Source organism: Pseudorhizobium marinum (assembly GCF_000705355.1).
GTDB classification, from domain to species: domain Bacteria; phylum Pseudomonadota; class Alphaproteobacteria; order Rhizobiales; family Rhizobiaceae; genus Neorhizobium; species Neorhizobium pelagicum.
Genome location: NZ_JMQK01000023.1, coordinates 1 through 55,917 on the forward strand (window position 1 = coordinate 1; position 55,917 = coordinate 55,917).

Sequence of the window (55,917 nt, forward strand, 5' to 3'; positions counted from 1 at the left end):
CGCTTCGCTGAACTACGGCCTGATGCGCAAGTGGCCGGTCTACCTGTCGACCAAGAATACCATCCTGAAGGCCTATGACGGCCGCTTCAAGGACATCTTCGAGGAGGTCTACCAGGCCGAGTTCAAGGCGCAGTTCGACGAACTGAAGATCACTTACGAGCACCGCCTGATCGACGACATGGTCGCTTCGGCGCTGAAGTGGTCCGGCGGCTACGTCTGGGCCTGCAAGAACTACGACGGCGACGTCCAGTCCGACATCGTGGCGCAGGGCTTCGGCTCGCTCGGCCTGATGACGTCTGTCCTGCTTTCGCCCGATGGCCGCACGGTCGAAGCGGAAGCCGCGCATGGCACGGTGACGCGTCATTACCGCCAGCACCAGAAGGGCCTCGAGACATCGACGAACTCGATCGCCTCGATCTTCGCCTGGACGCGCGGCCTCGCGCACCGCGCCAAGCTCGACGACAATGCCGAGCTTGCCCGCTTTGCCGCAACCCTCGAAGAGGTCTGCGTCGCGACGGTCGAAGCCGGCTTCATGACCAAGGACCTGGCGCTCCTGATCGGCCCCGACCAGCCATGGCTGTCGACCACGGCCTTCCTCGACAAGGTGGACGAAAACCTCAAGGCGGCGATGGCTGCCTGAGGCGACGCTTCTTTCTGATCCGAGCGGCGGGATGCAAATCCCGCCGCTTTTTTTGTGCCTGCGGCTTTTGTGCCTGCGACCGGCAGGCGACCACTTGGGCCATGTCTCCGGGTGGCGACACGGCGCAAAACCCGTGTTCCGGCACGGGGTGCGCGGCTTGCCAAGCTGCGGCATCCCGATCACACTTCGACCTCCAACGGAGGAGTTCGCCATGACCGATGACCTGGTTCTTTATACAAACCCGATGTCGCGCGGGCGCATTGCCCGGTGGATGCTGGAAGAGGTGGGCGTGCCCTATACCGCCGAGATCATTCCCTTTGGGCCCGTCATGAAGGCACCGGACTACCGGGTCATCAATCCCATGGGCAAGGTGCCGGCCTTGCGCCACGGACAGCATGTGATCACCGAATGCGCTGCGATCTGCGCCTATCTGGCCGATACGTTTCCTCAGGCCGGGCTGGCGCCTCCGACGATGGAGCGGGCCGATTATTATCGCTGGATGTTCTTTGCAGCCGGCCCGCTCGAGGCTTCCGTCACCAATCGCAGCCTGGGCGTCGAGGTGCCGCCGGATAAGCGGGGCATGATCGGTTATGGCAGCCATTCGACAATGTTGGAGATGCTGGAGAAGGCGGTAACCGCCAAAGCTTTCGTCGCAGGCGAACACTTCAGCGCAGCGGATGTCTATGTCGGCTCCCATATCGGCTGGGGGCTGCAGATCGGTTCGCTTGAAACGCGGCCCGCCTTCACAGACTATCTGGCCCGCGTCACCGAACGCCCCGCCTATCGGCGTGCACGTGATCTGAATGACGCGGAGATGAAGGCGCTGCAGGCGACCGGCTGACGGTCTTCTGCATTGCTGCGCATGGGCAAACCTGCTGCCGAGATCCGGGCAGACTAGCCTCGTTTGGCTAAGTCATTGATGCTGCTGAAGAAGAAGAAGCTGAAGAAGCGGGCAGAAATACGGTTTTTTTTGGAACTTACCTGATCTCACGGACTTTGATCAGTGTGCGTCTGGCACGGTGGCCTCCGGTCAGCGACGAGCCGGCACGCCTCAAAACAACCAAATGAGAGAGGTAACGTCCATGAAGATGATTTACGTCACCGCCTTGATGGCGGGTACCGCACTGATGCCTGCAAGCGCTCTGGCACAGCAGTCGGCAGGCACCAATGCCCAGAACAACGCTGCCCAGTCCGGACAGACGGCGCCCGGCATGAGCCGTGTGCAGATGCAGATCCAGCAGGCTCTGCAGGCACTTGAAAACAACGACATGCAGGCTGCGCGTCAGGCCGTGCAGGAAGCTCGCCGCAGCTTGAACCAGAACCGACAGGGCGAGGCAATGACCCAGCTCCGCCAGCCGCTGCAGCAGGCCGACCAGGCGCTGGCGCAGCAGGATGAGGCGGGCGCAGAGCGGGCTCTGGTTCTCGTTGAAGAACAGTTCGTGATCCTCGAGCGTGAGGCAGCCAGCGCAGATGTCGTTGTCGAGGAAAGCGAAGCCGCAATTCGCGTCGACGTGCCGGAACCCGATGTGACGGTGCAGCAGGCCAATCCGCGGGTCGCCGTGCAGCAGAACCAGCCCGAAATCACCGTGCACCAGCCTGCGCCGATCGTGACCGTGGACATTCCGCAGCCGCGCATTACCATTCGGATGCCGGAGCCTGACGTCAACGTCAGCCAGTCGCAGCCGCAGGTTCAGGTCGAGCAGGGCCAGCCAGAGGTTCGCGTCAGCGAGAGCGAGCCGCAGGTCCGCGTTCAGGATGACGAAGCACAGGCCAATGTTCAGGTCCAGCGTTCCGGTCAGCCGGTCGTGCGCATCCAGGAGTCCGAGCAGCAGGCGAACGTTCAGTACGAGGCCGAAGAAGCCCAGGTCCGCGTGAACCGCGCCGAAGGCGAACCGGAGGTTCGTTTTGAAGAGAGCGAGCAGGCTGCCAATCAGCAGCGCCAGGCGGAAGAAACCGCTGAAACGCGCACTGCAGAGGCTGCCAACGAGGAGGTTGATCCGGAAAACACTGCGGCTGTCGATCCGCAGGGTCCCCGCGAAGGCGCCAATATGGCCGTCGGCGTCGACGCCACGCGCGATGTGCCGCTGACCGTGGCAGACATCAAGGACTACGACATCGTCGGAGCCAACGGCAACGACCTCGGTGATATCGAGGACGTCGTGAGCGTCGACAACCGGCTCTATGCGGTCGTCACCTCCGGTGGCTTCCTCGGCCTCGGCGAGGAACGGGCGGCGGTACCGCTGTCGGCCCTCTATGTGACCGAAGAGGAAACACTGCTCGGTCCCAATGTGACCGAACAGCAGATCGACGGGCTCGCCAACTTCGACTCGACCCGTTACCCGAACCTTCCCGACGAGCATCCCGTGACGCTCGGCGCACGCTAAAAGCGCTTATCGGTTCCGCAAGGCGGCTGGCATTGCCAGCCGCCTTTTTTTCTGAGCTGCACCCGTCGGGGGCTCCTGATATCCGCTCAAGTCGGACAAGCACGAAAAAAGGCCGGGCTGAAACAGCCCGGCCTTTCGCATGAGATCCGATAGATCTTATTCGGCGCTGTCGTCCGCAGCCTTCTTCTTCGAAGCCGCCTTCTTCTTCGGAGCCGCAGCTTCCTCGGCACCTTCGTCTGCAGCCTCGTCCTTGGCAGCAGCCTTCTTCTTCGGCGCAGCCTTCTTCTTGGCAGGCTTTTCAGCCGTGTCGTCTTCGTCTTCCGCCAGCAGTTCTTCCTTCGTGACCGTCTTGTCGGTCACGTCGACGTCTGCGAGCAGCTTGTCGACGACCTTCTCTTCGAAGATCGGCGCGCGCAGCGACGCGGATGCGCCGGGGGTGTTGCGGAAGTAATCGAGGATTTCCTTCTGCTGGCCCGGGAACTGCTGCAGCTGGGCAAAGAGTGCACGCTGCATCTCGTCTTCGGTGACTTCAACGCCCGCCTTCTCGCCGATCTCGGAGAGAACGAGGCCGAGACGGACGCGACGCTCGGCAAGCTTGCGGTACTCGACGCGCGCTTCTTCCTCGGTCGTGTCTTCGTCTTCGAAGGTCTTGCCCGACTGGGCGAGATCCGTGTTGATCTGGCGCCAGATGTTTTCGAACTCGGCGTCGACGAGGCCCTGCGGCGCGTCGAACTGGTACATCTCGTCGAGCTGGTCGAGGATCTGACGCTTGACCTTCTGGCGGGTGACGTTGCCGTACTGGCCTTCGATCTGGCCGCGAACGATTTCCTTCAGCTTGTCGAGCGACTCGATGCCGAGCTTGGAGGCGAGCTCGTCGTTCAGCTCGAGTTCGGCCGCAGCAGCCACGTCCTTGACGGTGACGTCGAAGGTGGCTTCCTTGCCTGCCAGGTTCGCAGCCGGATAGTCGGCCGGGAAGTTGACGGTGATGGTCTTCTCGTCGCCGGCCTTGACGCCGACCAGCTGGTCTTCGAAGCCGGGGATGAAGCGGCCGGAGCCGAGAACCAGCTCTGCATCTTCAGCCGTGCCGCCGTCGAAGGCTTCGCCATCGACCTTGCCGAGGTAGTTCATGGTGACGCGGTCGCCATCGGCGGCCTTGCCCTTCTTGGTCTCGTAGGTACGGGCGCTTTCAGCGATCTTGAGGATCTGCTCGTTGACCTCGTCATCGGAGACCTCGACAACCTCACGAACGACCTTGATGCCGTCGGTGGACTTCAGCTCGATGGCGGGAATGATCTCGTAGGCGAGCGTGAATTCGAAGTCGGCCTGGGCAGCGAGGATCTTCTCGGCTTCGGCTTCGTCCTCGGTCATGGTGATCGCCGGCTGGGTCGCCGACTTCTCTCCGCGCTCGGAGAGGATCTTGGACGGACGGTCGCGGACGATCTCGTTGACGAGTTCGGCCATGATCGACTTGCCGTACATCTTCTTCAGATGCGAGACCGGCACCTTGCCCGGACGGAAGCCGTTGATGCGGACCTTGTCCTTGGCATCGGCCAGACGCTCATTCATCTGAGCTTCCATGTCCTTGGCCGGGATGACGACCTTGATTTCGCGCTTCAGCCCTTCAGCGAGCGTTTCGGTAACCTGCATTTTCAAACCTTCATATCGTGGCGGCGGTGCTCAGACAGCCGTTGGTTTCAATGAGCACGACGCCGGAACCTGAGTGACCGGCCGCGACTTCTGGAACGCTGATCTCTAGCCGTAGATGGCTCCCGATCCTGCCCCGGCGGCTCTGGTGCGGGTAGAGAGACTTGAACTCCCACGCCTTGCGGCACCAGAACCTAAATCTGGCGTGTCTACCAATTTCACCATACCCGCGCTCCAGCCGCGCAAAAATCCCCGCAAAGGGGCTTTCGGAGCGCGCGTCTCTATATCACCCGTTTTTTCCAGCGCAAAGGGAAAATGACGGGTTTGCGACGTGCGGCCGGGCGCCTGCCCCAACTCGACCGCCACGCCGACCTTAAGCCTCCATTAACCATCCTTCAATAAGGTATATCTAATTCAGCTGCACTGGAACTTCGTCATCCGTCTGCGGTTCGAAGGAAAATCCGAGATCGGTCCTCTGCTCCTCCCGCATCAGGACCGGCATGAGCCGGCGTCCTCCTCCTTCTTGCGCCGGTGAGCATAACAGCGCCTGCCGATCCCCTCCCGGCAGGCGCTGTCTTTTTGTCCGACGTCGGGCCAAAGGCGCAAAGATTAAGCAATCCTTTAGATCTGCCCCTGGCGCGATGCACTGGCTGCATAGGTGGCATACTGGTTTGGCGCTGTTATCTTTTTGCAGCGCAGCATATATTCAGGTCATCAGATTTGAGCCGGTCCCAAGGGTCCGGTAGCCGCAAACCAAAGGGGCATGACCATGAACATCGCACACAAGTTCAACAACTGGCGCAAGTACCGCGAAACCATCACCGAACTGCATCGCATGAGCGATCGCGAACTCCACGACCTCGGCATCGGCCGCAGCGACATCCGTCGCGTCGCCCGGACCGCTGTCGGCTTCTGATCGCCAGTGATCGAATTCAAAAAAGCGCTCCTTCGGGGCGCTTTTTTTATTGCCTACTGCAGGCCCGCAGACTGGCGGTTTTTACGGCATCGCCTGCTTCTTCATCAACTCACTGCACATTTGCATGGCAGTCGCATGTTTTTTGCACTGCACATTGTTATTATTCACGCGTATAAGTTCCTCATCGCCGGGCCGCAGCCTGGTTGAAACCCTGAGGACAACACGATGAACCCGCTTCGCCTTGCCAAGAACTGGCTCAGCTATCGCCGCACGGTCAACGAGCTCGGTGGTCTTTCCACCCAGGCTCTCAACGACATCGGCCTGACACGCTACGACATCCGCAACGTCGCTTCGCGCTCCTTCCGTTAATCGGTCCCTCCGGGCCCGACAACGATTGATGCGCGACGCCGCTCATGGGCACCCGCTAGGGTGCCTTTTTGATTCTGCGGCCTGGCGGAAAACGCCTTTTTGATTCCGGTCCACGGGAAGGCATGTTAAGAGCGCCCCATGACCGAAAGACAATTTTCCCCCATCCACATCATCGGCGGCGGGCTCGCCGGTTCCGAGGCTGCCTGGCAGGTCGCGCAGGCCGGCGTCCCGGTGATCCTGCACGAGATGCGCGGCGTGCGCGGTACCGATGCCCACAAGACCGACGGCCTGGCCGAGCTCGTCTGCTCCAATTCCTTCCGCTCCGACGATGCGACGTCGAACGCCGTCGGCGTGATCCATGCGGAGTTGCGCCTTGCCGGCTCGCTGATCATGGCCTGCGCCGATCGCTGCCAGGTGCCTGCCGGTGGCGCGCTTGCCGTCGACCGCGACGGATTTTCCGATGCGGTGACGGCCGAAATTGCAGCCCACCCGCTGATCACGGTCGTCCGGGAAGAGATCACCGGGCTGCCGCCCAAGGAATGGGACCTGGCGGTGATCGCCACGGGGCCCCTCACCTCGCCGTCGCTGGCCGCTGCCATCCAGGCGGAAACCGGCGAGGATTCGCTGGCCTTCTTCGACGCCATCGCGCCGATCGTCTATCGCGAAACCGTCAACATGGACATCTGCTGGTACCAGTCGCGCTACGACAAGGTCGGACCGGGTGGCACCGGCAAAGACTATATCAACTGCCCGATGGACGAGGCGCAGTACAATGCCTTCGTCGACGCGCTCGTCGCCGGTGACACCGTCGGCTTCAAGGAGTGGGAGGGCACCCCCTATTTCGACGGGTGCCTGCCGATCGAGGTAATGGCGGAACGTGGTCGCGAAACCCTGCGCCACGGCCCGATGAAGCCGATGGGCCTCACCAATGCGCATAATCCCACCGTCAAGGCCTATGCGGTCGTGCAGCTGCGCCAGGACAATGCGCTCGGCACGCTCTACAACATGGTCGGGTTTCAGACGAAGCTGAAGTACGGGTCTCAGGCGGAGATCTTCCGGATGATCCCGGGGCTCGAAAATGCCGAATTCGCCCGGCTCGGCGGCCTGCACCGCAATACCTACATCAACTCGCCGCTCGTGCTCGACAAGACACTGACGCTGAAGAGCCGGCCCGGACTGCGCTTTGCGGGTCAGGTGACCGGCTGCGAAGGCTATGTGGAAAGTGCGGCCATCGGCCTGATGGCCGGGCGCTTCGCCGCGGCGGAGCGGAAGGGCGAGGCCATCGTGCCGCCGCCCGTGACCACGGCCTTCGGGTCGCTGCTCGGCCACATCACCGGCGGGCATCTGGTCTCGAACGACGAGCCGGGCAAGCGTTCGTTCCAGCCGATGAACATCAACTTCGGGCTGTTTCCGGACCTCGAACCGGGCTCGATCGTCAAGCCGGAAGGAGTCCACCGTTTTCGCGGCAAGGACAAGACGATCATGAAGAAGCAGTTGATGGCCGCCCGCGCCCTTTCAGACTGCGCCTCATGGCTCGGCCTGGATGAAAGCTCGGCTCAGGCGAGCGGTTCGGCCGCCTCTTCCTTGTCGGCGGTCGCCAGGTAGTTTCCCAGCAGCCAGAGCGAGACTTCGGCGGCATCCGCTTCCGTCCTGAAGACGAAGTCGCCGTTGTTGCTCGGCGCGTCCATGAATTCCGCGGAAAACCCCTTCGGATTGTCGAGGGGTGCCACCCGGACCCGTCCCGGCTTGATCAGGTGGCAGGTGTAATGCCGGCTGTGGCTGCGCATGATTCCGGTCTTGTCGTCGTGCAGGCGCAGGAAGACCGCTCCGCCGTCGACTGTCGAATGCAGCTCGCGGATCGCCTCATTGGGAAAGGCCCTGCCGAAATGCATGATGGCAAAGCCAAGGTCCATTTCCCCGTCGCCATCGGAATTTCGCTTCGCCATCCGGGTCACGTAATAAGCGAGGAGGACGAGCATCACGAGGATGATGGACCAGACGATGATAGGCTGCACGCCGTTCTCCTTGGCGGGTTGTAAGCTTATCCAGACTAAGCCCGCAGCCTTGCGCGAACTTGGGGCGCGATGTCAGAAGCGCTGCAACAGTTGCGCCCTCATCAAGCGGATCTGGCGTCGCCATTGCGGTGGCTGGAGCTGGCCTTCCAGCATAGCAGCCTTTTCCCGCAGCGCACGCCGGAGCACCGCCTCGGCCAGCGAGACCGGCAGGAACGCCGGAAACACCGCCCGGGGCACGGGCCCCGCGCGTCTCGCCTTTGCAAGATGCTCCAAACCGAGACCGGCGAAGGCTTCAACGGCGGCAGACACCCGGGCGGTATCGTCTCCGGCGAGGAAACCCTCGCGATCGAGGCCGGTGGCGGTCAGAATGTCGAGCGGCAGGTAGAGCTGGCCGCGCCGACGGTGCAGCGGCATCAGCAGCAGCAGACCGGCCACCGCCTGTGCGACACCGGCATGTCCCGCGGCTTCAGCCGAACGGGCCGCGTCTTCCGGGGACAGGACAAGGCTTGCGAGCTGGATCAGCGCCGATGCGGTTTCCCCGGCATAACCCTCCAGATCGTTGCGGTCGGCCAGGGGATCGTCGTAGAGGTCGCCGATCCGGGCGTCGATCATTGCCGTCAGCGTCTCGCGCGGCAGGCGGTAGGTTTCGACTGCCGACAGGAGTGCGACGGCCACCGGATTGCCGCCGGCATCACCCCGAGCGCCTCCTTCCAGGAGATCACGCCACCACTGCAGTCGGATCTCGCCCGGGAGCGGCTCGCGCACCACGTCGCGGACCCGCGCGATCTCGGCATTGAAGGCGTAGAGCGCCGCCAGTGCCGGGCGCTTTTCCACCGGCGACAGGAGGCACGCCAGGTAGCGATCCCGATCGGTGTCCCGCAGCGTCGCGAGAACGGTGTCGCCGACGTCGACCACCGGCGGCGTCATACCGCGATCAGAGCGGCAGCCACCGCGCGGGATTCGGCCAGCATGACATTGTAGGTGCGCACGGCCGCGCCGGTGCTCATCGGGTCGGAAGCGATGCCGCGGGCCTTGAGGACCGCCTTCACCGCCTGCGGCAGCGGACGGATCTCCTTGCCGGTTCCGACCAGCAGCACCTCGATATCGCCTGCCTCATCCAGCACCCGCGCGAGGGATTCGGCCGTCAGCGCTTCGCCTTCGGTCAAATCCCAGCCGTGGACACCCGACGGCAGGCACAACAGCGAACCGCGGTGCGACATGTCGGCAAAGCGAAACCCACCGTTGCCGTAGGCGTCAATGGGGGCGCGGCCCGGAAAATGGGCGTCGCGGATTTCAATTCCCTTTGGCATCGTATCGGTGCCTCCTCGTATCGAATGCAGACCGGAGGCGCGGTGCGGCGGACCCGAAGATCCGCCGCGCAGGATCAGGAGGCTGCGGCTTCCGCCTTGACAGGCTCGCCCTTGACGCGGACTTCGGCCACGTAGGTGCGTAGCACGCGAACCTTCACGCCGTCAGCGATCTCGACTTCCACTTCGTTGTCGTCCACCACCTTCGTCACCTTGCCGGTGATGCCGCCGCCGAGAACGACGTTATCGCCGCGACGGATGTTCGACAGCATCTCCTGGCGCTTCTTCAGCTGGGCGCGCTGCGGGCGGATCAGGAAGAAGTACCAGACGACCATCAGGGGCGCGAAGAGGAAAAGCATTTCGAGGCCGGAGCCGAATGCGGACGGTGCGGCACCTTCGGCCTGGGCGAATGCTTCGGTGATGAACATAGGGAACTCCTCAATTGGCAGGAGCGTCCAAGCCCCCATTTGCAAGTGGCCGGAATATAATTCCGATCCCCTCGAATGCAACAGAAACAGGGGGGCTGCGCGTACCGAATCCGCGTGGCCAAGGCTTTTACACGGGAATATCGCATGGTAACCGCTTCTGACCCTGATGAAGGGCATCCAAATTGCGAATCTGGAGGTGGAGCATGGCGGAACAGCCGGACGACCGGTTGCTGCTCGAGATGCGGCGGATCGCCGATGCGCTGGAGCGGCTTGCCGGACCTGCACCTGCCTTGAACGACTGGTCGGCGGCGGACTGCTTCGTCTGGGTGCCGGCGAACCTGCGCCTGCAGCCGGTGCCGCGGCCGAACCGGGTGGCGCTGTCGCTGATCCGCGGCGTCGATCACGTGCGCGACATCCTGCACGAGAACACCCAGCGTTTCGCGGAAGGATTTGCCGCCAACAACGTGCTCCTGTGGGGTGCGCGGGGCATGGGCAAGTCATCCCTTGTCAAGGCGGTGCATGAGGACGTGCGGGCCGAAACCGGTGCTCCGCTGAAGCTCGTGGAGGTGCATCGCGAGGACATCGCCTCGCTGCCCGGGCTTCTCGATATCCTGAAGGCCTCCGGACAGCGGGTCATCGTGTTCTGCGACGATCTCTCCTTCGACCACGACGATACCGCCTACAAGTCGCTGAAGGCGGCGCTGGACGGCGGGATCGAAGGACGCCCGGACAATGTGCTCTTCTATGCCACGTCGAACCGCCGGCATCTCTTGCCGCGGCACATGATGGAGAACGAGCAGTCGACGGCGATCAATCCGTCTGAGGCGGTCGAGGAGAAGGTTTCGCTTTCGGACCGCTTCGGTCTCTGGCTCGGTTTCCACAAGTGCAGCCAGGACGACTATCTGACGATGATCGACGGCTATGCGGACTATTTCGGCCTGCCGCTGGAAAAGGATGTGCTGCACCACGAGGCGCTGGAATGGGCGACCACCCGCGGCGGACGCTCCGGGCGCGTCGCCTGGCAGTACATCCAGGACCTCGCCGGACGGCTGCGGATTGCGCTGGAACGCAGATAAGGAAAAGCCCGGACGAGCCGGGCTTTTCCAACTTCCCTGATACGCAATACTCTATTCCAGGAAAGTGATCGGGTTGACCGGGGTGGCGTCCTTGCGCACCTCGAAGTGAACCTGCGGACGCTTGGCATCGCCGCTCATGCCGGAGGTGCCGATCGTCTGGCCGCGGGTGACCTTCTGGCCGCGGGACACGCTGAGTTCTCCGGCATGGCCATAGACGGTGACCTTGCCGTCGTCATGGCGCACGAGAACCGTGTTGCCGAGCTGCTTCAGGCCATTGCCGGAGTAGATGACAACGCCGTTTTCAGCGGCCTTGATCGGCGTTCCTTCCGGAACCGAGATGTTGATGCCGTCGTTGCGGTTGCCGTCGACGTTCTGGCCGAAGCCGGCGATCACGGCGCCACTCACCGGCCAGCGGTACTTGTCGATGCCCGTCGACTGCGGTGCGGCACCGCCGACGTCTGTCTTCAGGGATGCTTCAGAGACCGATGCCGTCTCGACCGGCTTGGCCGGGGCGGTCTTGGCCTCAACCTTAGCCTCGGCCTGGGGGGTCGGTGCAGCAGCGGCGGGCGTCTGCGCCAGGGTCTGAGCCTGCTCGCGCTTTGCCGGCACCGAGGCCGTCTGGACGGGATCGGGCGTTGCCGGAGCGGCGGACGGCGAGAGAGCAAGGACCTGGCCGATCCGGATGTTTTCCGTCGTCAGGCCATTTGCCGCCTTCAGCTGATCGACCGACACGCCGTTGGCGCGGGCGATCTTCGTCAGCGTGTCGCCCGGCTTGACCGTATGCGTACCGCCGGCCGGCGGCGTGAGCTTGGCCGGTTCGGCGAGACCCTTGTCGCGGGCATTGCCGGGCAGCACAGCAAGTTTCTGCTCCTGCTGCTGGACAGGTGCAGGGGCCTTGTTCTGGAGATCGATGTCACCGGCGGCGACCTTCGCCGAGTTGCTGGCGGTGCCGAAGGTCGGAATGATGACGGTCTGGCCGGCCACGAGGTTGCCGCCATTGGCCTTGAGAATTTCCCGTTCCGGAACACCGTAGCGCCGGGAGAGCGTGGCGGCGGTTTCACCCGGCTTCAGCGTCATCCGCGGAGCATTGACGGTCGACCAGCCGGCGGACGTCCTGACGGTGCCGGTTGTGACGTTGTCCGCATTGGTCGTGGGAGCCGGAGCGGTTGTCGCCACGGACTGCTGGGCAGACGGGAAGGGCTGCGCCATGGCCTGCTGGCGGCCGGCGAAATCGTCGCCGCCCTGGGACGAGGCCGAGCCGCCCGGAGGCGCAAGCTCGGCGCGCTGAACCGCAGCCGGTGCTGCAGCAGACCGCGCCGGGGATGCGACCGACGAATAGCCGCTGCCATTGTTGCCGGGATAGGGCTGGCTGGTTGCCGCACTGCGGCTGCCGTAGTCAACCACCGGCGCCGCTGCCATGCCGCTGTTGAGATCGCCGCGGGGCACTGGCGCCTGACCATAGGCGCCGGAGCCTTGCCGCTGCGGGATCGACGCGGTGGTCAGCGAATCGGTGTCGGAAAACAGACCGGAGAAGCGGGTGGCGTCCGAACTGCAGCCCGTGGCGGCACTGGCCAGCAAGACTGCACCTGCGATCCGCAGCAGGGACTTCCGGGGCATAAAGGAACTCGTGATACGCATGACTCAACCTAACGTGACGCAGCAACCATCGTGGGCTGGATTAAAGCGCGTTAGTCTTACTGGCCGGTTAAGGCGCGACCCTCGCATCTGCTTTTTTGCTAAATTGGTAACCATGCGGCGCGGCCGCAGGCATATGCGTCAAAGAGCTGCCGCAATGTGGGGAACGAGCGGCAGGTAGGGCGCCGCAAACAGGTCTTCCCGCTCGAACCGGCTCCCGGTCTTGCTGAGGCGCACCATCATGCAGGTGTTCTCGTCCACCATCAGCGGCGCGATCATCGTGCCGCCGGATACCAGTTGCTCGGCATAGAAGCGCGGCATGGTGGTAAAGGCACCCGTGACGAGGATTCGGTCGAAGGTCCCCTCGCCCGGCATGCCGTTGATGCCGTCTGCCTGGCGGACGATGACGTTGCGCACCCCGAGCTTTTCGAGGCGTCCCTGCGCGGCGGTGACCAGCGTCCGGTAGCGGTCGATGGTCAGCACCCGCTCGGCAAGCTTGCCGAGAACCGCGGCGGTGAAGCCGCTTCCGGTGCCGATCTCGAGAATACGCTGGCCCGGTTTCACCTGCAGGCTGGCCAGAAGCCGCACCGCCATGTCGGCGCCTTCCATGAAGGCGCCGCAGTCGATCGGGATCGTCCGGCTGGAATAGGCATTCTCTGCCGAAGACGCCGGCACGAAGAGCGATCGCGGCGTCTGCTCCACCGCCGTCAGCAGGTCGAGATCGGAGATGCCCTCGGACCGCAGGCGCAGAACGAGAGCGGCAAAGCCTTCCTTCTCGACCATGGTCGACTTCAATCGGCAACTCCAAATCCAAGCGCATCCGCGACGCGATCCTGCACCGAATAGTCGGTGAGGTCGAGCTTCAGCGGCGTGACGGAAATCTTGTTGTGCTTGATCGCGTGGATGTCCGTGCCGTCGCGGAAGTTCCCCTGGCGTTCGCCGAAGCGCAGCCAATAGTAAGGCAGGCCGCGACCGTCGCGACGGGCGTCGATCGTCAGGCCGAAGTCGAGCTTGCCCTGCGAGGTGACCGCGACGCCCTCGACATCGTCCGGCCCGCAGTTGGGAAAGTTCAGGTTGAGGAAGGTGCCGTCCGGCAATTCGACGGTGCTCAGCTGCCGGATGAGGCCGGCTGCATGGGCTTCGGCCACTTCGAAGGGCACCACCTTGCCGCCCTCGCCGTCGTACTGCGAGGCCTGGCTCAGCGCAAAGGAGCGAACGCCCTGGAGTGTCCCCTCGATGGCGCCGGCAATCGTCCCGGAATAGGTGACGTCGTCAGCCATGTTGGCGCCGGCGTTGACGCCCGAGAGAACCAGATCGGGCTTTTCCGGCATGACTTCGCGGATCGCCATGATGACGCAATCGGTCGGGGTGCCGCGCAGGGCGAAGTGCTTGTCGCCGACCTGCCGAAGCCGCAGCGGTTCCGACAGCGTCAGCGAATGGGCAAGGCCGCTCTGGTCGGTCTCGGGCGCAACGATCCAGACATCGTCGGAGAGCTGCCGGGCGATGCGCTCCAGCACGGCCAGCCCCTCGGCATGGATCCCGTCATCATTGGTCAGCAGGATCCGCATCACGCGCGCTCGATCTTCTTGAGGCCACCCATGTAGGGAAGAAGCGCGTCCGGAATGGTGATCGAGCCGTCCTCCTCGAGGTAGTTCTCCATGACAGCGATCAGGCAGCGGCCGACGGCGGTGCCCGAGCCGTTCAGAGTATGAACGAACTTCAGGGCCTTGTCGTCCTTGCGGCGATAGCGGGCATTCATGCGGCGGCCCTGGAAATCGCCGCAGACGGAGCAGGACGAAATCTCGCGGAAGGCGTCCTGGCCCGGCAGCCAGACCTCGAGGTCGTAGGTCTTGCGGGCGCTGAAGCCCATGTCGCCGGTGCAGAGCGTCATGGTGCGGAAATGCAGGCCGAGCCGCTTCAGCACCTCTTCGGCGCAGGCGGTCATCCGCTCATGCTCGGCCACCGCGCTCTCGGCATCGGTGATCGAGACGAGCTCGCACTTCCAGAACTGGTGCTGGCGCAGCATGCCGCGGGTGTCGCGGCCGGCCGAGCCCGCTTCCGAGCGGAAGGACGGGGTGAGCGCCGTGAACCGGAGCGGCAGCGTCTCCTGATCGAGGATTTCGCCGGAGACGAGATTGGTCAGCGTCACTTCCGCCGTCGGGATCAGCCAGCGGCCGTCGGTGGTGCGGAACAGGTCCTCGGCGAACTTCGGAAGCTGGCCGGTGCCGAACATCGCTTCGTCGCGCACCATCAGCGGCGACGACACTTCTGTGTAGCCGTGCTCGGTGGTGTGCAGGTCGATCATGAACTGGCCGAGCGCCCGCTCGAGCCTGGCCAACTGGCCGGTGAGGACGGTGAAGCGGCTGCCGGAGAGCTTCGAGGCGCGGTCGAAGTCCATCATGCCGAGCGCTTCGCCGATTTCGAAGTGCTCCTTGGCCTGATGATTCCAGCGCGGCTTCTCGCCGGTCACCCGGGCAACGACGTTGTCGTGCTCGTCCTTGCCGACCGGTACGTCCTCGAACGGAATGTTGGGAAGGCGCGACAGGGCATCCTCGAGCGCCGCAATCGCGGTGCGCTCGTCCTGCTCCACCGCGGGCATGGTGTCCTTGAGATCGGCGACTTCCGCCTTCAGCCTGTCGGCCAGCTCGGCGTTCTTCTGTGCCATCGCCGCGCCGATCTCCTTGGAGGCGGCATTGCGGCGGGACTGCATGTCCTGGAGCTTCTGGATGACCGACCGCCGGGTATCGTCGAGAGCGATCAGGGCGGCGGAGACAGGCTCCGCCCCCCGCGTCTTCAGCGCTTCGTCGAGAATGTCCGGATTGTCGCGGATCCACTTGATATCGAGCATCGTCCCTGGCCTTTCGAGCGGAACGCCACCTTCGCAAGCAAGGCAGGAGAGCCTTAGGCCTCGTCCGTTTCGGAAAGGTCCGACGCGGCCGATTGGGCAACAGCTTCCTCAGCGCGTTTGCGCTCGACGAATCGGGCGGCGTAGATGGAAATTTCGTAGAGAAGGATGGTCGGCAGCGCAAGACCGATCTGGGAAAGCGGATCGGGCGGCGTCAGGACGGCTGCAACGACGAAGGCGATGACGATCGCGAACTTGCGCTTCTCGCGGAGCCAGTCGCTCGACAGGATCCCCACCCGCGCCAGCAACGTCGTGACCACCGGCAGCTGGAAGACCAGCCCGAAGGACAGCACGAGCGTCATGATCAGGCTGAGATATTCCGAAACCCGCGGCAGCAGCGAAATCGCCATCTCGCCCTCTTCCGGCGCCTGCTGCATGGCCAGGAAGAACCACATGACCATCGGCGTGAAGAAGAAGTAGACGAGTGCCGCCCCCAGAAGGAAGAGTACCGGCGACGCGATCAGGAACGGCAGGAAGGCGGCCCGCTCGTTCTTGTAGAGGCCGGGGGCGACGAACTTGTAGACCTGCGAGGCGATCACCGGAAAGGCGATGACCAGGGCGCCGAACATGGCGACCTTCACCTGGGTGAAGAAGAATTCCTGCGGCGCCGTATAGATCAGCTCCGACTTGCTGACATCCATGTCGGCCCAGATCACCGCCCACTTGTAGGGCACGACCAGGAAGTTGAAGAGATCCTTGGCGAAGAAGAAGCAGACGATGAAGGCGAGAAAGAAGGCGCCGAGGGACCAGATCAGCCGTTTGCGGAGTTCGATCAGATGCTCCAGGAGCGGCTGCGGCTTGTCGTCGATGTCACCGCTCATGCTTCATCCTTCGGCGTCTCGGCCTGCTTTGCGGGGCGCTTGCGCGGCGCCGGCTTGGGTTGAGCGGGCTCAGCCACCGCGGTTGCGGCAGCGCGCGTACGCTTCGGCTTGGCGGCCTTCGCGGGCTCGGGCTCGGAAACGGATGCGGCCGGCTTTGAAGACTTGCGCGCCGCCTTGGCCGGCTCTGCGTCGGCCGTCGCCGGAGACGGGGCGACAGGCATGGATGGCGGCGTCGACGGCAGGGTCATGGCAGGCGCAGGCACCGAGACGGGCGCAGGCTGCTCGGCCGGGATCACGCCCTCCACGGTCTTCTGCGCCTCGACATCCGGCTTGGCGACCTGCGGGGCGTCTCCGGCGGACGCTTGTGCCGGCTTGTCGACGCGCGTCGCCTTTTCGATATCGGTGCGGATCTCGTTGCCCATCTGGCGCAGCGGATTGATCGCATCGCGCAATGCGTTCGACGGGTTGAGCTTCTGCACGTCCGCGATCGTCTTGCGGACGTCATCCATCTCCGTCTCGCGCAAGGCTTCATCAAACTGCGAGCGGAATTCACCAGCCATCTTGCGCAGGTTGGAGGTCATCTTGCCGAATGCACGCAGCATCGGCGGCAGATCCTTCGGACCTACGACGACGATCAGAATGATGCCAACGACGAGCAGCTCGGTCCAGCCGATATCAAGCATTCAACAAGGCTCCTGCGGTCCAGACCATGTGCTCAGGTCCGCGTGTTTTCCTTGGTGTCTTCCGGCTTGTGATCGACGGTCTTGGCATGATCCGGAGTGTCGTCTTCGCTGATGCCCTTCTTGAAGCTCTTGATGCCCTTGGCGACGTCGCCCATCAGTTCCGGGATCTTGCCGCGGCCAAACAGGACGAGGACGATGACCAGAACGATCAGCCAATGCCAAACACTGAAGGAACCCATAACTCAACTCCTAATTTCGGATGCGTTGGATGTATGATGTTTAGCCGTCTTTTTCAAACACCAAAATGTCCTGCGGCTGAACCGTCACGGTGACATCTGCGAGAGCGGTCGGCAGCAGGTCGGCGCGGACGCGGGCACGCAGCGGTTCCTCGCGGCCAGGCACGGCCAGTTCCAGAAGTTCGATCACGCCAAGGAAGCGTCTGGAGCGGATTCGCGCCTCGATTTCGCCGCCCTGCGGCATGACGCGCACGTCCGAAAGCCGCACGGCGATCGAGACCGCGGTACCCTCTGCAAACTGCGGTGCCGCAACCCTGCCGACCGGCGTATCGACCGCGCCGTCGCGGACCCTGCCGTCGAACTGATTGATCTCCGAGAAGAAGGCGGCGGCAAAGAGATCCTTCGGCTGCCGATAGAGCAGATCCGACGTGCCGACCTGCACCAGCCGACCATCGCGCAGCAGGGCAATGCGATCCGCCATCCGCATCGCCTCCTCGGCGTCATGGGTCACGACGATCGCAGTGGCCCGGCTTTCGCGCAGGATCTGCAGCGTATCGGCGCGCACCGTATCCTTGAGCCGGGAATCGAGGCCGGAAAACGGTTCGTCCATGAGAAGGACGCCCGGCCGTGGCGCCAATGCCCGCGCCAGTGCCACGCGCTGCTGCTCGCCCCCCGAGAGAGCATGCGGATACTGTGCGGCATAATGAGCCAGCCCGACGCGTTCCAGGGCCGCCTGCGCCGCGGCGACGGCCTCGCGCTTCGGCAAAGCCGTCAGCCCGAATCTCACGTTGTCGAGCACGCTCATGTGCGGGAAGAGCGCGAAGTCCTGGAACATCAGTCCGATTCCGCGCTTCTCCGGCGGGAGGAATACGGAAGGGCCGGCGGCCTCGCGTCCGTCGATGACCACCCTGCCCTGCGCCTGCACCTCGATGCCCGCCGCGATCCTCAGGAGCGTCGTCTTGCCCGAGCCCGAGGGTCCGAGCAGGCAGAGCACCTCGCCCGGCTCGGCCGTCAGCGAAATGCCGCGGATCGTCTGCTTACCGTGGTAGCTGTGATGGATGTCTTCGAACGTCAACCGCGACGCGAAGGACACGCCGGTCGTCGTCCGCGTCCTTTCGCTCGGTTGTGCTGATGGAAGCGTCATGACTTGCTCGATGCTGGGGCTAGTGCCTTGGGCCTTGTCCCGCCCGCGAAAAGATGACGTCATTCCTCCTCTTCACCGCCCGGTGTCAAGAGCCCCAGTTCCTCGAGGTCCATCTGGGTGATGGGATCCTCGTCATCCTGCAACTCGTCGCCCATGCCCGGAAGCGGAACCTGGAAATTCGGCGGGATGCGCCCGGACAGGAGGCCTGCACCCTTCAGTTCCTCCAGACCCGGTAGATCGCGCAGTTCCTCCAGGCCGAAGTGGTCGAGGAAATCCGGCGTCGTGCCGAGCGTGACGGGACGGCCGGGCGTCCTGCGCCTGCCGCGGAAGCGGACCCATCCTGCCTCCATCAGCACGTCCAGCGTGCCCCGGGACGTCTGGACGCCGCGGATATCCTCGATCTCGGCGCGTGTCACCGGCTGGTGATAGGCGATGATGGCGAGCACTTCGAGCGCGGCGCGCGACAGTTTGCGGACATCGTTGTCATCCTTTCGGATCACGAACGACAGGTCGGCGGCGGTGCGGAAGGCCCAACGGTCTGCGCTGCGGATGAGGTTGACGCCGCGGGAGGCATAGAAAGACGAGAGGCTCTCCATCACCGCGGGGATGTCCACGCCGAGCGGCAGTCGTTCCGCCAGAAAGTCTTCCGAGACGGGTTCGGCGGACGCAAAGACCAGCGCCTCCGCGATACGCTCGGCCTCCGCGAGCGAGAAGCTCTGGGGAGAAGACGTGTCCTCCGTCTGCTCGTCCGGGTTATGCTCAGAAGGTGTCAACGACCGTCTCCCGGTCCGGCAGGCCCTGCTGGCCGTTGCGCAAGTAGATGGGCTGGAACGCCCCCTCCTGGCGGATCTCGATCTTGCCCTCGCGGACAAGCTCCAGGGATGCGGCAAAGGCGCTGGCGGTGGCCGTGACCCGGTCCGCCGGCGGCAGATATTCCAGAAGATAGCGCTGCAGCGCCGTCCAGTCGGTCACCTCGCCCAGCATGCGCGTCAGCAGCTCGCGGGCATCCGACAGCGACCAGACCTTGCGCCTCTCGATAGTCACCTGGGTGACGGCCTGGCGCTGGCGAAGGTTGGCGTAGGCGGACAGGAGGTCGTAGAGGCTCGCGTCGTAGACCGAGCGGACGCGGTGCGGGATGTGTTCCGGAGCGCCGCGGGCAAAGACGTCGCGGCCGAGGCGGTTGCGGTTGATGATGCGGGTTGCCGCCTCGCGCATCGCCTCGAGCCGCTTCAGCCGGAAGGCGAGCGCTGCCGCCATTTCCTCGCCGGAGGGGCCATCGTCGCCCTTCGCCTGCTGGGGGATGAGCAGTTTCGACTTCAGGAAGGCGAGCCATGCGGCCATGACGAGATAGTCGGCTGCCAGTTCGAGGCGAACGCGGCGGGCGCTGTCGACAAACAGCAGATATTGTTCGGCCAGCGCAAGGACGGAAATCCTGGCTAGATCGACCTTCTGCGACCTGGCCAGATGCAGCAGCAGGTCCAGCGGCCCCTCGAAGCCGCCGACGTCGATCATCAGCGCCGGCTCGTCCGCTGCCCGCTCCGGACCCTCCTGCCAGAGCTTGTCCATCGGAATGGCGCCTGGTGCGATGTTCATTGCCATTCCCACCTCATGCATCAGGTCAGGAGCTGTAGAGAAGCCCCCAGAATTCCTGGCGAAGCGCCGTTTCATCGGAGCCATCGCCGGGGCCGAAGGCTGCCTCTACCTGCCGGGCGCGCCGCAGGGCCTCGGCCTGCAGCGGACGCGCCTCCGCGACCACGGCCTTCATTTCCTCCATCACGCCGTTGCAATGCAAGATGATATCGCATCCGCCCCCAGCTATTCGCCGAGCCCGCTCGCCGATCGTCCCTTTCAGCGCGTTCATCGAGGTGTCGTCGGACATCAAGAGGCCGTCGAAGCCGATGTATCCGCGGATGATCTCCTCGATCACCCTGGGAGAGGTCGTCGCCGGCTGATCGGGATCGATCGCGGTGAAGACGATATGGGCGCTCATCGCCATCAACTCGTCCTTCAACGCCCTGAACGGCAGGAAGTCGTGGGCCTCGAGTTCGGCGCGGCTGGCGGCCACCACCGGCAGATCGTGATGGGAGTCGGCCATGCCGCGGCCATGGCCGGGAATATGCTTCATCACCGGCAGAACGCCGCCGGAAGTCAGGCCGTCCGCCGCCGCCTTACCCATGTCCGATACCGTCACCGGATCGAAGCCGTAGGCGCGGTCGCCGATGACATTGCTCGCACCCTCCACCGGGACGTCGAGCACCGGCAGGCAATCGACATTGATCCCGAGCTTCAGGAGGTCGAAGGCGTGCAGGCGCGACATCAGCCATGCAGCCCGCAACCCCATCTCGCGATCCTGTCGATAAAGCGCGCCGAGTGCCGCAGCGGACGGATATTTCTCGACGAGCGGCGGGCGGATGCGCTGAACGCGACCGCCCTCCTGGTCGATCAGCACCGGGGCATCGGGCCGACCGACGGTGTCGCGCATGGCCGCCGCCAGATCTGCGATCTGGGACGGCTCCTGGATGTTTCGGGCAAAGAGGATGAACCCCCACGGCCGCTCGTTGCGGTAGAGGGCAATCTCGTCGGCGGAAAGAACGGGGCCGCCCGCCCCCAGGATCAGTGCTTTTGATTCGGTCATACGGCGATGATAGGCGCCACGGCGGAAATTGCGAATGCCGGCAGGGATCGACCCAAACGAAAACGGGGCCTTCCGGCCCCGTTCGATTGGTCATGTCCCTGGCGGCTATTTGGCGACGAGGCAGCTTCCGCCAGCGGCACGATAGCTTTCGCAGAGCTGCACCGCTTCGGCCTTGCTGCCGGCCGGGATGCGGACGCGGTAGAAGGTGCCCTTCCCGGCGATCTCGGCCGCGCGGATGTCGACACCGCGACCGCCGATAACGGAGGCAAACTTCGAAGAGAGGTTCCGGTAGGACTTCTCCGCGTCTGCGGCACTCGGCAGCGAGGCGATCTGGATGGCGTAACCGCCTGGCGAAAGAGCCGCCACCTGGGTCTGCTGCGGAGCAGCCGGTGGTGCGGCAGTCGTCGTCGGCACTGTGGCCGTGCTGACGGCGCCCTCATCGGCGACAGCCGCCGCGACGTTTGCCGGCTGGCGCGTGGGCCGTGCGGTTGGAATCGGAGCCGCAATCGACGGCTGATCCGCAACCGGGGTCTCCAGCTCGAGGCCGGCCATGTCGGCGGATGCATCCGCAGACACCGGCACGATGCCCGACGCCTGCCCCTGCTCCGACGCATCGGACCCAGCGATCGGGGCATCAGGAATGGAGGCGATCTCGACGTTCTTGACCGAAGCTGCCGCGACCTTCTGGGTCTCGACCGGGATCGACGCCTGTACCGTCGGCTCGACCGGGGCAGCGACTTCCTGCTCCACGAGTGTCCCGTCAGGGCGCACGATCATCGTCTTGACCCGGCGCGGCATGACCGACACGGACTGGGACGCTTCCGGCGGCAGGTCTGCCTGCTGCGCGTCAGGCGTGAGGCGATCCTCGCGATACGGAGAATCGGAGGCACTGGCCAGCTCGGCGGTGCTTTCCCCTTCCAGCGGCAGCTGGTCGGTCATCAGCGTCTTCTGCACGACGTCCACCGGCTCCTCGCTGGCGGAAATCAAGGCTTCCTGCATGGGCGCCGCAGGCACGTCGCCCGCGACACGGTCGTAGACAGCCTTGTCCTGGTTCGGGACAGTCTTCCCGCCGGGATTGGCCGGGAGGACCTTCACCGGGCTGGTGTCGGCCGCGATCACGATCGGCTCGCCATTGGCGGCGATCGAGCTGCTGTCTCCGCCAAACAGCGCATAGGCGACCGATCCGCCGGCAATAACGACGCCGGCAATGGCCAGCGGCATCGCAAAGGCGGCCATCGAGCGGCGCGGGCTTTCGGCAAGCGCGCCGTCGGAGCGGGCAGAGAGCCTTTCCGCGTTCGACTGGGCTGGCAGCGGATTGGTCAGGCTGCGGCGAAAGTCCTGTTCCAGGGCGCGCTCGAAGTCGTCGAGATCAAGATAGCCGGACGGAGCCGCAGACTGCGGCACCGGCTCCGCAGGAGCGGTCTCGATGGGTTCGGCTGCCTCGGCGGCATCTGCGGCGACCGGCTGCAGCAGGGATGCAAGCTCGGCATCGATGTCGAAGTCGTAGTCGTTGCGGTAGACCGGTGCGGGCTCCTGCTCCGCGGCCTGAAGGTCGGGAACATTCAGGTCGAATACAGGCTCGGGCTGCTCTTCCGTCTCGGAGATCAGTCCCGGATCGAAAGCCAGGCTCGGAGCGGTCTCAGCCGTGAAGGCGGGCACCAGAGGCTCTGCCATCGGCGTCGGCGGCTGCGGGATGGAAGTCGGCGGGGTCAATGCGCTTGCATAGGGTGCCGGTGCGGGCGCCGCGGCAACAGCGGACGGCGTCGGAACGACCCGTGCCACCGGTGACCAGGATGCGGTGAAGCGCTGCGGCTGAACCGGTGCGGATACGGCTGCAGGTGCCGCGGCCGGCTTCGGCTCTTCGAAGGCGTGCAGGTCCTCGTCCGACAGGATGTCCGTCAGGTCAAGTTCGAGATCGTCGAGCGCCAGCTCGAAATCTTCATCGAGCATCGGATCGACGGCCGCCGGCTGCACCAGGGCTTGCGCCGGCTGGGCAGGCTTGCGCTGCAGGCTTTCACTGAAAGCGTCGTCGCGGAAATCGAACGGCATATCCCAGCGCGGCTCCGAAATCATCGGGCCGGAGGGTTTGGCGTGTGCGTAAACTCCGTCTGCCGTGTCGCCGGCGAGAACATCGAAATCAGGCAATTCGTCCAAATCGGCCGTGGTTTCGGTCGAGCGAACATGATCATCGGGAGCGGCTACCGGCTCTGGCGCCACAGAGACGTCATCAATCGACGGCACCGGCTCGAATGCCGCCATCGAAGGCTGAGGTTCGCCAAATGATGGCTCCTGCCGGATGTCGCCGGACGCACCGAGGACGGGTTCGATGCGAGAAACGGCGTCTGCGGGCGAAGACACCGCGCGTGCCGGCTCCCTCACCGGGTTGAAGTTCGCCAGCGGCATGCGAAAGCCGGGGGTATAGATCGGCTTGCGCGCCGCAGAAAGCTGCGCTTCCTGGACAGGCGCCAATGCATCCGAGGCACCGATGGACAGTTCGACTTCATCGGAGAGATCGAAGGTCGGTTCGGCTGTGTCTTGTTCCGGGACAATCTCTGCGGGGAGCACGGCCTCATCTGCCGCAACAGCGTCGGCAGCAAGGGTGTCAACCGGCGCAGCAATGGCCTGCGAGGTCGCGTCGCTCCAGACGGCTTCATCCGGCGCATGGACCGGCTCCGGCTGAACGTCGTCGACCTGCAGGTCGGCCTCGCCCGACGCAAGGAAGAAATCCTGATCGTCTGGTGCGATATCGAAGGAGGTCTCCGCGTCGAGTGCGGGTGCGGCGTCGACGGTAGGTTCTACGGCAGGCGACGGCTGGTCGTCGAAGGACGGCTGCTCCACGAAGACCGGTTCGGCGGGGACCTCGGACGGCTGTTCTGCCACGTCCTGGAACTGGTCCGGCGCATCGAAGGCCTCGGGCGGAGAAACCGCGTCGGTAGCGGCAACGGAGGACTGGTGCGGACGCGGCGCCTCGTAACGCTCGAATTCCCTCAGGAGTTCGTCTTCAAGATTGAAGGCAGGCTCGCGGCGATCCGCGACGGGTGGCTTGGGGACCAGACGCTCGTCATAACCGACAATCCGGGCAAGCTCTGCCAACGGGTCATCGTCAGCAAAGAAGTCCGGACCGTCATTCCGGTTACGCGCAAGGTTGTTGTCTGCCATTACCTCGTCCACCCACCTACATCTACTCAGGGCATTGCCAGCGCTTTGTGGGGAAATGGTGGCGCAACTACCGCATTTCATCCGGTGCGGCAGTGCCCGTAATGGACAATCCCGACTTCAAAACGGAGGCGACCGCGCGCACCAGCCCAAGTCTGGCAATGCTCAATTCTCGGTTCTTATCATTAACAAATCGTAATTCAGGCTGATCCTTGCCCTTATTCCAGTGAGCGTGGAAGAAGCTTGCCAGATCGTAGAGGTAAAATGCAAGTCTATGCGGCTCCTGCGACTGTGCCGCAGCCTCGACGACGCGGGGATATTCGGCCAGCTTTCCGATCAGCTGAATCTCGTTGTCGTCGACGATGTCCTTGGCCAATTCGGAAAGATCAAGGGAATCAATATCAACGTCCGGAAATGCCTCGCGGGCCTGGCGGAAGACCGACATGCAGCGGGCATGGGCATACTGCACGTAGAAGACCGGATTATCCTTCGATTGCTCGGTCACCTTGGCGAAATCGAAATCCAGAGGCTCCGAGCTCTTGCGGTAAAGCATCATGAAGCGGACCGAATCACGGCCCACTTCATCCACCACCTCGCGCAGGGTGACGAAATCGCCGGAGCGCTTCGACATCTTCACGGGTTCACCATTTCGATACAGCTTCACGAGCTGGCAGAGCAGCACCGTGAGCTTGACGCTGCCGTCCGAAATCGCCCGCGCCAGCGCCTCCAGGCGCTTGACGTAGCCGCCGTGATCGGCGCCGAGGACATAGATCATCTCGTCGTAGCCGCGGTCGAACTTGTCCTTGAAGTAGGCCACGTCGGCAGCGAAATAGGTGTAGCTTCCGTCCGACTTGATCAGCGGCCGGTCGATGTCGTCGCCGACCTCCGTGGACCGGAACAGGGTCTGCTCGCGATCCTCCCAGTCCTCCGGCACCTGCCCCTTCGGCGGCGGCAGCGAGCCACGGTAGACGTGCCCCTTGAACGTCAGGTCGTTGATGGCGGCGCGGATCCGCTGGGCGCCCTCCGCATGCAGCGTCCGTTCCGAGAAGAAGACGTCGTGGTGGACGTTCAGCGCCTCCAGATCCTCGCGGATCATCACCATCATCGCGTCGATGGCCCGGTCCTTGACGAGCGGCATCCAGTCGTCTTCGGGCATGTTGTGAAGCCGCACGCCGAATTCTTCGGCGAGCGCCTTGCCGACCGGCACGAGGTAATCGCCGGGATAAAGCCCCGCCGGGATCTCGCCGATGTTTTCGCCGAGCGCCTCGCGGTAGCGCAGGAAGACGGAACGGGCCAGGACGTCGATCTGGCTGCCGGCGTCGTTGATGTAGTATTCCTTCGTGACCTCGTAGCCGGCAAAACCCATCAGGTTGGCCAGGGCGTCACCGACGACCGCGCCGCGGCAATGGCCGACATGCATGGGACCAGTCGGATTTGCGGAGACATATTCGACGTTGGTCTTGCGCCCGGCGCCGACGGTCGAGCGGCCGTAATCGGTTCCCTGCCGGATGACTGCGGCCAACAGCCGCTGCCAGTACTCTTTGGACAGTCGGATGTTGATGAACCCGGGACCGGCGATGGACAGATCGACGACATCCGGGTCTTCCTTCAAGCGCGCAACTATCAACTCCGCCAGCGCGCGCGGATTTGTGCCGAGCGGCTTGGCGAGCACCATGGCGGCGTTGGTGGCGATATCGCCGTGGCTCGGATCTCGCGGGGGTTCGACGGCCACGCGGGCGAAATCGACCTCGCTGCGCTTCTCCTTGATCAGATCGATGGATTCGAGCGCATTTTCGATTCTCGTCTCGAAGTCGGCAAAGAGATTCATATCATCATTCCCGCGCCAGGCGGACCCTTGGAAAGCCGTTGTTGTTGGGGCGCTGCCTAACGCAAATCGGGAGTCCGGTCAAACAACTCGCCATGCGCACGAACCGCATAGGAATCGGTCATGCCGGCCAGATAGTCGCCCACATGACGGGCCCGCGCCGGCGGCGATAGCCCGGCCATGTGCTCCACCCAGTAGTGGCTGCGCATCAGCGATGGATCCGCCAGATAGGCGCCGAACAGATCCGTGACGATCTGGGCCGCACCAGTGCGGATGCGCATGATCTCCGGATGGCGGTAGATATGCGAAAACAGGAGCTTCTTGATCAACCGGTCCGTCTCGGCCATCTCCGGCGAAAACGTGGCGAGCACCCGACCGCAGCCGCGCACCTCCGAGACCGACCGCGGCTTCACCTCGCTCAGGCTCTGCTGCGCATAGCCGATGACGTCCTCGACCATGCGGGTGATCTGCCGACGCATCATCTCGTGGGTGAAGCGGCTGGGCTCCAGATGCGGATAGCGGTCACGGACCTCCTGCATCAGGCCGGCGAGAAACGGCACGTCCTCCAGCATGTCGAAGGTCAGGTAGCCGGCGCGCAGGCCGTCGTCGATGTCATGGGTGTTGTAGGCGATGTCGTCGGCGATCGCCGCCACCTGGGCCTCCAGGCTCGCAAAGCTTGCAAGCTCCAGATCGTAGAGCTGGCAGTAGTCGCGGATCGGCTGGGGCACCGGGCCGCGCGTTCCCTCGCCCTCCGGCGTCAGCAGCGGACCGTTGTGCTTCACGAGGCCCTCCAGCGTCTCCCAGGTGAGATTGAGCCCGTCGAAATCGGCATAGCGCCGCTCGAGCTTGGTGACGATGCGCAGAGACTGGGCATTGTGATCGAAGCCGCCATAGGGCTGCAGCACCTCATCGAGCGCGTCCTCGCCGGTGTGGCCAAAGGGCGTGTGGCCGAAATCGTGGACGAGAGCCACGCCCTCGGCCAGATCCTCGTCGAGCTTCAGCGCGCGGGCCAGCGCACGGGCGATCTGTGCAACCTCGATCGTATGGGTCAGGCGGGTGCGGAAATGGTCGCCGTCCGGACTGATGAAGACCTGCGTCTTGTGCTTCAGCCGCCGGAAGGCGGTGGCATGCACGATCCGGTCGCGGTCGCGCTGGAATTCGGAGCGGGTGAGGCTGCCGCCCTCCGGGAACAGGCGCCCGCGCGACGCCCAGGGATCTGTTGCGAAGGGCGCCTTGTCACCGCTGCCATAGCCCAGTGCCTGCCTATCAATCGTCATGCGTCCTGCCTGGCCTCTCTGCTTACGTCGCCCATTGACGTGCCATTTAAGGGTTCATACCTATAGTGCAATCCGGCGCCAGCCGAGACTACCAACCTTACCCGAGCCTTAAACTCGGCAGGAGACGACATGACGACACCCAATGTCACCCTTTCGGATGCCGCGGCAAAGCGCATTTCCCAGATCGTTGCAGGCGAAGCCGGCAAACAGGCGCTGCGCGTCTCGGTGGAAGGCGGCGGTTGCTCCGGCTTCTCCTACAAGTTCGACCTGGCCGAAACTCCGGATGCCGACGATGTGATCATCGCCAATGGCGATGCCAAGGTGCTGATCGACAGCCTGTCGCTCGTCTACATGGAAGGCTCCGAAATCGACTTCGTCGACAATCTGCTCGGCCAGTCGTTCCAGATCAAGAATCCCAATGCGGTTGCCAGCTGCGGCTGCGGCACAAGCTTCTCCGTCTGACGGCCTGCCGTCATATCGGGCTTTCAAAGCCCGCGGTGTTCGCTAAAAGGATGGCGACAACAGGAGCGGACAGCCGATGAAGATCGCCACATGGAACATCAACGGGGTGAAGGCGCGGATCGACAGCCTGCGCCAGTGGCTGAGCGATTCCGCGCCAGACATCGTCTGCCTGCAGGAGATCAAGTCAGTCGACGAGAACTTCCCGCGCCTGGAGATCGAAGCCCTGGGCTATCACGTCGAGACGCACGGCCAGAAGGGCTTCAACGGTGTGGCGCTGCTCTCGAAGATCCGGCCGGACGAGGTGATCCGTGGCCTGCCGGAAGGCGACGGCGACGATCAGTCCCGTTACATCGAGGGCGTCTACTCCGTTCGCGGCGGTGTCATCCGCGTCGCCTCCATCTATCTGCCGAACGGCAATCCGGCCGACGACCCGGTGAAATATCCCTACAAGCTGAAGTGGATGGAGCGCCTGCGCCAGCACGCCGCCAACTGCCTGCTGCTGGAAGAGCCGCTGATTCTCGCCGGCGACTACAACGTCATCCCCGAGCCGCACGACTGCTTCGACCCTGCCGTCTGGGCCGGCGATGCACTGTTCCTGCCGGAGACACGGGCCGCCTTCCGGCGCCTGGAGAGCCTGGGGCTGACGGAGGCCGTGCGGGCCACCAGCGACGCCACCAAGCTCTATACGTTCTGGGACTATCAGGCGGGCGCCTGGCAGAAGAACAACGGCATCCGCATCGATCACATGCTGCTGTCGCCGGAGGCGGCCGACAAGCTGCGCTCGACCACGATCGAAAAGCATGTGCGGGGCTGGGAGAAGCCGTCAGACCATGTGCCGGTGACGGCACTGTTCGACTTCGAGGCGGCCTGACCTCGTCAGGCCGCTATTCGACGGCGTGGCTGAATTCCTGCGAGAGGGCGACCGCGACGCGACGCTCCTCCTCGTTGGCCACCGAGAAGGCCTGCTCCTGAAGCTGCTGCATCCAGCCGCAGTCCTTGGGGCCGCAGCGGTCGAGTGCCGCCGTCAGGAATGCCAGTCCGCGGACCGTCTGCCCCTCCTGGAAGAGCACATCGCCGAAGACCGCCATGGCGCCGGCATGACCGCCCTTGCGGGCCTGGTTCAGCCATTTCTTGGCCTGATGGACGTTCTGCGCACCGCCCTCACCGGCCAGGATCATCTTGGCAAGCTGGAACTGCGCTTCGGAGACGCCGAAGGCCGAGGCGGCCTGGAAGTACAGCTGACGCGCCTGGGAGAGGTCACGCTTGACCGGGCTGCCGGCAATCCCGTCCCGATAATAGCCGGCCAGCGAAAGCAGCGCGTTGACGAAGAAGCCGGTGTCCTCCGAGCCCGGCTCGATGCCGGCCGCCGCAATCTCGTTGTAGATCTTGAAGGCCTCGAAATCGTCCTTCGCCACGCCGTCGCCATAGGCGTACATGTTGGCCAGAGCCCAGCGCGAGCCGGTGTGACCCTTCTCCGCCGCATAACGGTAGGCCTCGACGGCCTCTTCCTTCTGACCGTTCTTGTAGGCCTTGAAGCCGAACTTGAAGAGGTCAAACGGCCCGGATTCCCGCGTCACCCCCGAGTTGATGTCGAAGGCGGCGGCAGAGCCGGTCATGATCACGATGGAGGCCAATGACGCCCCCAGCAGCAATACTCTCATGGATCCCTTACCAGACATCGTTCACGCTCTTCCGGTCATCGGCTGGGGCACTCTGGACGGGTGCGCACCACAGCCATATCTCATCGGTCCGGAATTCGAAGGCCGGTCTCGAAGACTGCGCCAGACACTACAGGCGCTTTTCGGCGAGACTAGGACGTGGCGCATCTGCGGCCGTCTCCGGCCCGTAAATGGCCCCCGCATGTCGCCTACCGGCGCAACGCTTGGCTTTTGCTGTGAATTCCCGCCCATGATACTCCAACACAGGCGCGCCACCCCCGTGGCCCGCCTCTTTCGCCCCCATCGCTGCTCCCCGTTTGTGGCGGGAAATGGACAGATTTGCCCCTGCGAGATGCGCCGCCGACTCTGCCAGAGATGTGTTGCCAAATCGTCACAAGAAACTCGGCCACAGGAGAAGCAGTCGGGCATCCCTCCATAAAAAAAGCCCGGCACAGCGGCCGGGCCTTCACGTCTCGAATGTTCGAACGACTAGAACCGGACCTTCAGAGAGGTCGAGATGCCGGCCGCAAGGTCATCGTCGAACGTGTAGTTCGCACGCTGGCCATAGGTCTGGCCATCGATCACCACGGTGTTGGAGCTGCCCCCGGTCAGCAGGGCAAGAGCACCAGCGACCCGGAACTCGACGTTCTTCGTCGGGGCGTAGGCCGCGCCGACGCCCAGTGTCCAGGTGTCCGTCTGGGTTCCGAAGTCCTGCGACGTTCCACGGTCCCAGGTGACGCTGACGGCACCGCTCCACTGTTCGCTGAACTTGTGACCGACGCCACCGGATACGGTCCAGCCGTCACGGTAGCCGAGGTCGAGGGAAGTGACCCCACCAGGCTGGGCGCAACCGGCAAAGGATGCCAGATTATCGCAGTAGAACCGCACCTTCTGGAACTGGCTCCAGTCCGTCCACTTCACGGAGCCGAACGCCAACCAATCGGGGGCAATGCCGGACTGGACCTTCAACTCGATTACGTCAGGCATGTTCTGAGCGCCGTGCACACCAAATGCAGGTGTCCCGTTGACCTGTGACAGATCAAGCGTGCCGGTGATGTCGTCCAGTTTCACCTCGCTGTTATAAACGAGGCTAGCCCGGAAGGCGTACTCCGGAATCTCGTAGGCAACGCCAGCGCGCCAACCCCAGCCATCGCCCTCAAGATCCAGGCGGCCTACGCCGGAAAGGGCAAAGCCAGCGGGGAACTCCTGCACCAGCCGCTCCTGGAAACCGTATACTTCCTGATAGAACGTGCCACCGATCAGTCGAAGCTGTCCCGGGCCTGCGTCAAAACGGTAGGAGCAGGTGACCGCGTAGTTCCGGCTTTCAACCTTTGTCTCGATGTCTTCATTCGCACCAGCCCAGTTCCGGCCCTGATTCTTGTGGGCGCCCCATGGCTCGGAGTAATCGAACATACAGTCGGCAGCGTCGCCGATCGCGGCTTTCGCGCCAATCCGCGGGACCCAATAGCTCTCGCTGCCATCTGCGGAATTCGGCAAGTCGTTGAGATCGCCCCCCCCGGCAGTGCCAGCGCCGGTTGTCGTATCCACGTCCCGCACGTTCTTCAGCTCACGCTGCGGCGCAACGAATGTCACCGCAGACTCGGCTGCAAAGCGTCCCTCGTCGAACAGCAGGTCGATGTTGTAACCGCCGCGCTCAAGGCCTCCCGCCAGAGCCGTCGATGTCAGGGCGCAGCTTGCAGCAAGTGCCAGAATCCCTTTGGAAATAAGCGTCTTTTTCATTCTTCTCCCACCTCCCGGTATGTGATGGGCGCGAGTGTAGATGCAGTTAGGTAAATGACAACTTTCCGAAATTCGCCGCCTTACCCTGCGGGCTACGTCATATTTACGTAACCTTGGCTGGAACACCTGTTTTTCCGGGCTTCTCCGCAAAACTCTTCCTACTATCGCCACATATGGCGCAATTTCTGGAATTTCATTCTACGCAGCCTGCGCCCTGTGCCATTGTGGCAACATTGCGTCAAGCGATTGACCCATGCGGGAACCTATTGCATTCGCCGACGCCACACGACAACAAACGGCCCCGCAGCGCCGATCTGCGCTCCGGGGCCGCCAGATTCATAGAGGAAGCTCAGCCTGCTTCGGCGATTCTCTGCACCGCAGTCCTCAGGCTGTTCAACTGCACCTCGAGCTCCGCGTGGCGCTCTCGCTCGGCGGCAACCACCTCCGGATCGGCATTCTGGACGAATTTTTCGTTTGCGAGCTTCTTGCCGATGCGTTCCCGCTCCGCCTCGACCTTTCCGATCGCTTTCTCGATGCGCGCCCTTTCGGCCGAGAGGTCGATCAGATTCCCGAGCGGCAGGCAGGCGACCGCTTCGCCGACGACGACCTGGGCTGCCCCCTTCGGAGCCGCCGCGGCCATCTCGATGCTCTGCACGCGGGCCATCCGGCGGATGGCGGCATCGTGGCGCTTGAGGCGGGCCTCCGTGGTGTCACTGGCGCCCACGACGATGAGCGGCGCCACCGCCGACGGCGGGACGTTCATCTCTGCCCGGGCTGACCGCAGGCCGGAGACGAGATCCACCAGCCAGTTGATTTCCGCTGCGGCCGCGTCGTCGGTGAACTCGGGAGCCGGCCAGTCGGCATGGCATAGCAGCGTGTCGCGGCTTTCGGTGTGTGACCAGAGCTCCTCCGTCATGAACGGCATGAAGGGATGCAGCAGCTTGTAGATTTCTTCCAGAACATAGGCCGCGCAGGCCTGCGCCTCCGCCTTCGCCTTTTCGTCCTCGCCGGAAAAGATCGGCTTCAGGAGCTCCAGGTACCAGTCGCAGACCTGGTTCCAGACGAAACGGTAGAGCGAGCTCGCCGCGTCGTTGAAGCGCTGACCCTCGATCGCGTCGGTGACATCGCGGATGGTGCCGGCAAGCTCGGTGAGGATCCAGCGGTTAATGGTGAGCGTCGCCGTCTCCGGGATGAAATGCGGATCGCGCTTCACGCCGTTCATCTCGGCAAAACGCGTCGCGTTCCAGAGCTTCGTGCCGAAGTTGCGATAGCCGGCGATACGGGCGGGGTCGAGCTTCACGTCCCTGCCCTGCGCCGCCATGATGGCCAGCGTGAAGCGCAGCGCGTCGGCACCATATTCGTCGATCAGCTCCAGCGGATCGATGACGTTGCCCTTCGACTTCGACATCTTCTGGCCGTTCTTGTCGCGAACCAGCGCATGCACATAGACCGTGTGGAAGGGCTCGACCGGATTGCCGGCCTCGTCCTTCATGAAGTGCAGGCCCATCATCATCATCCGGGCGACCCAGAAGAAGATGATGTCGAAGCCGGTGACCAGCACGCTGGTCGGATAGTATTTCTCCAGCTCCTTCGTCTGCTGCGGCCAGCCGAGCGTCGAGAAGGGCCAGAGGGCCGACGAGAACCAGGTGTCGAGCACATCCTCGTCGCGCGTCAGGATCTCGCCCGGGCGGAAGTTCTCCAGCAGGTCCTCGACGTAGGCCTTCATCGGGCCTTCGTGGGCGATATAATGCTGGATGGCCGCGTGCAGCGCCTCTTCCTCGGTCTTCTCGACGAAGACCTGGCCGTCCGGGCCGTACCAGGCCGGGATCTGGTGGCCCCACCAGAGCTGGCGCGAGATGCACCAGGGCTGGATGTTCTCCATCCATTCGAAATAGGTCTTTTCCCAGTTCTTGGGCACGAAGTTCGTGCGCCCCTCGCGCACCGAGGCGATGGCCGGCTGGGCGAGCGTTTCGGCATCGACGAACCACTGGTCGGTCAGCATCGGCTCGATGACGACATTGGAGCGGTCCCCGAAGGGCTGCATGATCTTCTTGTTCTCGACATAGGGAATGTCGTTGCCCTCGTCGTCCTTGACGGTGACCGCCAGACCATCGGCATTGATCGCCTCGACGATCAGCTTGCGGGCGGCGTAGCGATCAAGACCGCGATACTCCTCCGGCACCAGGTTGATGTCGTCGACCTCGGCTTCCGAAGGCAGTCTGCCGGAGGTTGCAATCGCCTGCGCCTGTGCCGCGCAGGCGGCGTAGGGCTCGCCGTCCTGGCGCATCGACGCGGTGCCATCCATCAGGCGGTAGAGCGGAATGTTGTTGCGCTTGGCGACCTGATAGTCGTTGAAATCGTGGGCGCCGGTGATCTTGACGGCGCCGGAGCCGAAGGTCGGATCCGGGTATTCATCGGTGATGATCGGAATCAGCCGGCGATGCGCCTTCGGCCCGACCGGAATTTCGCAGAGCTTGCCGACAATCGAGGCGTAACGTTCGTCGGAGGGATGGACGGCGACCGCACCATCACCCAGCATCGTCTCCGGCCGCGTGGTGGCGATGGCGATGTAGTTGCGTTCCTCCTGGAGGATGACGTTGCCGTCGGCGTCCTTCTCGACGTAGGTATAGGTCTCGCCGCCCGCCAGCGGGTACTTGAAGTGCCACATGTGGCCGTCGGCTTCGCGGTTCTCGACCTCGATGTCGGAGATCGCCGTCTCGAACTGCGGATCCCAGTTGACGAGACGCTTGCCGCGATAGATGAGCCCTTGCTTGTAAAGCGTTACGAAGACTTCAAGAACGGCTTCCGACAGCCCCTCATCCATGGTGAAGCGTTCGCGCGACCAGTCGCAGGATGCGCCGAGGCGCTTCAGCTGGTTGAAGATCAGTCCTCCGGACTCTTCCTTCCACTCCCAGATCTTGTCGATGAAGGCCTCGCGGCCCATCTCGCGGCGACCCGGCAGCTGTCGCTCCGCCAGCTGCCGTTCGACCACCATCTGCGTCGCAATGCCGGCATGGTCCATGCCCGGCTGCCACAGCACGTCCTTGCCGCGCATGCGCTCGAAGCGCACCATGATGTCCTGCAGCGTGTTGTTGAGCGCATGGCCCATGTGCAGCGAGCCAGTGACATTCGGCGGCGGGATCACGATGGTGAAAGGCTCGGCGCCGGGCTTGGCATTGGCGCCGGCCCGAAATGCGTCGGCCTCGTCCCATGCAGCGGCGATTTTCGGCTCAACGGCGGCGGAATCATAGGTTTTTTCGAGCATTTTCCGACCAGATCTGGAGTTCTTGTTGTTGGTGTAAATAGGACTGGGAAATACGAGTCAATAAAAAAGCCGCCCCGTCACCGGAGCGGCCCCTGCTCGAAAATGACGCGGTGTCAGCGCCGCGGGCCGCGGGCGACGCGTTCGATTTCTTCCCGCACGAGGCGCTCGACGAGCGTCGGCAGATTGTCGTCCAGCCAGTCCTGCAGCATCGGCCGCAGCATCTCCTGCGCCAGATCCTCAAGCGAGCGGTTCTGAATGCCGTCGAAGGCCGCAGCAAGTTCTCCGAAGGAGCGCGACACCTGGGCACCGGCCTCTTCGGACATCAGGCTTGCGGCGGATTCGATCCTTGCCGGCAGGCTCTGCGGCTCGGAGCGTTCCGCAACGGCTGCAACCGGCGCCCGGACGGGCTCGGCAGGAGCGGTAACGGCCGGAGCCGGCTCTTCTTCCCGTACCGGCTGCTGCCTCGGCTCGGCGATCAGCCGCTCGGGCTGCGGGTAGGACACGACCTGCTCCGGCTGGCGGACGGCAGGACGGTCGGGAAAGGCGGCCACGGCCGGAGCCGGCATCGGGAACTGACCGGGACGGTTGTCGAAGGCACGGTCGGCACCGGCACGCACGCGGGCTGCGACATCGGCGAGCGACAACGAGCGCTCCGGCTCGGGTTCGCTGAAAGGCCTGCGCGCGGGTTCTGCATGGGCCGGCTGACCCGGATCGTTGGCAGCCACTTCCGCGGTCATGCCAAGCTCTTCCTCGTCGAAATCCTCTTCGGCATAGACCGGGGGAAGCGAACGCTGCAGGCTGTCCTCAGCCGGGGGCTCATTGCTCTCGATGATCCGGCGGATGGACGCCAGTATCTCTTCCATCGACGGTTCACGCGCTACATTTGGCTGAGCCATTTTCATCCCCGCAACTGACTGATCGATCGGTTCGCGTATCGGAACTCGAATCGCCTACAGTTTAGGGCACTGGCGTAGACGGAAACAATCGCAGTATTCACAAGACCTTGCCGGACCCACAGATTTGTTCGCGGGTGAGTCCCCGCAGTCACACCGCAACACGGGCGGCAGAGACCGGTTCTAGAACACGAAGCTTCTGGCGCGGCGGAAACCGGGCAGCGGCTTGACGCCGGCATTGAAGTGGCCGCTGTCGGAGACGCTGCCGCGCTCCTTGACCAGCCGCTTTGCCTGGGCAGCAGCGCCATAGCCGATGACGGACACCAGACGACCGCCGTCGCGCAGCTGCTCGACCAGGGCTTCCGGCACCTCTTCGATGGCGCCGTTCACGAAGATCAGGTCAAAGGGCGCCTCCGCAGGACAGCCCCGCTCCATTTCTCCCGGCACGACGGCGACGTTGTCGTAGCCGAGCGTGGACAGCTTTTCCATCGCCTGAGCGGCCAGCGCCTCGTCGGATTCGATCGAGACGACGGAGCCGGCAATCAGCGAGAGAAGTGCGGAAACATAGCCTGTGCCGCAGCCGATCTCGAGGACGACGTCGTCCTTGGTGATCTGCGCCAGCTGCAGGAGCTTGGCGAGCGGCGAGGCTTCCATCAGGTAGCGGCCCGGCGCGATCTCGATGTCGTCATCGATGTAGGCGAGCGGCTTCAGCTTTGCCGGAACGAATTCCTCGCGCGGAACCGCCAGGAAGGCCTCGAGCACCGAATAGGAGGTGACGTCGGTCGTGCGGATCTGGTTGTCGACCATCTTGGTGCGTGCGGCTTGGAAATCCATCATCTTGGCTGTCCCGGTTCGACCTGTCTGTGCCGTCTTTACTGGGCTGCCGCAACGCTTTCAAGTCGCAGGCGGGCTTCCTCTTCAAAAACCTTGAACCCGCCACAGCGCGACTTCGCGGCCACCCGGCCATGCCCCCTGCGGAAATCGACGGGACGTGCCCATCCCCTCTTGCGCCGCCTTTCGATTCGTTCTAAATGCCGCGCCACCACACGCTTTTATACCCCCGGACGGCCTCGTGGCGGAGTGGTGACGCAGAGGACTGCAAATCCGAACAGCATGTAGTGTTTTCAATGACCGCTCTGAACAAAGAGCCGTCAGACGCTGGTTTTGTCCGTTTTTCTGCCATTGATCTTGCTCAACAATTTCGTGCGTTCAGAATGAAACTCCAGTCGGTGTCGCGATCTGTCCTGCCCTTGCTGACGCTTCTAGTGGCATCCATGCTCCGTGTCCCCATGGCACTCTTCGTCTAGACACGCGCGTCGGGCGCCCTAAGTTCACCAGCAGCATTGATGGGAGGACGCATGCCCGGGCTCATTGAGAGTTTCTTCTTCGTCGCCTTTCAGGAGGATGATCATGGTCAGGCGGTTGCGACATCAGAGCCCACTCAGGTCCCATCAAAAGAAGATGCTCTCCGGCTGGCGAAAGAGCTAGAGCCGACGAGCATCGGCGTCGTCGCCTGGTCTCGACGCGCAGAGCCCGCCATTGGGGAGATCGGGCCGCCTGTAGTGATCTACACTGCTGGGAAGGTCGGAGATTTCGACTGATGTCCACTTCCCCGGACTTCATTGCAGAGCTGGTGCGGGCAGCGAACGAGGTGGAGAAGCTGAGCGTCTACGAGAAGGTGCGGCTGCTAGATCGAGCTATAACAACGATACGCGATATGCGCGAGCAGGTAGGTATTCCGCCCAGCGGGACAGCCACCGACGCCGTCGTCGGCCTGCAGACGACCCGTGTCGCGTTTGCACGTGGGAAGCGGACTGGTGATCACGTGAAAGCCGCCCTTCTCGATGCCGCCGACATGATCCGGACGCTGCACATCGTCCTGGATACGGAACGGACCTCGGGAACCTAGCAGAGCAGTTGGGGCTGATGCGTCCGGATTCCTCCGCAGGATGCGTAAAATGCTACGAGTTAATTTGAGGCAGACGCAATGCCTCTGTGGTTTGCTGGCTCCGGTATAGGAGCGACCCAATGATGATCGACACCCTGAAGTCAGCTGCAAACTACCTTCAGTCTCGCCATTTCTGGCGTGACACCGGAGGCAACTTCGGGATGATCACGGCACTGCTCCTTCCGGTCTTGATCGGCACCGGGGGTCTGGCACTGGATGTCGTCAGCGCTTTAGGGACAAAGAGTGAGATGGGAGCGATCGCAGACTCAGCTTCTCTGGCAGCTACATCAGCGTTAGCGGCAAAAAAGGCTAATGTCGCCGAAGCCAAACAGATCGCAATCAACTTCGCTGAAAGCCAGATAGGCAGCCTCGGTCTCTCACCTGATGATGTGGTGGTGGACGTACAGGTGACCACCCTGCCCTCCGCAAGCGGAACAACCAAATACCAAGTGGTAGTGAACATCTCGGGGAAGATGCCGACCACCCTGCTGCGGGCTATCGGGAAGGACTCAATGGACGTTGCCAACAGCAGTGTCTCAACCGGCGCGACTGGAACTCAGAATTCCTTGAGCATGTACTTGGTGCTGGACAGATCTGGCTCGATGGAAGCGAGCGTGGTGGGATCCGTTAATCCCGCCCACCGCAAATGCACGTACTTCTATCTGAATTCCGCTCAGACGCAGATGTACAGCAAGTCCGACCAGAGCCCATGCTACTACCAGCGCATTGAGGTGATGAAGATGGCCGTCAACGACCTCCTGACTACCCTTCAGAAAGCAGACCCGGAAAATCGTCTCGTTAGAACTGGCGCGGGAGGATTTAGCAGCGGCGCCTTTGACCCTTACCCTCTGAATTGGGGGGTGTCTGGAACCAACCAGCACGTACAGCAAATGCCTGCAGAAGGCGGCACCAGCTCCACCAAGGCGTTCAAGCTCGGGGTCGAAGCCCTTTTGGATCGGGACGAGGAGAATGCTCACGAGGCTAAGAGCGGCTTAACGCCTAAAAAATACATCGTGTTCATGACCGATGGGGAGAACAACAACCGTTCCGACAACAACAGCACGAACGCGCAATGCAACCGTGCCAAGGCGTCGCAGAAGGTCACAGTCTACACCGTGGGCTTCATGCTTTCTTCCGAAGTTGCGAAGGAGTTTCTTAAGAAGTGTGCCACCAGTTCAAAAACCTACTTCGACGCCACAGATGGCAAGTCTTTGAGCGCTGCCTTCGCTGCGATCGCAGAGGAAACCTCAGGAAAGCTACCCCTGCTGACGCACTAAGGCAGAGAGCGCGGCCGCGACACCCGGAACTGTGGACCTCCAGAGTTTCTAAAGCAGGATCTCCAGTCCGATCATATTGAACGAAGAAGCCACTTCTCCCTGACGGGCTTTTTCATGCTTAGAGCAGGAGCAATCGCGCAGCACCTCTGCGTTTGCTCAGGAACCTGCTAGGAATTACGGGATGCCGCCAATTGAGGTTTTGGTCGCATTCGCCGTCACGCGAGGCAGCGGTCTCGGGGTGTAGTACCAAAGAGGTAAGCGCCAATATTCGAATTACGTTGACGAAAATCTAAAAATATACTCGACTTTCATTACATTTCACGGACGCGGTAAGAGAGATGACCTTCTACACTACGTTGAAGTACGTCTACCGATCAATAGCCCCAAGCTGGCTCGGGGACATTCTGTTCGGGGGGAGAAGCGGGCTTTCGCGGGCAATACTCAAATATAAAACCAAAATGGAAGGCAGCGCTAGGCATGATGAAGTGTACGATGCCGTATACTTTAAGAAGTACTCGGCTGAGATGGAGCATTCGGCCATCGGTATGGTGTCGAGCATTGTTCGTCATCTCTCGCCGAGGACGGCAGTAGATATCGGATGCGGCTCGGGCGAAGTGCTGATCGAGCTTGTTAAGGCGGGGATTGAGGCGGAGGGTTTTGATTTGTCAGATGCGGCCCTTTCGGCGTGTCGTGCCAAAGGCCTACGGGTCGGAAAGTTCGATCTTGAGGACGAGCGACAGAAGTTCACCGTCATGGCGGATCTGGCTATCAGTACCGAAGTTGCGGAACACGTTCCAGAGAAGCTTGCTGATCGCTACGTGGATCTGTTGTGCTCAGTCGGGCAGAAGTTTGTTGTTATCACCGCCGCGCCTCCGGGGCAGGGTGGAACGGACCACGTCAACGAACAGCCTCCCGAGTACTGGATCGACAAGTTTGTTCGGCAAGGGGCCACGTTCTCGCCGTCGCTAACCAAGCTATTTCAGTCGGAATGGGCAGAGTTCGGCGTGGAAAATACCCGAGCTCGAAACGTGCTGGTGTTCGCCCGCTAACCACCTTGCCCCAACCTCGGGCGAAAAGGAGCCGGCTCGCGAAGTCGCAATGGGCCGAGACCGGACCAACCCGCCGTTCGCCTTCCGGAGGGCCACACAAAAGAAACGTCCATTAAGCACTTACACACTCGGTTAGCCAACCACGTTTCCGGATCGTTCCAGATGCATGGCTAACCTGCTATTCGGCAAGATCTCTAATTGGATTGTGCGTGGTCTTCATGCAGTCGCGCATGTAGCTCCGCCGACCAACGCGCCCACTTAGCTTCTTGAAAAGGCTTCACAGCCTCAGCCAGCGCCTCCAAGGTGGACCTCATACTATCCCGTTCCCGCCTCAAGTCATGAAGCGTAAACTTCTGCACTTTGTCCGGCGACAGGTGAGGCTCTGCCGTCATCCTGACTAGTTCGACGGTGCCGCTCGCTCCGTCTTCGAACCACCCCCAAAATCCGTGTGTGATTTTGTTACGAAAGTCGCTTCGAGCTTTAACTCTTTTGATTGCCGCCTTTAGCGGCTTTAATTCATCTAAGGACGCGAAATGGAAAGAAGCCATAACTTCCTCCAGCATTCCTCGCCTGCCGGCGTGCGTGCGCTGAGAATAGAAGATTGCCCTGGTCGTGGAGTGATCTTCCTTAAGTAAGCTGTCAAACCCAATATACAGCCATTGCTCGATGTCATCCCAAAGCGAGTGGAGTTCACCCCATGTCCTCATGACGTCTGGATCGTTGAGAGCCGCTTCGCTAGCAGACCGCGCCATCAACTTTTGCATTGCAGCGTGTCGCTCCCCCATCAGCCTCAATTCCTCTAGCTCTTCCGCGGGAACCTCTTCTCTCCTCTGCTCGCCCGTCTCTCCATCTATAATTAATCGAGTTGCCAAGCCCTCTCCCCCCTCATTCGCTCCATGAGCACAGCGGGAACCTCTAGCACAAACTTCAGCCCAAGTGGACAAACCGAGTTTAACACCCCGTTAGGACCAACCCATTGATTTGGCGCTGCTGCGTTACTTAGACCCGGCGGATCTCCGCCCAGTCTGCTGCCTCACGCAGCCCCTTGAACGAGGCGTGGCGGAGTGTTCCGGTATGTGTCCAGGCCCGAAACTTTACCTCAGCCAGAAGTGCTGGCGCTGTCAGCACCAAGTTCTTCCCGGCGATGCGAACGGGCGGGACGCTAGTTTTCAGCTTGTCGAGTTGCTTCTTCAGGTCCCTCGCTTGATCATGGGTAAATCCAGTACCCACGTTTCCGACATAAACGAAGTCGGCGCCCTTTAAGCCTGCGAGCAGAAGGCTTCCTATAGCTCCAGGCATCGCTTTCGACGGCTCATAACCCACGATCGCAAAGGTGTCGCTTTGCACGCACTTGATCTTCAGCCAGTCGCCGGCCCGACCAGAACGATATGGACGATCTCGGTGCTTGGCGATGATGCCTTCGAGCTCGTGGGTACACGCGTGCTGCAACAGCACGTCCGGATCCACGTCGAACTCCTCGGAAAGGCGGATGCCTCCCTCCCGCCCCGGTGGAACGACCTCCTCCAGGAGCGACCGACGCGCGGCATAGTCCATTTTTGTCAAATCGTGGCCGTCGAGATAGAGCAGATCGAAGGCATACAGAATGGCATTGCCTGCCGGCAGCTTGCCGCCCCGACCACCAAGTGAGTTCTGCAACCGACCGAAGTCGGAGCGGCCCTGCTCGTCCAGAACGACCGCCTCCCCATCGAGGATCATCGTGGTCGGCACGTAGTCCCGCGCCGCAGCCTCGATGCCCGGAAAGCGGTGGGTCCAGTCATGGCCGCCGCGGGTGATGATCCGCACCCTGCCCTGCTCCACGTGGACAGCCAGCCGGTAGCCGTCCCACTTCAGTTCGTAGGACCACTCGTCGCCCTGGGGCGCCTTGCTGACGAGCTTCGCCAGGCATGGCTCGATGCGATCCGGCATGGGATCGAACAAGAGCTCTGGTTGTTGAGGGTCGCGCTTCCTAACCTTTCCGCTCTTCAGCGGCTGGTTCTCGTCGACGAGTAGCGGAGCGTTCGGCTTGCGAGGGCGCTTGATCATGCCGCCATTGCAACAGGAAATGCTTAATAAGAAATCACAGCATTGACTCAGAACAGGCTTAGAACATATCTAGAACATCGGAGCCACATGGCGGCGGCGCTCCATCTGAAATTTGGACCAGAAGAACGCGCTCCGGCGCGAAGGAGAACCCGTGTCAGCGTTACCAAATGAAGAAGCCGCCCAAGAGGAAGCAGTTGACGAAGTCGAAGCCGCCCTCGCCTGGCATGATGGAGACGCGCGGCAGACGATCGCCACCCTGCTGGACGATATCCGGCACTTGAGGCTGCAGCTGGCGCTGACGGAGGTGACATCCAGTCGAGGCTTTGCGCGCGGGTGGCAGCCTTCCTTCGAAAGATCCTGATCCATTTCAGAGGACATCGCCAAGGAGGTAAAGGCTCTGCCACTGCGGTGGTGCCGGCGTGCCCTGCCCCGTCTGCAACTTCTCCCGAGATCCGTCTCACATGCCCGATCACACCGTTCTAGCCGCAATCACCAAGAAGAAGTCGGACTGAGGTCCGCCAGGCTAGCGAGCTGCTGCTTCACTCTCCATATAGGCGGCATGAACATTGAACTCTCCGCACTGGAAGAACGGGCCGAAGCCGAAGAAAACATGGCCGAAGCCCTCCGCCTTCTCAACGCCGCCATTCGACGGGTCCATCGGTCGGGTCTACTGGTTCAGGCTGAGATCCTGACGATGCACTCCCCGGGCGGAAGCGTGCCCCAAGTGAACCTCGGGACGCTTGACCGGCAGCATGGGGCGATCTGAAGTGGCAGGTCGCCGAAATCGGCACTGCGGCCGAAACACCATAAGAGGTTCGGGATGCTTTGCTGACAGCCGCAGGAATGATTCGTGAGTTGCAGATCATCCTGGATAAGGGAATGTGATCGGCAGTACCGGATCGTCCTTAACTGCCCTCGCCTCCCAACACCTGTCGTGCAATAGGAGCGGCGTCCGATCGAAAGCCGGGCAAACCCCTACCTCGTGCCCCGCTCTTCTCAGTGCGGGGCTTTTTTTGAGCAATGCGGCCCTTTGACTGGAGCGACGGTTCAAGGTTTCGATTAGATGAGCAACGTCGAGCGAAATAACCGGATCATCCTGCGCAGAGCGAGAGGCAGCAGCATTTCGCAGGTTGCTGCTGTAGAGGGAATTTCTGTCGGCGCGGTCAGGTACATCCTCAGCCGCCATCAATTTTGCATATCGGAACGTGTTCCACCACCTGGCCTCAGCGTCCGGAGCGCCTGGTGCATCGAACAGGTGTTCGGCATCTGGCCCTCGGAAAGCAATGCTGAAGAGATAGCTGGGCGCATGATCGAGTTCCTCCGCGCCCCTGGGTCGACGATGCGTATCTGGCGAGAGATCGAAGGCTGGATCGACAGCCTTCACCATTCACAGGCTGGCAAGTCATGAAGTGCCACCCGACACCGGCGAGGCTACACCTGACGCTTTGCCAGGCACAGATTTAGGTTGTAGTTTGTGGGCGCAATCTCCTTGGCTACTGTCGCGGACTACCACGCGACTCACCCGGAAAAGAAGAGTGCCTCGGACCCGGGGGCGCGGCCTCGCTCACTTATTGCGCCATCGCAGACTCGCTAACGCCGCTCCGGCACCCAGTCGTAGGGATCGGCCTTGAATACGTCCGGCTGTACCACGGGGAAAGGGCGATCGGACCACATCGCCATGGGGACACAAACGCACAAGACTGTGAATGTGAGCAGCCAGACTCTGGCTTGGGATGTGAGCGCCGCGAACGTCGCGAGTCCGATGGGAAGCAACACCATTTGATACCGCGGCTGAACGTACAAAGAAACAGAAAGCATCAGCCATGCGCTGAGCCACAACATCGCCATGATCTGCCGCCCGCGATCCGGGAATGCACGCCTTGCGAGGGCTGTAACGGTGCAAGCGCCGAAGGCCAAGATATTCAGGATCCCGAACACCCAATACCCAACACCGACCCAGTACGGGGCGCCTGTAGACTGCCAAACGACGGGATACATCGCGAGGCTGGCAACGTTAAGGACGCACCGTTTTAACCACGCGAGCAAGGCTTGAATGATACTCAAAACCGACAAGTCAGGTGCCGCGAGCACCTGACCACCGATCCTTTGCGCGGTCTCGATGTTGACGCGGAACAGTGGAAGCCACTCCGCCCCAAGCCAGATGAGCGGAACGACTACAGCGCACGCGCCGCCAAGTACGACAACGACTTCCGTCTCTGATCGTTCGAACTTTTCAGCTAGGGCTGTCGTCACGACGATCGCTGCAAGGATGGCGCCATACCCGAGCCGGAAAGAAGCAGCTGCAGCGGCGATGGCGATACCGATGGCCATCCAGTGTCGTGGGCGGGTGACCAAGGCCCAGCAGATTGCAAGTGACAGCACCAGCAGCGGAAGCTCCTTGTTCGGCCCTGGCATCAACAGCAGCAAGAAAACATTGGCGCAGATGCCGACTAGTGCAAAGCTGTTCGATTTCGCAAATCTGCCATTCAGCACCAACTGCTCGTATAGCCAGGCAGCGATCAATAATAGTGCGAGATTGACCACGGCAAACATCCACGAGCCGACCAGGTAGCCCGGGGCGTAGAGGATGAATAGGCCGAGCAGATCGAGCCGATCGATGTAAAACAGCGTCTCGAGCGTCCCGATTTCGTGCAGCGAGTGAGCAAGCGCAGCGACGTCAGTCACCGACAACCCTGCCGCCAGTGCAGGCCAGAAGTTCGCCTGTATCACTAGCGCACCGATGAAGCCGACCGCGGCAAAGCAAAACGTGATCCGCCAATAAGCTGCGCGGCTCGAAGTCCTGCCTGGGGTCCTCTCTGCCGTTACCTGTGAGTTTGCGGCCCAGAGAATGCCGCCCGCCAACTGCAATGTCGCGCAAAGCAACCACACCCACCCTCCAGCCTCCACCCCGATGCGGGGTCCGAAGTACAGCATGAAGGTCGACCCAACGATGATGTTTAGTAAGTTGATGGTCCCGATCACTCTAGCCGAGCCGAACACCACCATCTGTTGGTAGAAGATCTGGTACAACGAGTTGACGCCAACGGCCAAGAATATCAGCTGTAGCGGAAACGTGCCAACGGATTGCACTTCGGCGTCCGGAATCCACCAGCGAAGAATGGTTGGCGCCAGCGCCGCCATCAAAAGGCAAGGCAAGAAGTTTAATACGAAAAGGGCCACCGCAAGCTGCAGGAGCGAGCGGCGTTCGCCGCGCGGAAGCTCTGTTGACAGGCGCGGCAGAAATGCATTTAGCACAGGGCCCTGAATCTGGAAAAACGCCAGGCCAAGACTGGCGACTGCGATGTAACGACCGTAATCCGCGAGGGGCACAAGACTCGAGAGCGTGAACCGGTCAATCTGCGAAACGGCCATACCGGCGAAGATTGCGACCGAAAGACCTGCGGTTTCTTTCAAAAGTGCGAGCACGTCCGTCAGTCGCACCAATGCGCGCTCGTTGGCCAGCTGCTTCCGAATTGACCACCGGTTCGTGGACCACTCCACAACAGTCAAAGTGGTAAACCCAATCAGGTAGGCCGCCGCTGTTGGCGACCACAGCATCACCAACAATGCTGCCGTCGCATGCTTTGCAGTTGCAAACAGGGTCTGCCGGACGTTAACCGTCTTTTGTTCTTGGGTACCGTTCCAAAAACCTAAATGCACGGCATTCCAGAATTGGAAGAAAAACATGACGAATGCCAGCCGTATCTCGGTGTGACCAGACGACGCTGCCGCTGTGCCTTGGAGCCATTCGGTTTCGATCCAGCCTGCGAACACAATTCCCAGTGCTGCCACCACCGCGCCAACCCCTAGATATGCGGCAGAGAAGATCCCGAACGTCCGAGACAGGTTCGCCCCTCCCGAGGCTTTGGCGCGCGCGATCTCGCGGGGGATGAGTTGACCCAAGCCAACTTCGCAGAGCGCCAGAATCCCCTGTAGCGCTATACAAAAGGCAACGAGGCCCCACTCTTGCGGCGCAAGCGTGGTCACGTAGAACGGAATCAGGAGGATGCTCAAACCGGCGCGCCAAATCACGCCGGCGAAGTTGAAGGCAGTGTTCCTGAGAGCTTGCGACTGGGACATTCTGAGATGGCGGAGCGAGATGACAGTCTCGACTGTTCTTTTTAGCTGGCTCAACCGACAGGCCCTCCAGCGATCAGGGCGAATGAGACTGAAAGACGGATCTCAGCCGCACCTGTGACTCTAACGCATGGCGTAGCAACGACAAGCGCACACAGCGCGGAGCATTGTAGAGGCAATTTCAAATGTATTTTCCCTTGATCAGCGGGGTAACGCGAGGATCGTCGGCGCATCGTCGGCAGCTAGCGTCTCGACCATTGAGTTGAGGATCTACACGCAAGGCTGCTCCAACGGAAAGACCAAATCGAAAGCTTGATGCCTGTCATCGCTAGCCGCATTCGTAACCCACACCCTTTTGCTCAAACCGTTCCCAACCTTCACCGGAATCTATTTGACCAAGCCAGCAGGTGAAAACGCTCCCTTGGTAAGGGAGAGGCCGAGAGTTCAAATCTCTCTAGCAGCACCATCACTTTCCTTATTTTGTAGGACTTTCGCCGTTACAGCCGCTTCGGCATCTGTGCGCAACTCTGCATGAAGAAGCAGACCAAAGTGCGAATTGACGTGCAGCTGCGTGCAAATCCGTGCAGCATGTTCTTGAAGCGTTCTTGATAGACGCCGGCCGCAGCTTACTGATTGCCGATGACCTGGCAGAAGAAATATCGCTGGACCCGCACATGGGGAGACGAGATCGGATTGGACCGAAAGTCTCACGAGGATTATGTCGGATGGGATGGGGATGTCCAGATCGGCCGTATATACCTCGACCAGCAGACTCTGAAGGCAACGCAATGGCACTGGGCTATTCAGTATCCGAAGGGCGGCAAACCCTGGCAGCAGAACAGCGGCTGGGAAGAGACAGCAGCTGAAGCCGCCAAGATGGTGGAGGAATGCTGGGACGAACAGACGCGCGGCTGAGAGGATAGATAGTTGAAGAAGGTGGGGATAATGGTCGCGGCGGTTGCTGCACTGGCGGGACCGGCAGAGGCGATCGAGATCTGCTCCGGCGGGAACCGGGCAGCACGGGGCGTGACGTGTCTGGTTGACGCTGACACCGGCTGGGAGCGTGGCGTGAAGTGGCGCCTGTTGGACATCGATGCTCCGGAGATCTCGAAGCCGGAGTGCCGGCGCGAACTTGAGATCGGGAACGAAGCGACCCAGCGGCTGCAACGGCTTATGGCCGGGGGCTACCAGATAGCGGACAGCGGAGGGAAGGATCGGACTTCCGATCGCCGGGCACTTGTGCGGGTGATTCTGCCGGACGGGAGGGACGCCGGGCAGGTGTTGATCGAGGAAGGGCTTGCCCAGCCATGGCCGAACCAGGGCAATCGGTGGTGCGGGCGTTAGCGGTCCCGCCTGATTTCGCGCTGGATCCGCAGCTCTTCCCTAATCCGATCCATCTCTGCCGTCAGATAGCGCACATGCTCTGCCATCTGTTCGCAAGCTTTGGTCAGAGCACGGGTGGCCTCGGTATGACCGTCGAGCGCCGTCGTCACCTTGTTGAGGGCAGTCGGATCGACTATGACCGCAGCCACCTGGGCGGCGTTGGTGGTGCTCGGAGCGGACCTCTGGCCCTGCAGGAGGCCAAGATGCCGGACGCCGAAGATGATGCCGAGCACTGCGCCGAAGGTCATCAGTGCCGGGAGCGGCAGGTTAGCCAGTTGTTCCATTCCTGATTTCCCCTTGGTCGTGAGCCGCACGATGGATGTTGACGAGCTCGCCGACCGCAAACAGCGGGTAGATGGCGAGCCACGTGCTCACGACATCAGAGGATGCGAAGCCATATGATATTCCGGACCAGATGAGGCAGCCGATACCTGCCGAGAATTGCCGGATCTGCGGTGTGACGCTCCGGCGGGCACCGTTGATCACCAGCCCGACGATCCGTAGGCAGCCGATCAGGAGCATGAACCATCCCATTATGTCCTCTGATGGCACCAAGTCACGGAACGCCATGAAGGCGGGCTGATTGAATGTCTGCGACGGGAGCAGCAGGACGTAGCCGACGAGGATCATGTGGGCGGCATAAAACCATTCCATCATTCGTGGGCCAAAGCGGTGACTGATCCGGATCCAGATGCCCGGGCCAACGTATCCGGGATTGGCGTTGCTGCTCATTGCCAACACCTCTGCCTTACCCCCTGTCGATTGTGAGAGGCCACCTGATCAGCGAAAGGCCGATCAGCCTTCAGGATCGTCACCGACGTGTCCAGGCTTGGGGTCAGCTTCGACCAGCCGTCGCACGCATTCGAGACGGTCTTGCTCGGACAGCCCCATAGACCCACACAGATCAGCGGCATCAGAAGAAGAAACTTGGTCATTGATCTCGCTCCTTTCGCGGAGAACTTCTACAGATCGCTCCAGCGCCTCGACAGCGGCGCCCTGACGGCCAACGGACTTGCCGTAGAGGAATGCACTGGAGAAGACGGCAAGGGCCAACGCAGCCGCACCGATAGCCTTTCCAAGCGGGGTGAAAATGAAGGCGAGCATCTAAGCCTCCAGCTCTTTACGGATGGATTTCACGCGCCGAACGATCCATTCCCCGCCAAACAGGACTGCAGCGATGACGACCACGCCGATACTCGCCACCATGATCAGGGCATCGCGATCCATGCCGGCCAGGTAAGACAGAAGCCCGCCCGTTCCGAAGACGGTAGCGAAGGCGGTGGATAGCCAGTTCGTCTTCTGCCGAACCTCTTTCTCCACCTTTTCCGTGACCACCGGTCGGTCCACCGCAACTTCCACCTGCCGCTCAACGACTGTCTCTTCGACAACTGGCGAAGATCTGACGGATTCGGAAGCTGTACCGCCGAGCTCGACCAAGCGCTTGTGCAAGGCAGACCGTGTCTTCGGACCGACGTCGCCATCAGCCTCCAAGCCATGGTCCGCCTGAAACCGGCGAACCTCAGCCTCGCTCACGCCGTACCCGCAGACGACGAGCGCCAGCCGGCCATAATAATCCAACCGATCGGCCAGACCGTTCTTGCCGCCGTTGATCTTCCTGGTGATAGTCTCAATGTCGTTCTGATCGGCCCACTTGTTGAGGTCCCGGCTCGTCCAGTACCAGATCGGCACGAGCCCTTCCCAAGGATCGGTATTGACTGCATCGGGATCAGCAACGAAGTCTGGGCAGCTATAGCCCTGCTTGCTGCACCAGTCGCGAAACTGCCGATAGTTGTCCTTGCCGGTCAGTTGGATCGGTCCACGGCCCCGGTAGCGGTAGCCGTCGCCGTCCCTCTCTGGCGTATTGCCTAGGTCCGTGCGAGTATCGTAGCGCTGCTGCGCCGCAGTGGGACCCCAGATTTCCTGGTCCCACTTGAACGAGCCGCTCTCGTGCATCAGCTGCGCCAGGTAGTGGATGAGCCGGTGCAGTCGATCGAGGCCGACATCCGCGCCATATCGATCGAGAGAGCTGAGGACGGAACGCAGGTTTGCATCGCTTCCCTTGCCTTTTGCAGCCAAGCGGATGTGCTCCGCCGTGAGGGGCAGGTTCATGGTATCCTCCAAGCTATGGGTGGTCTTGATCAGCTTCGCGCAAGGCTTGCGGAAGATTGAGGGGCTGCTAATTTACTGGCCGCAGTTGCGGCTCAGATCATGAGGATCAGGCAATGCAGTACGATTGGTCGGGCGTTGGGGCGCGTCGTAGCCGGCGACTGAAGCTCGTGATGTACTTTATAGGTGCCGCCGTGGCGGTGACCGCTCCAGTGTTTGTATTGCCTGGTTCGGACTTCACGCCCCTTGCAGAGGCTGTGGCAAACCTTGGGATGTCCGAGCCGCGATAACGCTGGCTAGTTTCGCTCGGTTCATGTTGGTGTTCCGTGGTGGGAGCTGCCCTCCAACAGTAACAATCGGCAACACGAGTTCATTTGCGACGGCCCGCAAGTCTCTGTAGATTCAGACGCAGGCCGATCTCCGGCGTACCCAACTTGGTAGCAATCATGATCCAGGACGAACAGACCGCTCCGGAAGCTGAAAATCGCGCCATTGAAGACTCGAAGATCGAATTCTTCGACCCATGGCAGCAGGCGTTTCAGGAAGAAACCGGTCGCCGTGAGCAGGAATTCGAGTTCTAAGGCGACAGTTGTGGTGCTGCCGGCATGCCCGGCAATGGGGATGGCGAGAAGAGGCGGGGTGTTGCGGCCCTGCAATTGAGATATTGCCGGCTCTGCAGTAAGAAGACTCATTCTAAGCGGAGAAAAAATAGTGCAGATTAGCCCCAGAATGCGGGTCTTCGGCTACGTTGTTGGCGGCGCCATCGTTTCGCTATGGCTCATCCTACCTCCTCCGGCTTGAACAGGAACGCTCTCGAGGTTAAATCGCCTCCGCCCACATTGCATCCACCTGCTCTGCGGTTAGGCCAAGCGCCGCGCCGATAGACGCAATAAGCGGGTGGTCTCGCTCGAACTGCGCGGCATATTCCCATTCCACAAACGCCACGGCGCGTTGCTGTGTATCCTCGATCGCGGCGATTGCCACCTCGACCTGCTCCATTGCGATGCCGTTGGCGACGAGGCCGAGGCGTAACTGGCGGGCGGTTAGTGGCTGTGCGACTGCAGGTTCAAGGCTGAAAGCCGGCACGTCATTCCCGGCCGCCTCCCACTCCGCAATCATACGACGATGGCCGTTGCTCATGTCGTCGGGAACGTAGCTTTCCGTATCTTCTCCGTCGAGGATCACGCGAATCAAGCCGCCTTCCGTAGAGCCGAGAACCTTCATTGGTAGATCTCCGCGTCAGCAGTCCATGTGGACGAAACGTAACTGGTTGAGTTGTTCAGGTCGAATTCGCCTGGCGCGACGCTCTGCACGCTGTGGCCGGCTGACAAGCCCGAGATCGTTGGTGCCGCGCGCTTGTAGACCGCGAAACGTTGGGTTGCTACGTGCTGTGTGGCGCCGGGGGCGGCGATATAGAGAAGCATCCTACCCCGCTCGTGGTATCTCTGGCAAAGGGCCATCTCTGCCGGGTAAAGCCTGCCTTCGAACTCCGTCGCCTCTTTTCCGAATTCGACTTGAACGTCGGTGAAGGTGCCGGAACTGAAACGGACCACGGCATCTGTATTTTCCGTCAGCGTGAAGGTCCCGCCCTTTGCTTTCGCAACGCCGTCAACCGTGCATGTCGCTGTGCCTGTCCAGCTGATTGCGTAGGTCCCACCAACGACGCTAGCGCCTTCGATGACTTGCTCAACACCACCAGCGGGCGCGGTCATGGTGCGCTTCGCGTTGGTTCCAGCGAAGGACAGATTCTGCCCCGCGGTCACCACACGCCAGCGGTCCAGGGTGTATTGATTGGCTGTGGCTGTGGCTGTGCCGCTGACGTAGGCCCGCTGGTTAACCTGGCCGCGGCCGTTGATAATCAGGTTTTTCCCTGCGGCGACAATCCCGGCATTTTCGCGGATGGTAGCCTTCTCGACGTCCGAAAAGGTCTGCGAAACATCGGCCCGCAGCAGCTTGTCAGGAAGGATGCCGGTGTCCTTCAGGAGCTTCCCCGTCACGCCATCGAACGCGGCCAGCTGGCCGTCGACCGCCACAGACGGCCCCACCACATCGCCGATGCCAGCACCGTCGGCGCCTTTCGCCGCCAGCAGCGACCAATAGGCATTCGAAGTCGTTGGCAGCGTCGGCGGAGCGTTGCCCGTGGTCGACTGCAGCGCCACCCAGGACGAGCCGTTATAGAGCACGTTGTCGTTTGCAGCGTAGGCGGTCGCGCCGCTGTAGGTGCCGCGGGGATTAAGGGTTCCGACAGGACCTTCAGGACCAACATCACCGCGGCCATAGGCGAAAGGTCCATCCCAGTCGCCGCTGGTGGCGCTCGCCTTGACGTAAAGGAAGGCGGACTCACCCTCCGTCACCAGGTAGCTGAAGCCCTTGGACCGGCCATTGAACAAGTCGCGATCTGCCAGAGTGCCGGCGGCATCGTATTTGAAGATGGTGCCCTGGCGGAGCTCGGACAGAAGATAGGCGAGATTGCTTGCATTCAGCGCGCTGTTGGCGAGGCTTGGGTCCAGTTGAATATTGTACTCATACGTCCCGCTGGCCCCTCTCCATTCCAGCTGAGCCGTGATCTGCGTGTCGCTGTCCACCGTGGCGATCGGAAGAGGGTTGCCTGGCGCCTGCACGAAGATGTTGCCGCTGGCGATCAGCGCCGTCGACCACGCCGTGCCGATACCCGTGACCACGGCGCTACCGTTCGTCAGGGTGATGGTCCCTGTCGAGTAATAGGAGGTTGCCATTTATGGAGCCTTATTCTGGGTGGTAGATCGCGTAGCGAATCGTCATGGGCTCGCTCCCAGTGCGGAAACGAAGCACACCGCTGCTTAAGCTGAGACGACAGCCAGCACTCCGACCGTCAGCTCTCCGAGCAATAATTCTGGGCGGGAAGTCAAAACTTCGCCCGAGCGAGACGTCTATGGTTTGATTTGCTGCCAGGCTGACAACCCCGGTCAGGACAGGGATTAACGGCCGCTTGTCCTCATGTATCAGGCATTGGTCTCTGCTTGCGGAGCGGGCTTGATAGCCAGCCTTCGAGACGCGCATCTTGAAGGATCCGCCGTCATTGCCGATGAAGACCCGCTCCGTCCCCGAGGGCGTCAGCGTCGGAGACTGTTGCGGGTTGCGATAGATGACATAGAACAGGTCGATGCTTCGCGATGGGATCGGAATGGTGATTCCGTATGTAAATTGGCTTGGCGTCAGCCACGCGACGATGTCCTGAGAACTATACACGTTGCCATTGGCGAGATCGATCGGGCCGGGCGGATAGTAGATTGTCTGGCCGTCGTTGATGACAGCGCCCCATGTGATGTGAGGGATGTAGCCAAGGCTCGGATAATTGATCGTAGCCTGATACGAGACGATGTCCGCGTTGGTCCCTATCTCCGGAACCGAGACGCGCCCCCGAGTGTGGATCTCCAGCGCATCATATCGGCTATCCAACAGCATAGCCTTGGTGGGGAACGAAACGTCATCCCCTGGTTGACTGACGAAAATTCCAGGGACGCCAAAGGCGCTATTCCCGATCCTCGTCCGCTCACTCATTGCGACACTCCAAGCACCGAGTAATCCACTCGATAGACGTCATTATCGAAGATCTGGATCGTGAAGCTGTTTGTGGACACGGAAATGATGCTCGCACCGTTCAAGTAGTCCCGGCCGCCGCGGGATTCATATGCGGCAACCTCGACGGCGGGAATGAAGTGCTGCGTCGGGAACGAGATCACATGCGTTCCAACGCCAAGGTTAAGGGAACCGGAGGCAATGAGCACATAGCCAAAGCTCCAATCGCTATCAAAAATCTTGAAGGAGTCAGGCAGCGATGGGGACGCATCATATCCAGGCTTACTGAAGATGATGCGTCCAGCCGCAGAGTAGAACCGTTGAGCCATACTTTAGTCCGATATTGAGATGAAGCCACTGCCCAGGTTGATGACCATCTTGCCGGTCGGGCTCTGCAGCAGACCCGCCGTGACTGTCCCAATGTTGGCGATCTGAAGCTTCAGCACGCCACCCTCAAAGATCATCGGCAAGGTGCTATTGGTCCCGTCAGTGACGACGAACTGGTCAGCCAGCACGGCGAACCGCGACTTCTGGATTCCTGCCACGGTGTAGAGCTCGAGGAAGAAGCCGCTCTCCTTGAAGGCATCGCCGGTAGAACCGCGCAGCGCCACAGCGAAGCGAGCATCAACGCCGGCCTGATTGGCCGCAGCACGGAACTCGATCCGGCCTTGCGCAAAGCCCTCGTCGATTGCCGCGTAGACTTCCGTGATCTGCGCCGCGACCGCCTCAAGCTCGTTGGCTGCCACCGCGATCTGCTCTTCGAAGTATGCCGTCGAGCGATCGAATGATGCCTCCAGCCGGCGGCGAGAAACCTCTGTCGAGACTGCGTCGAGCTGGAAGTTCGTCAGCAACTGCTCCAGCAGCGGGCGCGTGTCGCCAAGCGTCTGGAAGATCTGCGCGAAGACGTCCTTCACCTCCTGGTTGAGGTTGGCGAGGTAGACCTCCAGATCGCCATTGCCGCCATCGAGCGATGTTTCCTCCACCTCCGCAGACCAGCCAGTCACCCGGCCTGGCGCCGTCAGGCGATGCTGGAAGACATAGATGCGCTCGCTGACGATGCCCTCCTGGATGAATGAAAGCGTCACGTCAGGAGGAGAGGACTTGTAGAAGATGTTGGTCGGCTCCGTCTTCGGCCACCAGCGAAACTCGATGCCAGTGACGGAGACGTCATCGAACGGAGACCATGACATGCGGAAGGCTGGATAGGTTCGGCCATCCGGCCCGGTGCTGAGGACGGGAGCCACCGTCCAATCCGGCAGCTCGTTGAGATAGACCGGCTCTCCGTTCGGCACACCGATAACCGGAGGCACGACACCAGCCCCGGCATATATCGCCCCGTCGCGCTCCTGCAACGACAGCGACACATTCCGCGGCCCGTCACTCGTCAGAGCGCTGATAGACCGGCTCTGGACGATATAGACGCGGTCGCCGTAGCGCGCCGAATTCCACTGCACCCAGTCACCGACCTTGATGTCCTGGAAGTATGGACGCAGCACGATGTCTGCCGTCGCCTCATAGCGGTTCTCGTTGTAGTAGATCGAGGCCAGCTGGTTGGCCTGGCGCTTGGAGGGCACCGTGGCGAAGTTGATGGCGAGGTCGCGGGTGCGGCGGTCAAGCGCCACCTGGCTGGCATTCGTCTGCGTATCGTAGCCGGCCGGGCTCCACATGTTGGAGGGCTCCGGATAGGTGCCGCCAACTGAATTGACGAGATCAGCCATCGAGCGGCGGCGCTGGTAACGCACCGGCTCGTCCGTGATCAGGTCGTCATCCGTGAATGTCGCGACGATGGGCTGAGCCGTCCCGATGAGTGGCCAGGAGCCGTCGACGCTGTCGATGACCATTCCGCCGCACGCTTGCATCAGCGCGTCGATGTTATCGCCGTGGTCAACATCGCAATCGAGAAGAACGGAGCAACGGTAACGCGCCTCGCCGCCCTCGACTTCGTCACAAATGTTGGCTGCCGTGGCGTAGTTGGCGATCGGCAGATCTTCGGTTGCCATCCCCATGCCGCAGAACATATCGCCGTTCCACGAGAAGCCGCGCCGGTAGTTGTAATCCATGACCACCGGGTTTTCGCTGAACTCGTATGTGGAATAGTCCCCCCAACGATGGGAGCCTGACCCGCCGGCAGTGGTGTCTTTGCGTGGGTCATAGAGCCGGGCGCCGCGGATCTCGAAGAAAAACTCCGGAAAGCTGTTCAGACGCTCCTGGTCGTAAGTCAAGGTTGCGAGCACGTAGCACATGCCATCTCCGATGTGGTCCGCAGACCACCTGCTAGATGGGTTGGCATTCGTCACGAGGGCGCTGTCGGCGCTGGTCTGCGTTCCTCTGTAGAAGGTGAACCTGACGCCGGCATAATCGCCGCTGGGCACCAGGAAGACCTGGGCATATCCAACGTCGCTTTCCAGCGTCAGTGGCAGCTCATTGCCGCCCGCCCATACCCGCGAAAGGCCGTCGCAGGGAAAGTCAGACAGCGCAAAGACCTGCTGAAGTTCCTTGTTGGATGTGCCGTGGGTGTTGACGTAGACGTCGTGACCGGCAATCCCGACATAGCCGCAGGCGATCTTCCGGCTGACGTTCTCGCCATACTCGCGATCGAACTGCGTGCCGCCGGCCTGCTTTGCATCCTTCTTGGCGCGGCTGGCCTGCAGCTTCCCGACGACGAAGTTGAGGCCGATGCCGATGGCGGCCGAGGCAATGCCAGCAGCGATCGTGCCGGCGCCAAAGACGGCGGCTGTAATGGCTGAAATGAAGGGCATTTATCTAACCTGAAAAGCTGTCTTCACTGCCGAGATGGGCAGGAACTGGACGTCGGAGCCGGTGACGGTATCGACGCGCTTGCCGCCGACAGTGTCGCTGCGGCCATAGATCGTGCGGACGGCAAAGCCTGCGGAGGTGAATACGCCCGACGAGATGACGCCCTCGCGCTCGATCACGCCGACATCGCCACGCTGCGCCATGAGAACCGGCACAGGCTCCAGCACGGACGCCAACGCCTCCTCGACGGTCTTGAAGCCGGCTTTGGCGAACAGTCGGTAGCCGGCGGCCTCACTTTTGTAGCGGCGGAGCTTGGACAGGATCCGCTTGCCCTGCACGGCCTCTATGGCGTCCATGGTGAGCGTCCAGCAATCGGACGTGCCCCATGCGCCATCGACGGCCTGATGCTTCGCCACAACCGCGTTGAGGCGTTCTTGCCAGTCTGGCTGTCTCATGAGTTATCCCTGTGACTTCGTCCGACCCCAAAGCACCTCGACGCGCCCTGCCCTGCCGGCGTGCTCGAAGAACTTGTCGCCGGGTGCGCGGCGCTGCTGGTCGGCAGAGGAGCGCACCCGCCCATTCTTGCGGCTGTAATCGAGCTGCCT

At 62.0% G+C, this 55,917-nt stretch carries 56 protein-coding genes, 1 tRNA gene and 1 pseudogene (1 of these 58 only partly in view); 19 read left to right on the forward strand and 39 right to left on the reverse strand.

The window, feature by feature from the left end:
- From EO99_RS0121050 to EO99_RS26440, 3 genes are all read left to right on the forward strand, one after another.
- Positions 1–640 (forward strand): NADP-dependent isocitrate dehydrogenase (locus EO99_RS0121050; RefSeq protein ID WP_029620556.1); only part of this gene is annotated, 640 nt, incomplete at its 5' end.
- 211 nt (positions 641–851) lie between these two features.
- Entirely contained in the window at positions 852–1,481 is a 630-nt protein-coding gene (locus tag EO99_RS0121055) for a glutathione S-transferase family protein (RefSeq protein WP_029620557.1), read from the forward strand.
- A 241-nt stretch (positions 1,482–1,722) separates the two neighbouring features.
- Complete coding sequence (locus EO99_RS26440) at positions 1,723–3,024, forward strand: PRC-barrel domain-containing protein (RefSeq protein ID WP_029620558.1); 1,302 nt, start codon at positions 1,723–1,725, stop codon at positions 3,022–3,024.
- Positions 3,025–3,180: 156 nt separating this feature from the next.
- Here the strand turns inward: EO99_RS26440 and tig are convergent, their stop codons facing one another.
- Both tig and EO99_RS0121070 read right to left on the reverse strand, forming a co-directional pair.
- On the reverse strand, positions 3,181–4,671 hold the full coding sequence (tig, locus tag EO99_RS0121065; RefSeq protein WP_029620559.1) for a trigger factor: 1,491 nt from the start codon (positions 4,669–4,671) through the stop codon (positions 3,181–3,183).
- Positions 4,672–4,814: 143 nt separating this feature from the next.
- Positions 4,815–4,899: transfer RNA gene (locus EO99_RS0121070), tRNA-Leu, on the reverse strand.
- 538 nt (positions 4,900–5,437) lie between these two features.
- Between EO99_RS0121070 and EO99_RS26945 the strand changes: the two genes are divergently transcribed.
- The 3 genes from EO99_RS26945 (at position 5,438) to trmFO (ending at position 7,558) form a co-directional block, all read left to right on the forward strand.
- Complete coding sequence (locus tag EO99_RS26945) at positions 5,438–5,584, forward strand: DUF1127 domain-containing protein (protein ID WP_069733982.1); 147 nt, start codon at positions 5,438–5,440, stop codon at positions 5,582–5,584.
- 225 nt (positions 5,585–5,809) lie between these two features.
- The gene (locus EO99_RS26950; RefSeq protein ID WP_069733981.1) at positions 5,810–5,953 is read left to right on the forward strand and encodes a DUF1127 domain-containing protein; all 144 of its coding nucleotides are present in this window, start codon (positions 5,810–5,812) and stop codon (positions 5,951–5,953) included.
- 138 nt (positions 5,954–6,091) lie between these two features.
- Positions 6,092–7,558 carry a methylenetetrahydrofolate--tRNA-(uracil(54)-C(5))-methyltransferase (FADH(2)-oxidizing) TrmFO gene (gene trmFO, locus EO99_RS0121090; RefSeq protein ID WP_029620560.1) on the forward strand — a complete coding sequence of 489 codons (1,467 nt, stop codon included), beginning with the start codon at positions 6,092–6,094 and terminating at the stop codon, positions 7,556–7,558.
- On the opposite strand, the gene EO99_RS0121095 is transcribed toward trmFO, so the two are convergent.
- From EO99_RS0121095 to yajC, 4 genes are all read right to left on the reverse strand, one after another.
- Positions 7,510–7,932 carry a hypothetical protein gene (locus EO99_RS0121095; RefSeq protein ID WP_029620561.1) on the reverse strand — a complete coding sequence of 141 codons (423 nt, stop codon included), beginning with the start codon at positions 7,930–7,932 and terminating at the stop codon, positions 7,510–7,512. The genes trmFO and EO99_RS0121095 overlap by 49 nt on opposite strands.
- A 108-nt stretch (positions 7,933–8,040) precedes the next feature.
- Positions 8,041–8,895, reverse strand: a complete 855-nt coding sequence (locus EO99_RS0121100) for a phytoene/squalene synthase family protein (RefSeq protein WP_029620562.1) — start codon at positions 8,893–8,895, stop codon at positions 8,041–8,043.
- The gene (locus EO99_RS0121105; RefSeq protein WP_029620563.1) at positions 8,892–9,278 is read right to left on the reverse strand and encodes an Mth938-like domain-containing protein; all 387 of its coding nucleotides are present in this window, start codon (positions 9,276–9,278) and stop codon (positions 8,892–8,894) included. Before EO99_RS0121105 ends, EO99_RS0121100 begins: the two co-directional genes overlap by 4 nt.
- Positions 9,279–9,352: 74 nt before the next feature.
- Positions 9,353–9,703, reverse strand: a complete 351-nt coding sequence (yajC, locus tag EO99_RS0121110; RefSeq protein WP_029620564.1) for a preprotein translocase subunit YajC — start codon at positions 9,701–9,703, stop codon at positions 9,353–9,355.
- A 203-nt stretch (positions 9,704–9,906) separates the two neighbouring features.
- Between yajC and EO99_RS0121115 the strand changes: the two genes are divergently transcribed.
- Entirely contained in the window at positions 9,907–10,779 is an 873-nt protein-coding gene (locus tag EO99_RS0121115) for an ATP-binding protein (protein WP_029620565.1), read from the forward strand.
- A 51-nt stretch (positions 10,780–10,830) separates the two neighbouring features.
- On the opposite strand, the gene EO99_RS0121120 is transcribed toward EO99_RS0121115, so the two are convergent.
- From EO99_RS0121120 to EO99_RS0121185, 14 genes are all read right to left on the reverse strand, one after another.
- The gene (locus tag EO99_RS0121120; RefSeq protein ID WP_029620566.1) at positions 10,831–12,396 is read right to left on the reverse strand and encodes a LysM peptidoglycan-binding domain-containing M23 family metallopeptidase; all 1,566 of its coding nucleotides are present in this window, start codon (positions 12,394–12,396) and stop codon (positions 10,831–10,833) included.
- Between the two features lie 159 nt (positions 12,397–12,555).
- Positions 12,556–13,197 carry a protein-L-isoaspartate(D-aspartate) O-methyltransferase gene (locus EO99_RS0121125; RefSeq protein ID WP_404820885.1) on the reverse strand — a complete coding sequence of 214 codons (642 nt, stop codon included), beginning with the start codon at positions 13,195–13,197 and terminating at the stop codon, positions 12,556–12,558.
- A gap of 8 nt (positions 13,198–13,205) precedes the next feature.
- Positions 13,206–13,982 carry a 5'/3'-nucleotidase SurE gene (gene surE, locus EO99_RS0121130; RefSeq protein WP_029620568.1) on the reverse strand — a complete coding sequence of 259 codons (777 nt, stop codon included), beginning with the start codon at positions 13,980–13,982 and terminating at the stop codon, positions 13,206–13,208.
- Positions 13,982–15,262: a serine--tRNA ligase gene (gene serS, locus EO99_RS0121135; protein WP_029620569.1), complete on the reverse strand. Its 1,281-nt coding sequence runs from the start codon at positions 15,260–15,262 to the stop codon at positions 13,982–13,984. The genes surE and serS overlap by 1 nt, the downstream gene beginning before the upstream one ends.
- A 53-nt stretch (positions 15,263–15,315) precedes the next feature.
- Positions 15,316–16,140, reverse strand: coding sequence for a twin-arginine translocase subunit TatC (tatC, locus tag EO99_RS0121140; protein WP_029620570.1), 825 nt, complete (start codon positions 16,138–16,140; stop codon positions 15,316–15,318).
- Positions 16,137–16,823 carry a Sec-independent protein translocase protein TatB gene (gene tatB / locus EO99_RS0121145; RefSeq protein WP_029620571.1) on the reverse strand — a complete coding sequence of 229 codons (687 nt, stop codon included), beginning with the start codon at positions 16,821–16,823 and terminating at the stop codon, positions 16,137–16,139. Before tatB ends, tatC begins: the two co-directional genes overlap by 4 nt.
- A 32-nt stretch (positions 16,824–16,855) precedes the next feature.
- Positions 16,856–17,062: a twin-arginine translocase TatA/TatE family subunit gene (locus EO99_RS0121150; RefSeq protein WP_029620572.1), complete on the reverse strand. Its 207-nt coding sequence runs from the start codon at positions 17,060–17,062 to the stop codon at positions 16,856–16,858.
- 40 nt (positions 17,063–17,102) lie between these two features.
- Positions 17,103–18,203 carry an ABC transporter ATP-binding protein gene (locus EO99_RS0121155; RefSeq protein ID WP_029620573.1) on the reverse strand — a complete coding sequence of 367 codons (1,101 nt, stop codon included), beginning with the start codon at positions 18,201–18,203 and terminating at the stop codon, positions 17,103–17,105.
- A 59-nt stretch (positions 18,204–18,262) separates the two neighbouring features.
- Positions 18,263–18,892 (reverse strand): SMC-Scp complex subunit ScpB, encoded by a 630-nt coding sequence (gene scpB / locus EO99_RS0121160; protein ID WP_235776899.1) that lies wholly within the window; start codon positions 18,890–18,892, stop codon positions 18,263–18,265.
- Positions 18,893–18,962: 70 nt separating this feature from the next.
- Positions 18,963–19,802 carry a segregation and condensation protein A gene (locus EO99_RS0121165; protein WP_029620575.1) on the reverse strand — a complete coding sequence of 280 codons (840 nt, stop codon included), beginning with the start codon at positions 19,800–19,802 and terminating at the stop codon, positions 18,963–18,965.
- A gap of 19 nt (positions 19,803–19,821) precedes the next feature.
- Positions 19,822–20,838, reverse strand: coding sequence for a beta-N-acetylhexosaminidase (gene nagZ, locus EO99_RS0121170; protein WP_029620576.1), 1,017 nt, complete (start codon positions 20,836–20,838; stop codon positions 19,822–19,824).
- 105 nt (positions 20,839–20,943) lie between these two features.
- Entirely contained in the window at positions 20,944–23,997 is a 3,054-nt protein-coding gene (locus EO99_RS0121175) for an SPOR domain-containing protein (RefSeq protein WP_029620577.1), read from the reverse strand.
- Between the two features lie 67 nt (positions 23,998–24,064).
- Positions 24,065–25,822: an arginine--tRNA ligase gene (gene argS / locus EO99_RS0121180; protein ID WP_029620578.1), complete on the reverse strand. Its 1,758-nt coding sequence runs from the start codon at positions 25,820–25,822 to the stop codon at positions 24,065–24,067.
- Positions 25,823–25,878: 56 nt separating this feature from the next.
- On the reverse strand, positions 25,879–27,096 hold the full coding sequence (locus EO99_RS0121185) for a deoxyguanosinetriphosphate triphosphohydrolase (RefSeq protein WP_029620579.1): 1,218 nt from the start codon (positions 27,094–27,096) through the stop codon (positions 25,879–25,881).
- 129 nt (positions 27,097–27,225) lie between these two features.
- Between EO99_RS0121185 and erpA the strand changes: the two genes are divergently transcribed.
- Together erpA and xth are read left to right on the forward strand one after the other, a co-directional pair.
- Complete coding sequence (gene erpA / locus EO99_RS0121190; RefSeq protein ID WP_029620580.1) at positions 27,226–27,558, forward strand: iron-sulfur cluster insertion protein ErpA; 333 nt, start codon at positions 27,226–27,228, stop codon at positions 27,556–27,558.
- Positions 27,559–27,634: 76 nt separating this feature from the next.
- Entirely contained in the window at positions 27,635–28,429 is a 795-nt protein-coding gene (gene xth, locus EO99_RS0121195) for an exodeoxyribonuclease III (RefSeq protein WP_029620581.1), read from the forward strand.
- 13 nt (positions 28,430–28,442) lie between these two features.
- On the opposite strand, the gene exoR is transcribed toward xth, so the two are convergent.
- The 5 genes and pseudogenes from exoR to EO99_RS0121220 form a co-directional block, all read right to left on the reverse strand.
- Positions 28,443–29,219 carry an exopolysaccharide production regulator ExoR gene (gene exoR / locus EO99_RS0121200; RefSeq protein ID WP_280949653.1) on the reverse strand — a complete coding sequence of 259 codons (777 nt, stop codon included), beginning with the start codon at positions 29,217–29,219 and terminating at the stop codon, positions 28,443–28,445.
- 486 nt (positions 29,220–29,705) lie between these two features.
- On the reverse strand, positions 29,706–30,956 hold the full coding sequence (locus EO99_RS0121205; protein ID WP_029620583.1) for an OmpP1/FadL family transporter: 1,251 nt from the start codon (positions 30,954–30,956) through the stop codon (positions 29,706–29,708).
- Between the two features lie 349 nt (positions 30,957–31,305).
- A pseudogene (locus tag EO99_RS0121210) lies at positions 31,306–34,283 on the reverse strand (valine--tRNA ligase).
- 51 nt (positions 34,284–34,334) lie between these two features.
- Positions 34,335–35,117 carry a PopZ family protein gene (locus EO99_RS0121215; RefSeq protein ID WP_029620585.1) on the reverse strand — a complete coding sequence of 261 codons (783 nt, stop codon included), beginning with the start codon at positions 35,115–35,117 and terminating at the stop codon, positions 34,335–34,337.
- 180 nt (positions 35,118–35,297) lie between these two features.
- Positions 35,298–35,948, reverse strand: coding sequence for a protein-L-isoaspartate O-methyltransferase family protein (locus tag EO99_RS0121220; RefSeq protein ID WP_029620586.1), 651 nt, complete (start codon positions 35,946–35,948; stop codon positions 35,298–35,300).
- A 524-nt stretch (positions 35,949–36,472) separates the two neighbouring features.
- On the opposite strand from EO99_RS0121220, the gene EO99_RS0121225 reads away from it, so the two are divergent.
- The 4 genes from EO99_RS0121225 to EO99_RS26445 all read left to right on the forward strand — a co-directional run bounded on the left by EO99_RS0121225 (position 36,473) and on the right by EO99_RS26445 (position 39,388).
- On the forward strand, positions 36,473–36,715 hold the full coding sequence (locus EO99_RS0121225) for a hypothetical protein (RefSeq protein WP_029620587.1): 243 nt from the start codon (positions 36,473–36,475) through the stop codon (positions 36,713–36,715).
- Positions 36,715–37,023 carry a hypothetical protein gene (locus EO99_RS0121230; RefSeq protein WP_029620588.1) on the forward strand — a complete coding sequence of 103 codons (309 nt, stop codon included), beginning with the start codon at positions 36,715–36,717 and terminating at the stop codon, positions 37,021–37,023. Before EO99_RS0121225 ends, EO99_RS0121230 begins: the two co-directional genes overlap by 1 nt.
- A 119-nt stretch (positions 37,024–37,142) precedes the next feature.
- The gene (locus tag EO99_RS0121235) at positions 37,143–38,339 is read left to right on the forward strand and encodes a vWA domain-containing protein (protein WP_029620589.1); all 1,197 of its coding nucleotides are present in this window, start codon (positions 37,143–37,145) and stop codon (positions 38,337–38,339) included.
- A 338-nt stretch (positions 38,340–38,677) separates the two neighbouring features.
- On the forward strand, positions 38,678–39,388 hold the full coding sequence (locus EO99_RS26445) for a class I SAM-dependent methyltransferase (protein ID WP_051680008.1): 711 nt from the start codon (positions 38,678–38,680) through the stop codon (positions 39,386–39,388).
- 194 nt (positions 39,389–39,582) lie between these two features.
- On the opposite strand, the gene EO99_RS0121245 is transcribed toward EO99_RS26445, so the two are convergent.
- A complete protein-coding gene (locus EO99_RS0121245) occupies positions 39,583–40,260 on the reverse strand; it encodes a hypothetical protein (protein WP_029620591.1) in 678 nt (225 codons plus the stop codon).
- A gap of 127 nt (positions 40,261–40,387) precedes the next feature.
- A complete protein-coding gene (gene ligD, locus EO99_RS0121250) occupies positions 40,388–41,428 on the reverse strand; it encodes a non-homologous end-joining DNA ligase (RefSeq protein ID WP_029620592.1) in 1,041 nt (346 codons plus the stop codon).
- Positions 41,429–41,582: 154 nt separating this feature from the next.
- Between ligD and EO99_RS26955 the strand changes: the two genes are divergently transcribed.
- From EO99_RS26955 to EO99_RS0121265, 3 genes are all read left to right on the forward strand, one after another.
- Positions 41,583–41,792 carry a hypothetical protein gene (locus EO99_RS26955; RefSeq protein WP_077067139.1) on the forward strand — a complete coding sequence of 70 codons (210 nt, stop codon included), beginning with the start codon at positions 41,583–41,585 and terminating at the stop codon, positions 41,790–41,792.
- Positions 41,793–41,990: 198 nt separating this feature from the next.
- Positions 41,991–42,197 (forward strand): hypothetical protein, encoded by a 207-nt coding sequence (locus EO99_RS0121260; protein ID WP_029620593.1) that lies wholly within the window; start codon positions 41,991–41,993, stop codon positions 42,195–42,197.
- Positions 42,198–42,494: 297 nt separating this feature from the next.
- Positions 42,495–42,839, forward strand: coding sequence for a hypothetical protein (locus EO99_RS0121265; protein WP_029620594.1), 345 nt, complete (start codon positions 42,495–42,497; stop codon positions 42,837–42,839).
- A 182-nt stretch (positions 42,840–43,021) separates the two neighbouring features.
- On the opposite strand, the gene EO99_RS0121270 is transcribed toward EO99_RS0121265, so the two are convergent.
- Entirely contained in the window at positions 43,022–45,565 is a 2,544-nt protein-coding gene (locus EO99_RS0121270) for a lipopolysaccharide biosynthesis protein (protein ID WP_029620595.1), read from the reverse strand.
- Between the two features lie 582 nt (positions 45,566–46,147).
- Between EO99_RS0121270 and EO99_RS0121275 the strand changes: the two genes are divergently transcribed.
- Positions 46,148–46,423, forward strand: a complete 276-nt coding sequence (locus EO99_RS0121275) for a hypothetical protein (protein ID WP_029620596.1) — start codon at positions 46,148–46,150, stop codon at positions 46,421–46,423.
- A 21-nt stretch (positions 46,424–46,444) separates the two neighbouring features.
- Positions 46,445–46,852, forward strand: a complete 408-nt coding sequence (locus EO99_RS0121280; protein ID WP_235776900.1) for a thermonuclease family protein — start codon at positions 46,445–46,447, stop codon at positions 46,850–46,852.
- Here the strand turns inward: EO99_RS0121280 and EO99_RS0121285 are convergent.
- The 4 genes from EO99_RS0121285 to EO99_RS0121300 form a co-directional block, all read right to left on the reverse strand.
- Positions 46,849–47,175 (reverse strand): hypothetical protein, encoded by a 327-nt coding sequence (locus EO99_RS0121285; protein WP_029620598.1) that lies wholly within the window; start codon positions 47,173–47,175, stop codon positions 46,849–46,851. The two genes, EO99_RS0121280 and EO99_RS0121285, sit on opposite strands and share 4 nt — an antisense overlap.
- Entirely contained in the window at positions 47,159–47,623 is a 465-nt protein-coding gene (locus EO99_RS0121290; RefSeq protein WP_029620599.1) for a hypothetical protein, read from the reverse strand. The genes EO99_RS0121285 and EO99_RS0121290 overlap by 17 nt, the downstream gene beginning before the upstream one ends.
- 63 nt (positions 47,624–47,686) lie before the next feature.
- On the reverse strand, positions 47,687–47,995 hold the full coding sequence (locus EO99_RS27640; protein WP_051680009.1) for a hypothetical protein: 309 nt from the start codon (positions 47,993–47,995) through the stop codon (positions 47,687–47,689).
- A complete protein-coding gene (locus EO99_RS0121300; RefSeq protein ID WP_029620601.1) occupies positions 47,996–49,000 on the reverse strand; it encodes a glycoside hydrolase family 19 protein in 1,005 nt (334 codons plus the stop codon).
- Positions 49,001–49,443: 443 nt separating this feature from the next.
- On the opposite strand from EO99_RS0121300, the gene EO99_RS28520 reads away from it, so the two are divergent.
- Positions 49,444–49,578, forward strand: coding sequence for a hypothetical protein (locus tag EO99_RS28520; RefSeq protein ID WP_268871314.1), 135 nt, complete (start codon positions 49,444–49,446; stop codon positions 49,576–49,578).
- Between the two features lie 238 nt (positions 49,579–49,816).
- Here EO99_RS28520 and EO99_RS26450 read toward each other — a convergent pair whose 3' ends face one another.
- The 7 genes in view from EO99_RS26450 to EO99_RS0121350 are tightly spaced (at most 10 nt apart) and all read right to left on the reverse strand, a layout consistent with a single transcriptional unit that may run on beyond the window.
- Positions 49,817–50,221: a hypothetical protein gene (locus EO99_RS26450; RefSeq protein ID WP_051680010.1), complete on the reverse strand. Its 405-nt coding sequence runs from the start codon at positions 50,219–50,221 to the stop codon at positions 49,817–49,819.
- Positions 50,218–51,732 (reverse strand): hypothetical protein, encoded by a 1,515-nt coding sequence (locus EO99_RS26455; RefSeq protein WP_051680011.1) that lies wholly within the window; start codon positions 51,730–51,732, stop codon positions 50,218–50,220. The genes EO99_RS26450 and EO99_RS26455 overlap by 4 nt, the downstream gene beginning before the upstream one ends.
- A gap of 10 nt (positions 51,733–51,742) precedes the next feature.
- The gene (locus EO99_RS0121330; RefSeq protein ID WP_029620604.1) at positions 51,743–52,537 is read right to left on the reverse strand and encodes a hypothetical protein; all 795 of its coding nucleotides are present in this window, start codon (positions 52,535–52,537) and stop codon (positions 51,743–51,745) included.
- The gene (locus EO99_RS0121335; RefSeq protein ID WP_029620605.1) at positions 52,534–52,884 is read right to left on the reverse strand and encodes a hypothetical protein; all 351 of its coding nucleotides are present in this window, start codon (positions 52,882–52,884) and stop codon (positions 52,534–52,536) included. Before EO99_RS0121335 ends, EO99_RS0121330 begins: the two co-directional genes overlap by 4 nt.
- Before the next feature lie 3 nt (positions 52,885–52,887).
- Complete coding sequence (locus EO99_RS0121340; RefSeq protein ID WP_029620606.1) at positions 52,888–55,314, reverse strand: phage tail protein; 2,427 nt, start codon at positions 55,312–55,314, stop codon at positions 52,888–52,890.
- Positions 55,315–55,767, reverse strand: a complete 453-nt coding sequence (locus EO99_RS0121345; protein ID WP_077067141.1) for a DUF6950 family protein — start codon at positions 55,765–55,767, stop codon at positions 55,315–55,317. It lies immediately after the preceding gene.
- Positions 55,768–55,770: 3 nt separating this feature from the next.
- Positions 55,771–55,917, reverse strand: the end of a protein-coding gene (locus EO99_RS0121350) for a hypothetical protein (protein ID WP_029620608.1). Its footprint extends 438 nt past the window's final position; the window shows 147 of its 585 coding nt (coding positions 439–585); the start codon falls outside the window, past its right edge — the gene reads right to left on this strand; it ends in the stop codon at positions 55,771–55,773.

Bases quoted from the DNA above. Each gene is read 5' to 3' on its own strand.
- EO99_RS0121055 (WP_029620557.1), top strand. From the start codon at position 852: ATGACCGATGACCTGGTTCTTTATACAAACCCGATGTCGCGCGGGCGC.
- EO99_RS26440 (WP_029620558.1), top strand. From the start codon at position 1,723: ATGAAGATGATTTACGTCACCGCCTTGATGGCGGGTACCGCACTGATG.
- tig (WP_029620559.1), bottom strand. From the start codon at position 4,671: ATGCAGGTTACCGAAACGCTCGCTGAAGGGCTGAAGCGCGAAATCAAG.
- EO99_RS26945 (WP_069733982.1), top strand. From the start codon at position 5,438: ATGAACATCGCACACAAGTTCAACAACTGGCGCAAGTACCGCGAAACC.
- EO99_RS26950 (WP_069733981.1), top strand. From the start codon at position 5,810: ATGAACCCGCTTCGCCTTGCCAAGAACTGGCTCAGCTATCGCCGCACG.
- trmFO (WP_029620560.1), top strand. From the start codon at position 6,092: ATGACCGAAAGACAATTTTCCCCCATCCACATCATCGGCGGCGGGCTC.
- EO99_RS0121095 (WP_029620561.1), bottom strand. From the start codon at position 7,932: ATGCTCGTCCTCCTCGCTTATTACGTGACCCGGATGGCGAAGCGAAAT.
- EO99_RS0121100 (WP_029620562.1), bottom strand. From the start codon at position 8,895: ATGACGCCGCCGGTGGTCGACGTCGGCGACACCGTTCTCGCGACGCTG.
- EO99_RS0121105 (WP_029620563.1), bottom strand. From the start codon at position 9,278: ATGCCAAAGGGAATTGAAATCCGCGACGCCCATTTTCCGGGCCGCGCC.
- yajC (WP_029620564.1), bottom strand. From the start codon at position 9,703: ATGTTCATCACCGAAGCATTCGCCCAGGCCGAAGGTGCCGCACCGTCC.
- EO99_RS0121115 (WP_029620565.1), top strand. From the start codon at position 9,907: ATGGCGGAACAGCCGGACGACCGGTTGCTGCTCGAGATGCGGCGGATC.
- EO99_RS0121120 (WP_029620566.1), bottom strand. From the start codon at position 12,396: ATGCCCCGGAAGTCCCTGCTGCGGATCGCAGGTGCAGTCTTGCTGGCC.
- EO99_RS0121125 (WP_404820885.1), bottom strand. From the start codon at position 13,197: ATGGTCGAGAAGGAAGGCTTTGCCGCTCTCGTTCTGCGCCTGCGGTCC.
- surE (WP_029620568.1), bottom strand. From the start codon at position 13,982: ATGCGGATCCTGCTGACCAATGATGACGGGATCCATGCCGAGGGGCTG.
- serS (WP_029620569.1), bottom strand. From the start codon at position 15,262: ATGCTCGATATCAAGTGGATCCGCGACAATCCGGACATTCTCGACGAA.
- tatC (WP_029620570.1), bottom strand. From the start codon at position 16,140: ATGAGCGGTGACATCGACGACAAGCCGCAGCCGCTCCTGGAGCATCTG.
- tatB (WP_029620571.1), bottom strand. From the start codon at position 16,823: ATGCTTGATATCGGCTGGACCGAGCTGCTCGTCGTTGGCATCATTCTG.
- EO99_RS0121150 (WP_029620572.1), bottom strand. From the start codon at position 17,062: ATGGGTTCCTTCAGTGTTTGGCATTGGCTGATCGTTCTGGTCATCGTC.
- EO99_RS0121155 (WP_029620573.1), bottom strand. From the start codon at position 18,203: ATGACGCTTCCATCAGCACAACCGAGCGAAAGGACGCGGACGACGACC.
- EO99_RS0121165 (WP_029620575.1), bottom strand. From the start codon at position 19,802: ATGGCAATGAACATCGCACCAGGCGCCATTCCGATGGACAAGCTCTGG.
- nagZ (WP_029620576.1), bottom strand. From the start codon at position 20,838: ATGACCGAATCAAAAGCACTGATCCTGGGGGCGGGCGGCCCCGTTCTT.
- EO99_RS0121175 (WP_029620577.1), bottom strand. From the start codon at position 23,997: ATGGCAGACAACAACCTTGCGCGTAACCGGAATGACGGTCCGGACTTC.
- argS (WP_029620578.1), bottom strand. From the start codon at position 25,822: ATGAATCTCTTTGCCGACTTCGAGACGAGAATCGAAAATGCGCTCGAA.
- EO99_RS0121185 (WP_029620579.1), bottom strand. From the start codon at position 27,096: ATGACGATTGATAGGCAGGCACTGGGCTATGGCAGCGGTGACAAGGCG.
- erpA (WP_029620580.1), top strand. From the start codon at position 27,226: ATGACGACACCCAATGTCACCCTTTCGGATGCCGCGGCAAAGCGCATT.
- xth (WP_029620581.1), top strand. From the start codon at position 27,635: ATGAAGATCGCCACATGGAACATCAACGGGGTGAAGGCGCGGATCGAC.
- exoR (WP_280949653.1), bottom strand. From the start codon at position 29,219: ATGAGAGTATTGCTGCTGGGGGCGTCATTGGCCTCCATCGTGATCATG.
- EO99_RS0121205 (WP_029620583.1), bottom strand. From the start codon at position 30,956: ATGAAAAAGACGCTTATTTCCAAAGGGATTCTGGCACTTGCTGCAAGC.
- EO99_RS0121215 (WP_029620585.1), bottom strand. From the start codon at position 35,117: ATGGCTCAGCCAAATGTAGCGCGTGAACCGTCGATGGAAGAGATACTG.
- EO99_RS0121220 (WP_029620586.1), bottom strand. From the start codon at position 35,948: ATGGATTTCCAAGCCGCACGCACCAAGATGGTCGACAACCAGATCCGC.
- EO99_RS0121225 (WP_029620587.1), top strand. From the start codon at position 36,473: ATGCCCGGGCTCATTGAGAGTTTCTTCTTCGTCGCCTTTCAGGAGGAT.
- EO99_RS0121230 (WP_029620588.1), top strand. From the start codon at position 36,715: ATGTCCACTTCCCCGGACTTCATTGCAGAGCTGGTGCGGGCAGCGAAC.
- EO99_RS0121235 (WP_029620589.1), top strand. From the start codon at position 37,143: ATGATGATCGACACCCTGAAGTCAGCTGCAAACTACCTTCAGTCTCGC.
- EO99_RS26445 (WP_051680008.1), top strand. From the start codon at position 38,678: ATGACCTTCTACACTACGTTGAAGTACGTCTACCGATCAATAGCCCCA.
- EO99_RS0121260 (WP_029620593.1), top strand. From the start codon at position 41,991: ATGAACATTGAACTCTCCGCACTGGAAGAACGGGCCGAAGCCGAAGAA.
- EO99_RS0121265 (WP_029620594.1), top strand. From the start codon at position 42,495: ATGAGCAACGTCGAGCGAAATAACCGGATCATCCTGCGCAGAGCGAGA.
- EO99_RS0121275 (WP_029620596.1), top strand. From the start codon at position 46,148: ATGACCTGGCAGAAGAAATATCGCTGGACCCGCACATGGGGAGACGAG.
- EO99_RS0121285 (WP_029620598.1), bottom strand. From the start codon at position 47,175: ATGGAACAACTGGCTAACCTGCCGCTCCCGGCACTGATGACCTTCGGC.
- EO99_RS0121290 (WP_029620599.1), bottom strand. From the start codon at position 47,623: ATGAGCAGCAACGCCAATCCCGGATACGTTGGCCCGGGCATCTGGATC.
- EO99_RS27640 (WP_051680009.1), bottom strand. From the start codon at position 47,995: ATGCTCGCCTTCATTTTCACCCCGCTTGGAAAGGCTATCGGTGCGGCT.
- EO99_RS0121300 (WP_029620601.1), bottom strand. From the start codon at position 49,000: ATGAACCTGCCCCTCACGGCGGAGCACATCCGCTTGGCTGCAAAAGGC.
- EO99_RS28520 (WP_268871314.1), top strand. From the start codon at position 49,444: ATGATCCAGGACGAACAGACCGCTCCGGAAGCTGAAAATCGCGCCATT.
- EO99_RS26450 (WP_051680010.1), bottom strand. From the start codon at position 50,221: ATGAAGGTTCTCGGCTCTACGGAAGGCGGCTTGATTCGCGTGATCCTC.
- EO99_RS26455 (WP_051680011.1), bottom strand. From the start codon at position 51,732: ATGGCAACCTCCTATTACTCGACAGGGACCATCACCCTGACGAACGGT.
- EO99_RS0121330 (WP_029620604.1), bottom strand. From the start codon at position 52,537: ATGAGTGAGCGGACGAGGATCGGGAATAGCGCCTTTGGCGTCCCTGGA.
- EO99_RS0121335 (WP_029620605.1), bottom strand. From the start codon at position 52,884: ATGGCTCAACGGTTCTACTCTGCGGCTGGACGCATCATCTTCAGTAAG.
- EO99_RS0121340 (WP_029620606.1), bottom strand. From the start codon at position 55,314: ATGCCCTTCATTTCAGCCATTACAGCCGCCGTCTTTGGCGCCGGCACG.
- EO99_RS0121345 (WP_077067141.1), bottom strand. From the start codon at position 55,767: ATGAGACAGCCAGACTGGCAAGAACGCCTCAACGCGGTTGTGGCGAAG.